Genomic DNA, 57,671 nt, shown 5'->3' on the forward strand with positions numbered 1-57,671 from the left:
CTGCAACCGGGTGCCTGTCACCGCGCAGCGCAGACAATGTGGTCTTTATTCAGCGCCTGTACAGACACAGCGTGGGCGACAGGCGCTTGTAAACTAACCACAAGGGTAGCGCGAAATAGCCGTTTTGACTCGCACGCTACCGTTGTTTATAAGGTTTTCAAGGCGCCAGTCGCTCACGTACCCACGCAGCGCCCTCACGGCGATAGTTGAGCCGGTCATGCAAGCGGCTCGGGCGCCCCTGCCAAAACTCAATACGCTGTGGCAGTAAACGATAACCGCCCCAGTGTTCCGGGCAATGCGGCTGCGTGTCACTAAAACGTGCCTGAGTGGCCGCCAGTAGTGTGGTCAACGCCTCACGGTCTGCAATCACCTGGCTTTGCGGTGATGCCCAGGCCCCGATCCGGCTACCCAAGGGGCGCACCTGATAGTAAGCGTCGGACTCTTGCGGTGTCACCTTGACCACTTGGCCTTCGATGCGCACTTGCCGCTCCAGGGTGGGCCAAAAGAACGTCATGGCGGCAAAAGGACGCGCTGCCAACTGCTCACCCTTGGCGCTGGTGTAGTTGGTGAAAAAGGTAAAACCCTGTTCATCCAGCCCTTTGAGCAAGAGGACCCGGCAATGCGGACGCCCTTCGGCGTCCACCGTGGCCAGGGTCATGGCATTGGCCTCAACCGGCGGTTGCTCGGTCTTTACCGCGTCATTGAACCACTGATGAAACAGCGCAAAAGGCTCGGCCGGGGCGTGCGCCTCGGCCAGCCCGTCACGGGTGTAATCGCGGCGCATATCGGCCAGCGCTTGGGTCATGAGGGCAATCCTTCCCTAAAACAATCAGTTCTTGTTCTGATCGTTGGCAGCGACTTTTTTGTCCGCTGCGGCTTTGGCCACTACCGGTTTTTTGGCCGGGGCAGCTTTTTTAGCCGGTGCGGCTTTCTTGGCGTGTGCTGCTTTCTTGGTGGTCGACACAGAACCTGTCTTGGCCAGCGTCGAAGGCGCTACGGCCGGTTGAGCGGCAACCAGCTCTTCAGGGGTTAGTACCGGTTGGCTGTATTTGCTGACCAGCGCCAACATGGTGGCTTGCGGGGTCATCATGATTTCTACGCGGCGGTTCAATGCACGGCCTTCGTTACTGTCGTTCGCCGCACGCGGCATGACAGAGCCCATGCCACGCAGGGTTAAACGGTTACCTTGCAGACCGCTCATGCGGAAGATCGCAGCCACCGATTTGGCGCGGTCCAGGCTCAAGCGGGTATTGGCTGCCATGGTGCCCGAAGCGTCGGCATGACCGAGTACCAGTACAGCGGTTTTAGGATCGCCTTCGACCACTTTGGCCACACGGGTGAACGGGCCGAGCATGGACGGCATCAGCAAATCCGGACGCGTAGGTTTGAACGCGCTGTCAGCAGCGGCGACGATCACGATCAAGTTCTCGCGACGCTCCAACTGCAAGTTAGAGTCTTTGATGGCAACACGCAGGCGCGGCTCGTACTCGTCCAGCCAGGCTTGGGTGATTTTCGGATCCGGCATCGGTATCACGCCAATAGGTGCGGCTTTGGTGGCTTTGTCATCACCACCAAACGGCCACCACCAGTTTTTCGACGTGCTTGGCGCGGCAGGCGCCGAGGCTACCTTGGCAACCACCGGTGCTTTATCAGCCGGGGCGTCTTTTTTGGCCGTGTCGCCACCACCAAAAGGCCACCAGCTAGAACCGCTGTCTTTGCTCGTGCTGGCTGCGGCGGCTACTGGCGCAGGCGCCGCTGCAGGGGCTGGGGCAGCAGCGGTTTTGGCTGTTGGCGTGTTCGTTGGTTTGGCTGAAGCGCCGGCAGTTTTGTCCCCGGCGGTCGAAGCCTGATCAGACGACCCGAACTGCCACCATTTGTGGCCACCTTCGGCGTCATTCTGTGGAGTTTGTGCGCAACCGGTAATAGCCAGGCAAAGAGCCAGAGCGAGAGTCTTATTAGATGACATTGAATATCCACACAATGAATTAAAAATAAAAGGCACTACGCCCATATAAAAAAACGTATTGAACACATAAAAGCTATCGCGTTCCGACCTACGGTTTATAAAAACCCGGTTATAAACACTGTGCCAATACTTTCACCAACTTTTGCGCGCGTGGGTCCATCAATACATAAGGCCCCAGTGAATTAGTCACAAACCCGAATGCAACCTCGCGTTCAGGGTCGGCAAAGCCAATTGAACCACCTGCTCCAGGGTGACCGAACGCCTTTGGCCCAAGGCCAAACGTGGCATTGGGTACGCCCGGTTGATCCAGCATGCAGCCCAGCCCGAAACGCGTCCGGGTGAGCAAGGTTTTATCCTCGCCCAGACTGTGTTCACGGGTCAGTTGCTCAAGCATTTCGGCTTCCAGCAATGTCCCCTCCAACAACCCGCTATAAAAGCCGGCCAAACTTCGCGCATTACCATGACCATTCGCTGCGGGCTGTTCCATACGACGCCACTCCGGCTTATTGGTGCTGGTCATAATAGACGGCGGATTGGTAAATGCCCGTGTCGTCATGGAAGACGGAGCATTCATCATCGCTTTCAACATCCGTTGGGCCGCTTCATCACCCATGTTGCCCTTGGTGCGGGCAACATGCGCAACACGGTAAAACTCTTCATCTGCCAGCCCGACATGAAAGTCCAGCCCCAATGGCCTGGCCGTGCGGGCCACAATCGACTGCCCGGGACTGCGACCGTCTGCACGACGAATCAGCTCACCCAGCAACCAGCCGTAGGTAATCGCGGCGTACCCGTGACCTTCGCCCGGTGTCCACCATGGCGCCTCTGCGGCCAATGCATCGACCATGGTTTGCCATTCATACAACGCGCTAGCCGGCAGTAATTCACGCAGCGCAGGCAAACCCGCACGGTGGCTCAACAACTGGCGAAGGGTGATGGACTCTTTGCCAGCCGCTGCAAACTCAGGCCAATCGCGAGCAACGGGAACATCCAGTGCCAGCTTGCCCTCTTCGACCAGTTGCAAGGCCGTCACTGCGGTAAAGGTCTTGGTGCACGAAAACAGATTGACGATGGTATCTGTGTGCCAAGCCTGCTCGCCGTCTTTGTCAGCCGTACCGGCCCACAGATCGAGCACTGTTTCGCCCGCGATCTGGATGCACAGTGCTGCTCCGCGCTCTTGCGGATCGTTAAACAAATCAGCAAACGCCTCACGCACGGCTTCGAACTTAAGGTCGTGAAACCCTTGAATGTGCACCCCTACCTCCTGGATCAAGCATGGCTCTACAAGGCGTGCATTGTTCCAGTACCGGTAGGATTTTGAAACAGAGCAAGCCGGTCAGAACGCACAATTTCTGGGCATTTTCATCGAGGTGCGCAGGGTATCAGGCGTGAGATGGATTTTTTGTGAAAAAGTCCGGGGCAGCGGCCTGGTCGAACGCTGCAAGAGACTGCGATCTTCACGGGGTTGAAGATCGCAATCTGAAGCACTTATCAGGCCGCCCGAGAACGTTAAAGTGCGGCGTAGGCCAACGTGGCAAGCTTGCGGACACGCGGATCCAGCAGAACATGACTACCAATGGTTGTGGTCACAAAACCAAAGCTCACATCCCGCTCCGGGTCTGCAAAACTGACGGGGCCACCCAACCCGACATGCCCAAAGGTATTGGGGCCCATGCACTTGGACGCGGCCTGGTCAGCTTGCTGCTCCAACATGCAGCCCAACCCATAGCGCATCGGGCGCAATAACACGCGATCCATGCTGTTGCTGTGCTCGCGGGTGAACTCGCTGAGCAGTTCAGGGCCAATCAGACGCCCACCGAGCAGCGCACTGTAAAAACCGGCCAGACCGTGAGCCGTGCCATGGCCGTTCACACCCGGTTGACGGTAAGACCACCAGCGAGGATCCGTGGTTTGTTTGGGGCCTACAGCAGGGTTGGTAAATGCCAGTGTCGCTACGTGCTCGGGTTGTTTGGACATCACATGCCGCAAAGCTATCGCAAAGCTGTCACCTTCACGCCCTTCAGCCCGGCCAAAGTGGGCGATTCTGTGAAAGTCCTGTTCAGCCACTCCCAGTTGTACTTCCAATCCATTGGGCTCGGTAATGCGCTCGCGAATAAACCGGCAGGGCTCCCGGCCATCAACCCGACGGATCAATTCACCGAGAATCCACCCGTAAGTCGTGGCGCCGTACCCAAGTTCTGTACCGGGCTGCCACCATAATGGCTCTGCGGCTGTTTTTTTGACCATCTCATCCCAGTCATACATCTCGGGCGTGCGACTCGGCAAACGCAAGGCAGGGGTCCCGGAGGTATGCGACAACACTTGGCGCAAGGTGACCTGATCCTTGCCGCCCTGGGCAAACTCGGGCCAGTAATGGCAAATTGGCTGATCAAGCGCCAGCTTGCCCTCTTCCACCAACATCAAGGTGGCTACCGCAGTGAAAGGTTTTATCGCGCAGTAGGTATTGACCAGCGTGTCCCGGTTCCAGGGCTTGGTCCTTTCTAAATCCGCCACGCCCGCCCACAGGTCGACTACCGTCTCGCCGCCGACCTGGATGCACAGCCCAGCACCGCGCTCCTGGGGGTCATCAAAGATTTCTTCGAAGGCTTGCTGCACCGCAGCAAACCGACTGTCACACGATCCTTTTGCGTCCATTGGTTTGATTCCCTTCAATTGGAACGCAAACCTTAGTCGCCGACGCCAAGAAGTGAAGCTCAAAGCCCCCTGGTGCGACAAAATGTATCGCCGCTAATCAGAAATATCAGTGACCTTTGCCCGAATGCCCGCCTGCATGGCCCGCACCAGAGCGGCCGCCGTTGGCGTCTTGTGGGGTTTGCACCGGAGCTTTGAGGGTTTTGTCGGCGTCAACCTGGGCTTTAGCCGCCTCCTGGCCCAACTGGTCAAGTGCTTGCAAGTTGGTCTTGCGCACGCTGTCGACAAAACCGGTGAACGGCAGGTCGGTGATGCCGATCATGCCGAAGTGGCCGTTTTCACCATCAAGCAAGCGACCGGTTACCGGCTGGTCCAGGTACTGGAACCAGTGAACCCCGACAATCGACGGTTCGGCGACGGCCTGCTTAATGAACTTCGCATACGCCGGGCCACGCGCTTCTTCGCTGGCCACTTCAGTCACGCCACCCCAGAACGGGCCACGGTCGCGGGAGCCGAAGTTGAACTCGGTAATCATCACCGGCTTGTTCAGTTCACGCAGCTTGGCGAAGTCATAACCGTCCTGCGGTTGCAGGGTGTAGAAGTTGAAGCTCAGCACGTCGCAATACTGCGCGCACGACGCAACGGCCTCAGGGGTACTCACCGCAAAGCGCCCGCCCAGCAACAAGTGATTCGGCGCATGCCATTTCAGCGAATCGGAAATGGTTTTGAAGTAAGCATCGGCAAAGACTTTCTGGAAGTAGGTGTAATCCGCTTCAATTTCCGGATGCTCTGCGTTCGGCAGCGGGCCTTTGAACCCCGGGTCTTCCATCAACTCCCACGCAGGGATATCAACACCCCATGCTTTGGACAGGCCTTGCTGGTTACGGTATTTGTCGCGCAGTTGCTTGAGGAACGCACGCTTGGCCGGCGCATCCGTGGTCATGCGCAAGGTGCCCAACGCCAGACCAAAACGTGACTGAGGGTCGTCACCGCCGCCAGCCCACGCCAGTTCGTTATCGGCAAAGTAGCCGATCAGCCACGGGTCATCACGGTGATCACGGGCGGCAATCGCCACTGCGCGTTCGGTGGCCATGGCAAAGCGCGGGTCAAACGGATCGGGCATGCCGCCCCACCAATCGGTGCCGGTACTGATGCTGTTGTAATCACCCACAATCGACAACGGCAAGGTGTAAGGCACGCGGTCGTTAAGGCCCAGCGCCGGGTCGCTCCAGTTACCAATCGTGTTAAAACCCCAGGCTTGCAGGCGATCCAGGGTGTGAGCCTGCCAACGCTTGGCATCAAAGGCTTCAGGGGCACAAGGAATTGCGGGATCGGCGCCCGGCTCGGTTTTACCGACCGCACACGGCTCACCGTAGAGGCGCTGCAAGTTGGCCGCGTAGAAGTTGTACCAGCGCCCCGAATCAAACGCCCGCCCCTGGGAGGAGCCGTTGTTGCTGTCATGATCCGAAGTCCCGTAATAACCGGCCAAAGGTGCACCGGGCTTGGGCAAATCGGTAAACATCCACTCACGCCCAGTCACGTAGGTCTGGCTGTCCTCAGCGGTCACGGCGTTCAGGCCCAACGAGTAAAACGGATGACCTTCAGGGGTCACCAGGTACCAGCGACCATTACGCTTTTCTGTGCGGAAAAACCCCGACGCGTCAAACGCCGGGCCTTTGAGCAACCCGCCGTACTGATCCAGCCCGCTGCGCGCCGCCAGCCAGCCTTTGAGCTGTTGCTGCTCTTTGGCTGCTGAGGCTTTGAGTTGCTCATCGCTGGACACACGCTCTGGCCATTTGGCCCGAGTGGACTGACCGTAGCCATCGACAATCGAGCCATAAACGGTCTTGATCACACCCGCGCCGTCCTGCACACCGAAGCGCTCAAGAAGGATGCTTTGCGCGGCATTGGGCTGCGGAATCGACAACGTCACCGAGATCACTTGGCTGCGGTCAATTTCGCCCTGGCTGCTGGCCAGCAAACTGCGTTGCCCCTCGATAGTCATTGGCATCGGCGGGCCTGCGCGCATGCCCTGGCTGCGGGGAGAGTTGGCCTGCAACGGCAGCAACAGGGTTTGCGCAGGGCCGGCCGGCAGGTCAACACGGCTGGTGAGGGTCTTGCCGTCCTTGCTTTGCACCGTCACATCGAGCGTGAGGGCCCAGTTCATGGCGTTTTGAATACGCAGGGTCATCATTCCCGATTGCGACCAGTCCCACACACCGGCTTGCGGGGTCAGGCGCAAGCTGGGGGCTGCGGCCGGGTTAAAGGTCACACGACGCAGTACTTCACCTTCCGCCGTTTGCTCTGCGTTGTACTGCGGCAAGTTCGCATCCACGGTCGCCACTTGCACCACATCGGCCGGGCGAACGAAATTGAACAGGGTTTGTTGACCGGCAGGCGCCGCCAACAGCGGGGTCGTGACCAGCAACGCAAAAGCTGCAGACAGTGAACGGCGAATCATATGAATCTGGTTCTCCCTAACGGCCAAATACGGCCTGTGAGGCTTTGAAGCTCACAGCATAGACGACAGCAAGGCCGGCATGGACGCCGGCTTGCACTTATGAAATTTCGCGTCGAAACGGCGGCAAGGCATTCAGAATCGCCTTGCCATAGCGCTGGGTCACCAGCCGCCGATCGAGCAATGTGATGGTGCCGCGGTCCTGTTCGGTACGCAGCAAACGCCCGCAGGCCTGTACCAGCTTGAGCGATGCATCGGGCACTGAAATCTCCATGAAGGGATTACCGCCACGGGCTTCGATCCATTCTGCCAAGGCCGCTTCAACGGGATCATCGGGCACCGAGAAGGGGATTTTGGCGATGACCACGTGCTCGCAATAAGCACCGGGCAAGTCCACACCCTCGGCAAAACTGGCCAGGCCGAACAACACGCTGGAGTCACCGCCATCCACCCGCGCCTTGTGTTTATTCAGGGTCTCTTGCTTGGACAAGTTGCCCTGGATAAACACTTGCTTGCGCCAGTCACGCTCCAGGCCGTCGAAAACGTCCTGCATTTGCTTGCGTGAAGAGAACAGCACCAACGTGCCGCGCGAACCTTCTACCAGCCCCGGCAGATCACGAATGATCGCCGCTGTGTGCGCAGTCGCATCGCGCGGGTCAGCCTTGAGGTCCGGTACACGCAGCACCCCCGCATCAGCGTGATGGAACGGGCTCGGCACAATCGCTGTGACTGCGGTTTTCGGCAGACCGGCGCGCATGCGGAAGCGATCAAACGTGCCCAGTGCGGTCAGCGTCGCCGAGGTCACCAGAGCACCGTAGGCCACGTTCCACAGGTTACGACGCAGCATCTCGGCCGCCAAAATCGGGCTGGCGTTAACCTCGATGTCGAACAGCGAACCACTTTCAGCCAGGGTCAGCCAGCGCGCCATGGGCGGGTTGTCTTCAGGGTCTTCAGTGGTAAAGGCCGTCCACAACTCCCAGTTGCCCTGAGCCCGCGACAGCAGGCTGCCGAACAACGGGTACCACTCCTCGGCCTGCTGGCTGGAGATGCCGATGTTGACCTCCCCTTCCATGCCGTCCTTGAGCAGGTCGGTCAAACGGGTGAACACGTCGGTCAGGCGTGAAAAGCCCTTCTTCAGTTCAATGCCCATTTCACGCAGGTGATCAGGGATCACGCCACCCACAAACCGGTGGCGCGGGCGTTCACGGCCTTCTGGCTCTTCGCCGACCTTGAAGTCAGCGATTTGCTCACAGGCGCTGAACATGAATTGTTGCTGGGCCTTGATCTCTTTGGTCAGCTCCGGCACTTGCTCCAGCAAACGCCCCAAGTCGCCCGGCAACGGATGCTGAGCGAGCAGTTTGGTGAGGTTTTTGCCGGTTTGCTCCAGCCAGTCAGCGGTCGAGCGCAAACGGGTGTAGTGGGCAAAGTGACCGATGGCTTTGTCTGGCAGGTGGTGACCTTCGTCGAACACATAGAGCGTGTCACGCGGGTCAGGCAAAACCGCGCCACCGCCCAACGCCAGGTCAGCCAGCACCATGTCGTGGTTGGTGACGATCACATCAACCTTGCCCATGCCTTCGCGGGCCTTGTAAAAGGCGCACTGACCGAAGTTCGGGCAATGGCGGCTGGTGCACTGGCTGTGATCCGTGGTCAGGCGCGCCCAGTCCTGGTCTTCCAGCGCCTGGGGCCAGCTGTCGCGGTCACCGTCCCATTTATTGCCGGCCAGCTTTTCGATCATGCTGGTAAACAGTTTTTGGCTGGCTTCGTCGACTTCAATCTTGAAGCCTTCCTCTTCAAACAGCTGCGCGGTCGCGGTTTGCGCGTGGCCTTCTTGCAGCAGCATGTCGAGTTTGGACAGGCACATGTAACGCCCACGACCCTTGGCCAGCGCAAAGCTGAAATTCAGCCCGCTGTTGCGCATCAGATCCGGGAGGTCTTTGTAGACAATCTGCTCCTGCAGGGCGACAGTTGCCGTGGCAATCACCAGGCGCTTGCCCGCAGCCTTGGCGGTCGGAATGGCGGCCATGCTGTAAGCCACGGTTTTACCGGTACCGGTGCCCGCTTCAACGGCAACCACCGCCGGGTCGCCGGTACGATGGTTTTCTTCGTCGGTATCGATATCGCCCAGCACTTTGGCGACTTCAGCAATCATCAGACGCTGGCCATAGCGCGGCTTGAGGCTCTTGGCTTCGAGAAAACGCGAATAAGCGCCCTGGATCTGGGATTTGAGTTCGGTACTAATCATGGTTCTTCGGGCGCAAGAAACGCTGGATAAATTTTCAGTGGTTCGAATGGCCGCTATCATACCCCGCTAATTGATCCTGCGCCGAACGGAGTACCCCAATGACCACCTTCGCTGTTACTTACAGCCTGCATTTACTGGCGGCCCTGATCTGGGTGGGCGGGATGTTTTTCGCCTGGATGATCCTGCGCCCCGCCGCAATGACGGCCCTTGAAGGCCCTGCCCGGCTAAAACTGTGGGTTGAAGTGTTTCAACGTTTTTTTGGCTGGGTGTGGGTCGCGGTGGTTATTTTGCCGATAAGCGGTGTTGGCCTGCTGCACATGCGCTTTAGCGGGTTCGAAACGGCGCCCCGTTATGTGCAGATCATGATGGGCGTGTACATCGTCATGGTCGCCCTGTTTATCCGCATTCAATCACTGCAACTGCCCGAATTGCGCAAGGCCGTTGAGGCTCAGGAATGGGCGGCAGGCGCGGCGGTGATGGGGCGGATTCGCCGCCTGGTCGGGTGCAACTTGCTAATAGGTCTCGCGCTGGTGGCGATTGCCGGGGCGCGCCCGATGTTTTGAAGGGGTCGCTACCTCCTAACTGTAGGAGTTGCCGCCCCCGTCTACGACGCCGCGCTGTCGCGCAGCAAACAGGTTACTGTAGTCGCTGACGAGGTACGAAGGCTGCGATCGGCTGCGTGCAGCCGTAAAAACCATCCACCTCGGGATTCTTGGGTACATATCCGTTGCTGCGGTAACGGCCACTTAGAATTCCGGCCTTACGCCGTGCCACTTTGAAAAGCGCAAAGTGGCCAAACGCTTTTTGCCCCAACCCCTCGGTGCCTCGCTGTGGCTCGGCATGCCCTCACCACAGGCCTTGCGATCAGCCATCCCTGGCCGTGTCACGGCTAACCCGGCGTCCTGCCGGGTTACCCTCTGCGCAAAACCTGCGCTCGGCCAGCGTGGTTTAACGGGGCCTCTTAGATCAAGATCAAAAGCCAGATCAAGATCAAAAGATCGCGAGACAAGCTCGCTCCTACAAGACCTTAGGAATCAATTACTTATTTTGTGTTTGATAGGAGTGGCCGCCCCGTCTTCGACGCCGCGCTGTCGCGCATCAAACAGGACAGCGAATATCGTAAGCATCCCCCCAATCGGTTCCCTCTCCTTCGGGAGAGGGCTAGGGAGAAGGGTGCTCTTAGATAAAGATCAAAAGATCGCGAGCAAGCTCGCTCCTACAGGGCCTTTAGAATCAATCACTTATTTCATGTTTGACAGGAGCGAGCTTGCCTCGCGATCTTTTGATGTTTAAAAATCGCGAGGAGTGGGCGCTTCTTACAACCGCTGGACCGTCACGGCGCCTGCCGGGCCAGCATCACCCGGTTGCCCGGTTTGACCTGGGCGACCCGATTTGCCGCCATCGGTACGGTAAACAATACAGCCCTTGGATTTACCACCTGCACCTGCCCGGCCGGCCGCGCCGGGTTTGCCGCCTGCACCGCCGTCGACCAGTACTTTGATCTGCTCATCGGGGAAGTCTCGGGGCAGTTCGACCCGTACCTGTGCGCCCGCAGCTCCCTGATGCCCATTACCGCCGTCGTCACCATTGGCGCCTGCTCCGGCTGATCCCCAGGTGCAACCCGGTTCAGCGCCATTGCCACCATCAAGCCCGACAAAACCCGGTGCGCCAGTGCCGCCACGGGCGTCAATGGACAGTTGATCGGCCTGCAACGCTTCGATTCTCAGGCTCAGATCACGGGCAGGTCTGGCCGGTTTTTCAAACGTCCCCGCTGCACCGCGCGTGCTGATCTGGCTGCCTTCACCCAGCTCGGCATTGGCTACACGCAGCTCAATCCCACGCTCGGCCGGCACGATGACAATGCGTGACTCATGCCCCAAATGCAGTTGATCAATGTTGACCTGACTGACACCCGCCGGAATCAGCAGAGTGCCGTAGTCCGCTACATCGAGTTTTTCGAGTGTCAGAACGGCCACATTCGCGGGCAGACGCATCATCGAGTTAGCCTCGACCTGCACCACCTCGGCATGGGCAAACGGACTGCAAAGGGCTGCCATTAAACATAACTTACGCATGACTGTTGCCCTGTCCGGAAGATTTAGGGAGAGTTTGTACGTGCAGGATGCCTACCAAAAGGATGTAGAGTCGGTCACGCCAAGGATGTGGGCGCCCTTGCAGGCTGCTATTGAACAGCAGCAGCTCAAGCAAATGAGTCAAAAACAGCAGACTACCTGCCAGGTTGATCAGCAGGTCGAACGGATTGCTCAAGGGTTTGAAAACGTTGATCGCAACGACAACCCAGAACAACAACGTCAGCACCTTCCCCAGCCCCCAAAGCACCTTCATGCAACAGCCCTTTCTATGTTTTTCTTTAAGCGAACATTAACGGCTAGCAGGATAGCTGCGCCAGAGGTCTCTGCAAAAATACCTCACTGCGCACGCCACGCAGTTGAGGCATTTAACCCGTAGCTCATGTCATTACGTGGTTAACGGCAAAAACCATTGTTCGGCAAGGTTCTTGCCGATCTGACCGCGATGCACCTCAACCACATCGTGCTGGTTTTTCGCCTTTTCCTTCAGCGACCAATAATCAGATGTTCGCTGGCTCCAGAGCTTGAGGTGCGCCACCGCATAATCCGCTTTGGGCGTAGTGGCGTCTTTATAGTGAAAATGCGCGCACCAGATAAAATTGCCAGCAGCATCCTTGATCGCGTACTCATCAATAAAGTCTCGTTTAAGCTTCGAACGCTTACGATTCAACGTGATACTCACCAGCCTCTTTTCAAGCAAGAATTGAAGAGTGCCATGGGTCGGGGGGAGTTTCAGGCTTAAACGAACACGCAAGTCATGCGCCTTGGCTTTCATGTCCAGCGCTCTGGCTCGCATGCCCCCCACTAACTCCAGATCCTCACGTTGGCGCCAGCTTTCAGTGTCAGCCCTGCTGGCCTCTTCAAGTTCGGCAGCGCATTGGCTCAAGCGCTCAGCCACATGTAACAGCGTCTCTTCGGCCTCTTGAGGGTACCTGGCGCTATTAATAAGGCCTTCTGAACGCTTGAGATGAATATCAGCCATGTCATAAAGCTTCAGCGCCTCTTTTTTAATTTCAGGCAATTTACGACCCGGTAGGATTGGCGCGTCAGAACGGGCGACAGAGACAAGGTCCCACTCATCTCCTTTTTTAATATAGGTAGACAGCAGCTCATTATCTTGATCAGTACGGACTTCTACTTCCTCACCCGTTGCGCCTGCCTGTTGCGGTTTCAAATCCCCAATCAAACGCCCTTTATTGCGCGTATTAAAAATACGTTTTTGCGGTCGAGAGGACAAAGACTGCTTTTTGTCTTTACTCTTTGCACTTAACTTTTTAAGGGGTTCCAGCTCATTGGCCAGTTGCTGCTCTGCGTCTTTATAGACGCCTACCACCATATCAACAAACGCTTGAAAAGCTTCAGCCTCCACTTCTTCAGCATGCACAACTCTGAAGTCTAAAATGCCATCAAGTACATGGCCGTACTGTTCTACCAGACTGTTCAATACATCCAGGCGCTCTTGGGGAGAAAAATCCAGCTTATTGAGTTGATCGTGAGTCTGTATCAACTCACGCAGTGGTGAGGCTATTTTTATCAGCGATACCGTAAGAGCACTATTAAAAACATTTACACTAACGCGCACTAACGACGCAACTAAAAATTGTTTGATATGCAACGGCGTTAATTCCTGTTTCGCGAGCTTTTCGTGCAAGCGCTCTGACGCTTCTCTGCCCTCCGCTCCAAACCCAGCTACCTCATCACTGTATTTTTTTGTTTTTTCGAGCCACTCGATTCTTTGATTTTCAAACTTAATAATGCCATTCATATATTCTCTATGCACAACCAATCTTGCGTACGCCACACTGGCTTTGGAAGAAGAAGGCCCTTGGTAATTTAAATCCAAAGCCTGCCACTTAGCATCAAGAACTGGTCGCATCCTACTGACCTGCGCCAAACAAGTACTGAGAAAATTAATAATTTCGCCTATGTAATTCACAATATTCTGATTTGAAAAAACAACACCTAACTCCTTGACTTCCTTGATAGCACCAAACAACGATTCCACAACACTCAGACCTGACATCAGTTCTGCCACATACTTTTGACGCTGATCCAATACTTCTTCCGCTGTTCTTCGCGAATCACTTTCAAACAGTTTCATTAAATTTTCATAAACATTAATTTTTGTTTTTACACTGTCGAATTTATCCCTTAAGGCAGTCAATTCATCTCCCAGCTCAGTCGCACGCTGGGCCTTGCGCTCACGCACAGCTTTTACCTGCTTACCCGGAGCGCCACCCCTCAAGCGCATTTTCAGATCCACTGTCCAGCGTCCCTGCGCATCAGATTGCAACGCTGGCCCGCCCACAATGCTCACTTCGCCTGCATCGATCTGCACGGGGTAATAAGCCCCCTCAATAAAGGCATAACCGCCACCGTCTGTTAAATAGAGGCCAGCCAAGGCATCCGAGCGTTCGGGCAATGGCAGGGCTTGAGGCTTAGGTACTGCGAGGGCCTCAAGTTTTTTGCGCAAATCAGGCGTAAGCCGGTTGTTGGCACTGGCAAAACTGAAATCCAGATCTTCAATGGCTTTTTTTTGCCATTCCCCAGGCATGAACACGACACCGTCCTTGACGGTGGCAGGAGGCCGCGGCGGCCACTCCTTGGAAATACGTCGCGGGACAGGGGCTTTACGCAATAAAGGGGTCGACCTTGCTTGCGGGCTTGCTAGTGGAGGAGCGATTGCTCTCATTTGAAGCAAAACCATCGCCAGATTTTGTAATAAATCGACAACGGCCAGCTCACGGGTTACCGCGTCATCACTGCTCAAAGCAGGCACATCCCGGGCGAGTGCCTGGACCAGCAGCAGGAACCAGGCTGTGAGCATCACCGGCCCACGAAGATAGGGCAGCATAAAAATATCGAAAAAAAGATTGGCCCCCTCCAGAAAAAGGCGCCATCTGCTTTCTCGGTTGGATACGGTATCGCGATCAGCCTGATGCACCAGCGCTAGCGCATTGATTTGATACAGGTAAGGCAAAAGTTGGCCATTACCCAGATGCTGGGCCAGGTCACTACCGTCACCATTCACAGCCAGCGTCGCGGGTTCAGGCTTCTCAAACGTCGTCACCGCAAAGTCATCTTCCAGATTAAAACGTACGAAATGCGGCTCTTTGAACCCCCCGTTGTCGTACATCGTGCGGGCGCTATCGGTCAGCCAGGTCAGAACACTGGTTTGCAGCTCAGAAGGCGTTGCAATGGCCTCCATCAGCGCGGTACGAGAGGTAAATTCCACTAACGACTGCTCATACAGAGGCCGATACAAGACATGCGGCCCTCCTTCGAGATTCAACGGCTCGATGATGAACATATTGCTCACGACATCTGGCTTGGCCTCTGCACTGCTCAGTAACGCCAAGGCACGTATCACGATGGTCTGGCCGTCAACAGAACGGTTATAGGCTTCTGTCTGCATGATTGCCGCCACATAACGTGCGCCCAAAGGCGTCATCCCGGACTCTCCCTTGAGGCTCAGCTCCAAGGCTTGCAGCGGTAATTGCCATTTGAGCTGTGCAGAAAAGCGCTTTTCGCGATCGGCGCTTAATGACGGGTCATCCAGCAAGTAAGCTTTCAGCTTTTCAGGGTAGTTTTTACCAATATCGACCGCCTCAATCAGCCCGCTACCTTGGGTGATGTAAGACGCCGTGAACCATGCTGGCAGAGGTAGCCCACTGCGGTGTTCTACCTTAATGAGCTCGCCCTGGGGTTTACCCGAGAGATTGTTAAGGGCCAGTTCTATCAGGGTCATTTTCACCCGCTCAGTCACACCCGAGACATTGGTGCTGCCCGGCGCGAATGCGCCCGTCACCAGCAAGAATGTCAGCTCGATATCGTCCGGTTCGCAACCCGCCAATGCTTGCGCGTATTGGACAGGCTGCTCAAAACGTTGCTGATCGAGTAAAAGCTGTTGCTTGATCGAGTTCACAACAAAGCTGTGAATATCGGGGATACCGCTCAGATAACTCAGCCCTTGAGCACTTTTTTTTGCACTGGCCAGCGCCATACTCCAGGAACGGTAGCGTGCTTGATCCGCGCTGGATGCCTTTGTTAGCCACTGCGCAAGCTTCGATTGCACCCGGCTCAAGGCGTCCGGCGGGGGTGCGCTGGCGTTGAGAAAAAACCTTGAGGCATCAGTGATCTGTAAGCAGGTCGCTTTGAGCGCTTGAAGGCCCACAGTCGTGGGCAACTTCAGCTGTGAGAGGTTGCTTAACTGCTTGCCGAGGATAAACCCCGCTTGAGTATCAAAGGCGTCGCCGTCAATTTCGTAGCGTTTGGTGGTTATGCTATCAACGGCATAAAAGGCCTCGGCAACACGGGCTCTGGACTGGGTGGCCGACTCAACTGAACTGAATGTTTCAATGCTCCCATCTGGCAAACACAGCATGACCAGTGGCCGCATTGCTAGCCCTTGCGGATAACGCACTAACAAAACATGGGGCGTAACAAGACTCTCAGCCCGCCCCGGGTAGGTCAGCGTAGATTGCAGGTAATAGACGCGAGTGGCCTGGTCACCGTAACGGCTGATCCTCTCTTCACTCTGCGCATAGTCGAGTACCTGACGCACCGTCTCCAGCTCCGGGTCGCTCAGTGCGGTTGACTGCATGACCTTCAGCGTCAACGTATCCTTGATAACACTACTGAGCCATCTCCAGCGGCTGACATCACCCTCGACAGGCTCATTCCAATATCCGGTCAGTGCACTTTTAACCTCTATCGGCAGACGCCAGGGCAACTCTTTAATGAGCGTCTCCACGACTTTCATATCGACATCATGCCCGTCAGCGAGCTTGAGCCGCTTGCCTTGATGATCAGACAAAAAATAATAATTAAGCGGGGGGATAATTTCGCTGATCTCAAACGAAGCACCATTGACCAGGTAGGCCATCACTTGATCAATGAGCAGAGGCAACCCCCACACGCCACTCTCATGAGGGGTGGCCAGCCGTGTACTGGCCAGATCCACCGTCAGGGTCGGGTAGCGCTCAGTAAGCGCAGCCAGAAGCGTGGTGCGAATAAGTTCTTCAATACCAGGACGACTGGCAAAATGCGTATAAACCGCCTGCTGGACAGGCGAGGAGAGGGTTTGAATAGGTGCAGCGGGACGTGCTGGCATCGACATGGACATTCCTTTGTTGGCTGGGCGGTCACAGGACCTTTCAGATATTTACCGCTGCAAGTGGTGATGAAAGGTGGTACCCCGTTAGCACCTGCTCGGAATCAAACGCTGACAGACCTAGGCCACAGGCTCCGGGCAGGCTAGTCTTGTGCGCTCTGATTGAGGACTTGAGATGACGACCCCTGCTTTTTCCACACGAACACCTCAGCAAGCGTTAGCGGCGTTGCTCGACACTTACTCTCCACAACGTGTCCTTGTGGTCGGCGCCAGCCAGTTCCCGGCATTGGAGGCCTATAAACAGGCCCATCCTGATGTTCATGTCGCCCAGGCAATGCCCGGCGCACTGCCTGCCGACGTGGCGGCACAACGTTTCGACTTGGCCCTGGCAGTCGACTGCCTGGAGCACCTGTCCAAGCGCGAAGGCCTGGAATTGCTCGGCGGAATTCGTAACTTGAACGCCAGCCGCATCGCCGTGTTGGCGGATCTCACAGCTTGCGATTGGAAAGAAACGGACTTTTTCGCTTTAGCCCTACAAAACAATGAGCGTTTTCAGCGTGACGAACAGATATTGACCCTCTTTACTTACGACTTACGCGAATACAAACAAGTACCCGACTGGCTCAACGCCAGGTTTTGGGCCAACCCGGAAAACTTTGGCAAGTACTGGTGGTAAGCCGATGAGCACATCTATTTGCCCGTGTGGCAGCGGCAACTTGCTAAGCGCCTGCTGCGGGACTTATCACGCCGGGCACCCGGCCCCTAGCGCCGAAACCCTGATGCGCTCGCGCTACAGCGCCTATGTGATGGGGCTGATTGACTATCTGGTCGAGACCACGCTGCCTGTGCAGCAAGCCGGGCTCGATCGCCCGTCCATCGCGCAGTGGAGCGCTCAAAGCACCTGGCTGGGCCTGGACGTTGAAAGCAACGAGGTTTTCGGTGGTCAGCCAGAGCATGCCTTTGTGACCTTTACCGCGCGCTGGCATGACGTCAATGGCGAGCACAGCCATCGGGAACGCTCCTCATTTGTACAGAATGCAGGCCATTGGTACTTCATCGACCCGACGGTGCCGCTCAAAGTGGGCCGCAATGATGGTTGCCCTTGTGCCAGCGGGCAGAAGTTCAAAAAATGCTGCGCGGGTTTCTTCGGCCAATAAGCCGGGAGTAAAGAATGGATTCTAAAGCTCGCTTAACCAAAACCCTTGCGCTGGTGATGATCCTGGCGCTGTCAGGCTGCGCTTCGTGGTTTGGCGCAGATGACAAAGACCCCCAGTTAAAACTGGAGCGTGTCGAGCTGGTCCGGGCCAAACTGCTGGAACAACGTTTCAAGCTGCACTTTAGAATCGACAACCCGAACGACTCCACCCTCACCGTGCGCGGGCTGGTCTACACCCTTTATTTAGGGCCGGTAAAACTGGCTGAGGGTGAGTACAGCCGCTGGTTCAGTGTCGAACCCAACAGCCATGCAGATCTGGTGGTGCCGGTGCGGACCAACCTGTGGCAACACATGCGCCCGCTGATCAAATTGCTTGAGTCGCCCGACGAGCCGATCCCTTATCGGCTCGACGGTACGTTACAGACCGGCCTGTTCTTCGGTTACGACGTGCACGTGGTGCGTAAAGGCGAGATAATGCCCGGCGATTTTATTCCAGAGTGATTGAGTAATGACCCAGCAACCCCACGTTCATGGCCCAGACTGCAACCACGATCATGACCATCATGACCACGATCACGGCCATGTACACGGCCCGAACTGCGGGCACGCGCCACAAGAGCCGGTGCGCAACGCCTTGAAAGACATTGGTCGTAACGATCCTTGCCCGTGTGGCAGCAGTAAAAAGTTCAAGAAGTGCCACGGCGCCTGATTCTTCAGACCGCTCTGCCCGCGCCGCACCTGCCTTGAGCACGTGCGGCGCGTTTGTTTCAGGGGCTGCGTAAACCTTTTGTAACCAAGGGACCATTGGGAGTAAAACAGGCGTTTGCAGAGATCCGCGACTGCTGTGTGAATCTTCCCTTCTGGAGCCCTTCATGATCGATCTTTATTACTGGACTACGCCAAACGGCCACAAAATCACTCTGTTTCTTGAAGAAGCGGGCCTGGCGTACACGATTCACCCGGTCAATATCAGTAAAAACGAGCAGTTCGAACCCTCCTTCCTGAAGATCGCCCCAAACAACCGCATTCCGGCCATTGTCGACCACGAGCCGGCCGATGGCGGTGAACCGCTGTCGCTGTTTGAATCTGGCGCAATCTTGTTGTACCTCGCGGAAAAAACCGGTCAGTTTTTGCCTAAAGACCTGCGTGGGCGGCAAGTCGCCTTGCAATGGCTGTTCTGGCAAATGGGTGGCCTGGGGCCAATGGCCGGGCAAAACCATCACTTCAAGCGCCTGGCCGAGAAAATCCCTTATGCGCTCAAGCGCTACACCGACGAAACAGCTCGCCTGTACGGTGTGTTGAACAAGCAACTGGAAGGCCGTCAGTTTGTTGCGGGCGACGAATACAGCATTGCTGACATGGCGATTTACCCGTGGACGGTGTCACATGAACTTCAAGGCCAAAACCTGGATGATTTCCCGGCGCTGAAAGTGTGGTTTGAGCGCATCAAGGCTCGCCCGGCGACCCAACGTGCGTACGCACTGGTAGACACGATCAACCCGCCGAAATAGCCCCCTTATCTGCAGGTGCGGGCTTGCTTGGCGATCGTTTAAAAAACCAAAAGATCTCGATGCAAACCCGCCCCCGCCAATAGCCCCGCACAGCGCCAGAGATAGCACTTGCGCAGTGTCATCGGCCTCACTAACGTAGCGCCTTTCGATGACATTCCCCCCGCAGGAGCTTTGCCATGGCCTCGCCAGCCCTTACTCATTTTTTACCCCGGTTCGGCGTTGCCGCGGCAATGGTCAGCCTGCTGGGCTTGTCCGGTTGCCAACTTAACTCACTGTCCGGCGAGAGCCTGCTGCCGGCTTCCGGTATGCAGCCGCTAAAAGGTTTGGCGCAAAACGTCTCGGTGCGACGCAACAGCCAAGGCATCCCGCTGATCGAAAGCAGCAGTTTCCATGATGCGCTGTTCACCTTGGGCTATGTCCACGCCGGTGACCGGATCAGCCAGATGGTGCGCCTGCGCTTGCTGGCCCAAGGCCGCTTGGCCGAGTTGGACGGCCCCGATGCGCTGGACAGCGACCGTTTAATGCGCAGCATCAATCTGAAAAAGACCGCTGACGAGCTGTACAAAAGCTCCTCGCCACGCCTCAAAAAGTTCTTTGAGGTCTATGCCCGCGGCGTCAACGCGTATCTGTTCCGCTACCGCGACAAGCTCCCTGCCGACCTCGCCCAGGCGGGCTACAAAGCGGAGTACTGGAAACCCGAAGACTCGGCCCTGATTTTCAGCCTGTTGAACTTCTCGACCTCGGTCAATCTGCAAGAAGAGCTCAACACACTGGTACTGGCGCAAAAAGTCGGGGCCGGCCATCTCGCGTGGCTGACGCCAACCTACCCCAATGAACAATTGCCTACCGCTGAAGCCGAAAAACTCAACGGCCTGAATCTGGCCAGCCAATTGCCAGGGTTGACCGGCGTGACTCAAGCGCTTGAGCGCGTGACCGCACTCAATTTGCCAGGCGTCACGGCATCCAGTGACTGGGCCATTGGCCCACAACGCAGCCGCAGTGGCAAAAGCCTGCTGGCCAACGATATTCATCAGCCCATCGGCGTTCCGTCGGCATGGAGCTACGTGCAGATTCGCGCGCCTAAATACCAGGCGGCGGGCGCCTCGATTGCGGGTTTGCCGACATTGCTGGCCGGTTTCAACGGTAAGGTCGCGTGGGGCATGAGCATGGCTATGGGCGACAACCAGGATGTGTTCCTGGAAAAACTCAAGCGCCAGGGCAACAGCCTGTATTACTTGGCCGATGGTAAATGGCTACCCGCGTCGGTGCGCAACGAAACCTTTTTTGTCAAAGGTCAGCGCCCGATTCGCGAAGTCATTTACGAAACACGCCACGGCCCACTGCTGAACAGTGTGATTGGCACAACCACGGCGCTGAACAGCAGCCTGGGGCTGGCCCTGCAAACCCCGGACTTCAAGGGCGACAAAACCCTGGATGCGTTCTTCGACCTGTCCCGCGCGCAAAACAGTGAAAGCGCGTCAGACGCCAGTCGCGAGATCCGTGCGATTGCGCTGAACCTGCTGTACGCCGATGCCAGCCATATCGGTTGGCAGGTCACCGGCCTGTACCCTAACCGCCGCGATGGCGTGGGCCTGTACCCGTCACCGGGCTGGGACAGCCGTTATGACTGGGACGGTTACGCTGACGCCATGCTCCACCCTTACGATCAAGACCCGGCGCAGGGCTGGTTGGGCACGGCAAACCAGCGCACGGCCGCTTACGGCTACGGCATGCAACTGTCCAATTCGTGGTTATCGCCTGAGCGCAGCGAGCGCCTGGCCCAATTGGCAGGCAACGGCAAACAGGATGCCCGCAGCATGATCGCCATGCAGTACGACCAGACCACCTTGTTTGCCGCCAAACTCAAGGCCATGTTTAGCGCTCCGGGCATGGCTCAACCGCTGAAACAAGCCATCGCCGCCTTGCCTGCTGCCGATCAGGCCAAGGCCAACGAAGCCTTGAGCCGATTGATGGCCTTTGATGGCAAGCTCAGCCCGACCTCGGCTGATGCGGCGCTGTACGAGTTGTTCTTGCAGGCAAGCACCCGGCAAATCTTCCTCGACAAACTGGGCCCGGAGTCCAGCGCCACCTGGAAGGCTTTTATTGCCAACAGCACCTTGTCGTACTCGGCGCTCAGCGATCACTTGCTGGGGCGTGAAGACAGCCCGTTCTGGGACGACACCCGCACCCCGCAAAAAGAAGACAAACCGGCCATTCTGGCCCGTAGCCTGGCAGCCCCCATTACCACGGGCGACAGCCTGATGGGCAGCGACCACCGCGCATGGCAGTGGGGCAAACTGCACCATTACCTGTGGCGCAACAGCAACGGCCAAACCGTGCGCGGGCCCATTGCCGCGGGCGGCGATCACACCACCCTGAACACGGCGGCCTACAGCATTGGCAGCGACAGCTTTGCAACCACCGTGATTCCGGCCATGCGCATGATCGTCGACTTCGGCCAAAGCGAACCGATGATGGGCCAGAACAGTACCGGGCAATCCAGCAACCCGGCGAGCCCGCATTACGCAGACGGCATTGATCCATGGCTGAAGGGGCAATACATGCGCTTCCCGATGCAGCCGCAGAACTTTGACAGCGTGTACGGTAAAACCCGCCTCACCTTGGTGCCCGGCAAATAAGCATCTCTGTGGGAGCGGGCTTGCTCGCGATTGAATCAACAAGGTGTCACTGACACACCGTGTTGCCACATCGCGAGCAAGCCCGCTCCCACAGGGGCATCATTGAACAGCGCACTGTTTTGGATCACGCCTTTTTCAGCGCTCTTTTGTAGCGCACATCCGCCGCTTTTTACTCCCTTCCCGGCTTTAAACGCCCCCTCAACCCCATGTGGTTCGGTTATTGCTTCGTCTATGACGTCGTTACGCTCCAGCAACCGGTTATTAGGGATTGAACAATGAAAAAAGCATTTCTGGCCCTTTCTGCACTGACTTTATGCATAGCTGCGGGTTCTGTTCTGGCCAAAGAGTACAAAGAGCTGCGCTTCGGCGTTGACCCGTCTTATGCACCCTTTGAGTCCAAGGCCGCTGACGGCAGCCTGGTGGGTTTTGATATCGACTTGGGCAACGCCATTTGCGCCGAGCTGAAAGTGAAGTGCAAATGGGTCGAATCCGACTTCGACGGCATGGTGCCCGGGCTTAAAGCCAACAAATTCGACGGTGTTATCTCGTCGATGACCGTGACCCCCGCCCGCGAAAAAGTCATCGACTTCTCTAACGAGCTGTTCTCCGGCCCGACATCGCTGGTGTACAAAAAAGGCTCCGGGCTAAGCGCCGATACCGCCTCGCTCAAAGGCAAAACCGTGGGCTACGAACAAGGCACCATCCAGGAAGCCTACGCCAAAGCGGTGCTGGATAAAGCCGGAGTCAAAACTCAGGCCTATGCCAACCAGGACCAAGTCTATGCCGACCTGATTTCCGGCCGTCTCGACGCCTCGGTGCAAGACCTGCTGCAGGCTGAACTGGGCTTTCTGAAATCGCCACAAGGTGCCGGTTACGAAATCAGCGCAGCCATTGACGATCCTCTGCTACCGTCCAAAACCGCGGTGGGTATCAAGAAAGGTAACCAAGCGCTACAAACCCTGCTGAACAAAGGTATCAAAGCGTTACACGACGATGGCACCTACACCAAAATCCAGCAAAAGCACTTCGGCGACTTGAATCTGTACAGCGGCAAATAACGCGCTGGCACCCATGCGCGCATGGGTGCCTTTTTCAACGCCTTGGGTTCGACTGTCATGTTTGAAAACCTCGTGCAGAACCTTGGATTGTCTGCCCTCAGCTTGCAGGGGTTCGGCCCTCTGCTGCTGGAAGGCACCTGGATGACCATCAAGTTATCGGTCCTGTCGCTGGCCGTGAGCGTATTGCTCGGCCTGCTTGGCGCCAGCGCCAAACTCTCCAGCCTGAGACTGTTGCGTCTGCCGGCCCAGCTCTATACCACGCTGATTCGCGGTGTACCGGACCTGGTACTGATGCTGCTGATTTTTTATAGCCTGCAAACCTGGCTGACCAGCCTGACAGATGCCATGGATTGGGATTACATCGAGATCAATCCGTTCAGCGCAGGCGTAATCACGCTGGGGTTTATCTATGGCGCGTATTTCACCGAAACCTTTAGGGGCGCGATCCTCTCGGTGCCCCGTGGCCAGGTCGAAGCGGCCACCGCCTACGGCCTGAAACGCTGGCAACGCTTTCGTTTTGTGGTCTTTCCGCAAATGATGCGCTTCGCCCTGCCAGGCATTGGCAATAACTGGATGGTGATGCTCAAGGCCACAGCCCTGGTGTCAATCATTGGCTTGGCCGATCTGGTCAAGGCAGCCCAGGATGCGGGTAAAAGCACCTATGAGCTGTTTTACTTTTTAGTGATTGCCGCACTCATCTATCTGGCAATCACCAGCGCCTCGAATGTGGTTTTACGGCGGCTGGAACGCCGTTATGCCCTGGGCTGCCGGGAGGCCGTACGATGATCGAGTTGTTGCAAGAGTACTGGCGGCCGTTTCTGTACAGCGACGGTAACCACATTACCGGGCTGGCAATGACGCTGTGGCTGTTGAGCGCCGCGCTGATCATCGGCTTTGTGCTGTCCATACCACTGTCTATCGCCAGGGTTTCATCCAGACGCTGGATCCGTTGGCCCGTGCAGTTCTACACCTATGTGTTTCGCGGAACCCCGCTGTATATACAGTTGCTGATTTGCTACACCGGGATCTACAGCATTGCTGCCGTTCGCGCCCAACCGTTGCTCAATGAGTTCTTCCGTGATGCCATGAACTGCACGGTGCTGGCCTTCGCCCTCAACACCTGCGCCTACACCACGGAAATCTTTGCCGGCGCCATTCGCAGCATGGCCCACGGCGAAATTGAAGCCGCCAAAGCCTACGGTCTCAGTGGCTGGAAGCTTTATGCCTACGTCATCATGCCCTCGGCCTTACGTCGCTCGTTGCCGTTTTACAGCAATGAGGTGATCCTGATGCTGCATTCGACCACAGTGGCCTTTACCGCAACGATCCCTGACGTGTTGAAAGTCGCAAGGGACGCTAACTCAGCGACCTTTTTGACCTTCCAGTCGTTCGGCATCGCCGCCATCATCTATTTGTGCGTGACCTTTATTTTGGTCGGTTTGTTTCGACTGGCGGAACGCCGCTGGTTGGCTTTTCTCGGCCCTGCTCACTAGGACTCAACCATGGCGCAACATCAAACCCATCCTTTGCTGGCCCCTGTTCCAGGCACCGAAAGGCAGATTCACAGCTTCCACTACGGCCCGGCCAAGCCACAGGGCAAGATCTACATTCAAGCCTCACTGCATGCCGATGAACTGCCGGGCATGCTGGTGGCCTGGCACCTGAAAAAACACTTGGCCGAACTCGAAAGCGCTGGTCGCCTGCGCAGTGAAATCGTGGTGGTACCCGTGGCCAACCCGATCGGGCTGGAACAAGTGGTCATGGACATCCCGCTGGGGCGTTATGAGCTGGAAAGCGGGCAGAACTTCAACCGCAACTTTCTGGACTTGAGCACGCAGATCGGTGATGAAATCGAAGGGCTGCTGACCCCAGACCCTGAGCAAAACCGGCAGATCATCCGCCAGCACCTGCGCAAGGCGCTGGCCGCACAGGTGCCGGCAACCCAGCTGCAATCTCAGCGTCTGACCTTGCAAACCCTGGCGTGCGATGCGGATGTGGTACTGGACCTGCACTGCGACTTTGAAGCCGTGCCTCACCTGTACACCACGCCTGAGGCCTGGTCGCAGGTTGAGCCGTTGGCGCGCTACCTTGGAGCCCAAGCCAGCCTGCTGGCAACGGACTCGGGCGGCTTGTCGTTTGATGAGTGCTTCACCCTGCTGTGGTGGACGTTGCAGCAGCGCTTTGAGGGCAGCTTTGAGATTCCACAGGGCAGTTTCTCGGTGACCGTGGAGTTGCGCGGCCAAGGTGACGTCAGCCACGCCCTCGCCGAGCAGGATTGCCAGGCGCTGATTGATTACCTGATCACGCTCGGCGCGATTGAAGGCCAGGCCAGCCGTTTGCCTGAGCTACTGTACCCCGCTACCCCGCTGGCCGGCGTCGAGCCCGTCGCCTCAACAGCCGGGGGCGTGCTGGTGTTTCACGTCAAACCCGGCGATTACCTGAGCGCCGGTCAATTGGTGGCGGACGTTATCGACCCTGTCAGCGACCGCCTCACCCCGGTTTACACCACCCGCGAAGGCCTCGTTTACGCCCGTTCGGTAAGGCGTATGGCCACCGCAGGCATGGTGATAGCCCATGTCGCGGGGCGTGAAGCCTATCGCAGCGGCTACCTACTCTCTGCTTGAGGTGTGCATGTACAAACTCAGCGTCGACGGCTTGCACAAACGTTATGGCGACAATGAAGTGCTCAAGGGTGTGTCGCTCAAGGCGAAAACCGGGGACGTAATTTGCCTGATTGGCGCCAGCGGCTCGGGCAAGAGCACCTTTTTGCGCTGCATCAACTTTCTCGAAACACCCAACGATGGCGCCATCAGCCTTGATGGAAAGTTGATTCGCATGATCAGCGACAAAAACGGCATGCGGGTTGCTGACGATGCTGAGTTGCAACGCCTGCGTACCCGGCTGGCCATGGTGTTTCAGCACTTCAACCTGTGGAGCCACATGACGGTGCTGGAAAACATTACCCTGGCACCGCATCGGGTGCTGGGGGTCAGTAAAAAAGACGCCGAGGAGCGCGCAAGACGTTATCTGGACAAAGTCGGCTTGCCTTCCAGAGTGGCTGATCAATACCCGGCCTTCCTTTCCGGCGGCCAGCAGCAGCGTGTTGCCATTGCCAGGGCGTTGGCGATGGAACCCGAAGTGATGCTGTTCGATGAGCCAACCTCGGCACTGGACCCGGAGCTGGTGGGTGAAGTCTTGAGGGTGATTCAGGGGCTGGCCGAAGAGGGCCGGACCATGATCATGGTCACCCACGAAATGAACTTCGCCCGCAAAGTGGCGAGTCAAGTGGTGTTCCTTCACCAGGGGTTGATTGAGGAACAAGGTCCGCCAAGTGATGTACTGGACAACCCTCAAAGCGAGCGTTTGCGCCAGTTTTTGAGCGGCAACTTGAAGTAGCGCCTGTTCGTGTAGCTGCTGGCAATGCAGCAGCTACAGACGGTTGATCACGCCACTGGGGCAGGCGGAGCTTCATCCGGCAGTGTGGGCACGCCAGGTTCGGTGGGTTGCGGGGTGTCTGGGTCAGGCTGGCCGGGAATGCCACCTGCATGCAACTGGGGATACGCGAGTAGCGACCAGGCCAATAATCCAACCTGATTGGGCTCAAGGTTTGCCAGTTTGGCGCGGATACTCGGATCGATCTTCATGGGGCACTCCTGAGCGATGTCCGGTTCGCTGAGGTGCGAAACCGGAATACAGACAATAGAGTGCTTTTTCGCTCAGAAATTCCTGCTGTTCGTCAGGTACGTGGCAAAGTCACACCACGCTGGCCCTGGTACTTGCCGCCACGATCCTTGTACGACACTTCACATTCTTCATCGGATTCGAAGAACAGCATCTGCGCCACACCTTCGTTTGCATAGATTTTGGCAGGCAGTGTGGTGGTGTTCGAGAACTCCAGCGTCACGTGGCCTTCCCACTCTGGCTCAAGCGGCGTCACGTTAACGATGATGCCGCAACGCGCGTAGGTGCTTTTACCCAGGCAGATGGTCAGCACGTTGCGTGGAATACGGAAATATTCAACGGTGCGCGCCAGGGCGAAGGAGTTGGGCGGGATGATGCACACATCGCTGGTGACATCGACAAAGCTGCCTTCATCGAAGTTTTTCGGATCAACGGTGGCCGAATTGATGTTGGTGAACACCTTGAATTCATTGGCACAGCGCACGTCATAACCGTAGCTCGACACGCCGTAAGAAATCAGACGATCAGCCCCTTCGCCGCGTACCTGACGCTCAACGAAAGGTTCGATCATGCCGTGCTCTTGCGCCATGCGGCGAATCCACTTGTCTGATTTGATGCTCATGGCGGGGGTGTCCTGAATAGCGAGGTGGAAAAATTCTGTTCGGCATCTTACCGGGGCCGGGGTTTCGGTTCAAAGGCTGGGGGGAAATTCTTGAAAATAGCTGTAGGCGCACTGAATACAGGCTGTACGGGCAACCATCAGTCACGTTTTTCGAGAAACCTTCGCAAAGACCCTTTGCACGTTCCGGAAAAAGGGGTAAGGTGGCGCCACTGTGCTGCTTGTGTCACTGAGAATCTCTACACGATATGTTGAATTTCGATCCAACCATCTCCAAGAATTTTTCCTGCTCTTTGCACTCAGTCTCGGCCAGGGCTCTTCCTGCGTCGCAGTTATCTTTGTTCAAGGAGTTACACCATGTCTAATCGCCAAACTGGTACCGTTAAGTGGTTCAACGATGAAAAAGGCTTCGGCTTCATCACTCCACAATCCGGTGACGACCTGTTTGTTCACTTCAAAGCAATCCAATCCGACGGCTTCAAGAGCCTGAAAGAAGGCCAACAGGTTTCTTTCATCGCTACTCGCGGTCAGAAAGGCATGCAAGCTGAGGAAGTTCAAGTTATCTAACTTGTACTGATCCAGTAAAAAACCCCGCCCTTAAAAGCGGGGTTTTTTTATGCCTGTCGTTTAAAGACCTTGTAGGAGCGAGCTTGCCTCGCGATCTTTTGGTCTTTTAAAAAGATCGCGAGGCAAGCTCGCTCCTACAGGGGGTTACGGGGTATCAGTCGTCGCTGGTGGTAATGGTCGGCATGGCCTGGGTGGCGGCTTCGCTCAGAACAATCCGCGCCCCGACGTGACGGGCCAGCTCTTGGTAGATCAAGGCAATCGGGCTATTCGGGTCGGCAATCGCGGTCGGCTTGCCGTTATCGGCCTGCTCGCGGATTTCCATCGCCAGCGGCAACGAGGCCAGAACTTCCACTTCGTATTGGGTCGCCAGTTTCTCGCCACCGCCTTCACCGAACAAATGTTCTGCGTGACCGCAGTTCGAGCAAATGTGCACAGCCATGTTCTCTACAACGCCCAGTACCGGAATGTTCACCTTGCGGAACATTTCGACACCCTTGCGCGCGTCGAGCAAGGCCAGGTCTTGCGGCGTCGTCACAATCACAGAACCCGCCACCGGGACTTTCTGCGCCAGGGTCAGCTGGATATCGCCCGTGCCGGGCGGCATGTCGATCACCAGATAATCCAGGTCATTCCAGGCGGTTTGGGTCACCAACTGCAACAGGGCGCCCGACACCATGGGGCCGCGCCAGACCATCGGCGTGTTGTCGTCAGTCAGAAATGCCATCGACATGACCTCAACGCCATGCGCCTCAATCGGCACAAACCATTTCTGATCACGGATTTTCGGGCGGGTACCTTCAGCGATACCGAACATCACGCCCTGGCTAGGGCCATAAATATCAGCGTCTAAGATCCCCACTCGCGCACCTTCACGCGCCAGCGCCAGCGCCAGGTTGGCGGCCGTGGTGGATTTACCCACGCCGCCTTTGCCCGAGGCAACGGCCACAATGTTTTTCACATTGGCCAGCCCCGGGATTTGCGCCTGCGCCTTGTGCGGGGCAATCACGCAATTGATCTCAACCTTGGCCGAGGACACTCCCTCCAGATTGCTGATGGCCATTTGCAGCATTTGCGCCCAGCCATTCTTGAACAGGCCGGCGGCATAACCCAGTTCGAGCTGAACATTGACATGCTCGCCTTGGACTTCAATGTGACGTACACACCCGGCGCTGACCGGATCCTGGTTCAAATATGGGTCGGTGTATTGGCGAAGGACGGCCTCCACCGCTGCGCGATTGACTGCGCTCATGGGCAACTCCCGAAAAAGGCTGAGTGAAACAGGTGGCTATCGTACCTGTAATAAATCACCTGGCGCAGGCTTTTGAACCGGTCAAAAACATCAGAAAGCATCAGATAGCCGCCCACGGGGTGAAATATATTGCCCGGCGCTTTATAGTGGCCGACCACCGTCTCATCAAGTAGCCGAGCCCCATGTCCGAGCCACGCAAGATCCTCGTCACCAGCGCCCTGCCCTATGCCAATGGTTCAATTCACCTTGGCCATATGCTTGAGTACATCCAGACCGATATGTGGGTGCGCTATCAAAAGCAACGCGGCAACCAATGCACGTATGTCTGCGCAGACGACGCCCACGGCTCGGCCATCATGTTGCGTGCCGAAAAAGAAGGCATCACACCTGAGCAACTGATCGCCAACGTGCAGGCCGAACACTGCGCCGACTTTTCCGAATTCCTCGTGGAGTTCGATAACTATCACTCGACTCACGCCGAAGAAAACCGTGAGCTGTCGAGTGCGATTTACATCAAGCTGCGCGAAGCCGGCCACATCGCCACGCGCTCGATTACTCAGTACTTCGACCCGGAAAAGAAAATGTTCCTGGCCGACCGCTTCATCAAGGGCACCTGCCCTAAATGCGGCACTGATGATCAGTACGGCGATAACTGCGAAAAATGCGGCGCAACTTACGCTCCGACGGACCTGAAAAATCCGAAGTCGGCGATTTCCGGTGCCACACCGGTTCTTAAGGATTCCCAGCACTTCTTCTTCAAGCTGCCCGACTTCGAAGCCATGCTCAAAAGCTGGACACGAAGCGGCGCACTGCAAGATGCGGTCGCAAACAAAATCGCCGAATGGCTGGATAGCGGCCTGCAAGAGTGGGACATCTCCCGCGATGCGCCGTATTTCGGTTTCGAAATCCCGGGCGAGCCAGGCAAGTACTTCTACGTCTGGCTGGACGCGCCGATCGGCTACATGGCCAGCTTCAAGAACCTGTGCGAACGCCGCCCTGAACTGGACTTCGACGCGTACTGGAACAAAGACTCCAGCGCCGAGCTTTACCACTTCATCGGCAAGGACATCGTGAACTTCCACGCCCTGTTCTGGCCAGCCATGCTCGAAGGCGCAGGCTATCGCAAGCCTACCGCGATCAACGTTCACGGCTACTTGACCGTTAACGGTCAAAAAATGTCCAAGTCCCGTGGCACGTTCATCAAGGCGCGTACCTACCTTGATCACCTGTCGCCGGAATACCTGCGCTACTACTACGCGGCCAAATTGGGCCGTGGCGTCGATGACCTGGACTTGAACCTCGAAGACTTCGTGCAAAAGGTCAACTCTGACCTGATCGGCAAAGTGGTCAACATTGCCAGCCGTTGCGCAGGCTTCATCCACAAAGGCAATGCCGGCGTGATGGTTGAAAGCAACGCAGCGCCTGAGCTGACCGAAGCCTTCTTGGCTGCAGCACCAAGCATTGCCGATGCTTACGAAGCCCGTGACTTCGCGCGCGCCATGCGTGAAATCATGGCGCTGGCCGACCGCGCCAACGCCTGGATCGCCGAAAAGGCGCCTTGGGCCATGGCCAAGCAGGAAGGCAAGCAAGACGAAGTCCAGGCCGTGTGCGCCTTGGGCGTCAACTTGTTCCGCCAGTTGATCATCTTCCTCAAGCCAGTATTGCCGCAGTTGGCAGCCGATGCCGAAGCGTTCCTGAATGTGTCTCCTTTGACCTGGGACGACCACAGCACCTTGCTCGCCAACCATCAGCTCAATGCCTTCAAACCGCTGATGACGCGTATCGATCCGGCGCACGTGGAAGCTATGGTAAACGCGTCCAAAGAAGACCTGATCGCCAGCCAGACCGATACCGGTACTGCTGCGCCAAAAGGCAATGGCGAGCTGACCAAAGAGCCTTTGGCAGCCGAAATCGAGTTTGACGCGTTTGCCGCTGTCGACCTGCGCGTCGCCTTGATCCTCAAGGCCGAGGCTGTCGAAGGGGCTGACAAGCTGCTGCGTCTGACCCTGGATATCGGCGACGAACAGCGCAACGTGTTCTCGGGCATCAAAAGCGCCTACCCGAACCCAGCTGAGCTGGAAGGTCGCTTGACCATGATGATCGCCAACCTTAAACCCCGCAAAATGCGCTTTGGGGTTTCTGAAGGCATGGTCATGGCGGCGGGCCCTGGCGGTGAAGAAATTTACCTGCTAAGCCCGGACAGCGGCGCCAAGCCTGGTCAACGCATCAAGTAACACGCCCTCCTCATCTGCCAGCGGCCTGCACGTCGCTGGCAGATGTTCGTTGTAGCCTCCCCTCCCGCCATGTCGGATAATCAGCGCCGTTCGTTTAACCGCCTCGCACTCATTACTCACTGCGCAGGATGACTGTCGCCCGGGTGCGGCTCGCTGTCGCTGGACTGATCACACCATGAGCCTGATTCAACGTATTGACGCCTTATTACCGCAAACCCAATGCGGAAAATGCGGGCATCCTGGCTGCAAACCCTACGCAGAAGGCATCAGCCAGGGCGAAGCCATTAACAAATGCCCCCCCGGCGGGACTGAAACCATCGCTGCGCTGGCCAACCTGCTGAGCATTCCCGTTATAGCCCTGGACACGGAGCGAGGCGTGGCACCACCCCAGGTGGCCTTTATTCGTGAAGCTGAATGCATTGGTTGTACCAAGTGTATTCAGGCCTGCCCGGTAGACGCCATATTGGGCGCCGCCAAGCTCATGCACACAGTGATTGTCGATGAATGCACCGGCTGTGACCTATGCGTCGCGCCCTGCCCTGTCGACTGCATCGAAATGCGACCGCTACCCGCCAATGTGATCCCCATTGTCGGCGGGCTTGCACAGGCGCAAGAGCAGCTCAATGCACGTACTGAAAAGCGCAACCACGCCCGTAGCCGTTACGAGCGACGTGACGAACGTCTACGACGCGATGAACAGCAACGTCAGGCAGAACGCCTGGCGCGGGCTCAACGAGCACCTGTGGCGCCTGCTGACGCCCTGGCGCTTGAGCCATCACAGACAGAGCCCTCCTTGCTCAGCGATGCAGCGCTTAAAAAAGCCAAGGTCACCCTGGCCATGGCTCGCGCCCAACTGCATAAATCGCTCAAAGCCTTTGGTCACCCGCCGACGGCCCCGCAGCAGGCACAACTGGTTGCCCTGCAAGCACAATTTGAGTCTGCCGAAAAAGCCCTGGCGCAACTGGAGGCCGCCCCGGTGATGACGGTGCCTGCACCCAGCAGCGGGATTGCAGATCTCAAGCGGGCAAAAATTCAGTTGGCCATGCACCGGGCAGCACTTAAAAAGGCGCAGACGCAGGCACACACCAGCGCTGAACTCGCACTTTTGAATGACGCCGTGCTACGAGCAGAACAGACACTCGACGCTTTAGCCCCAACCAAAAGCTGATAGCTTGCCGTCACGAGATACGTTTCTCTTCGATTAACGGACTGCTCTCCAGGAAAAGTTTTTACCCATGAATGCCGCAAAGCGCCTTGAAATCTTCCGTCGGTTTCACGAAGACAATCCAGAGCCAAAAACTGAACTGGCCTACACATCGCCTTTCGAACTGCTGATAGCAGTCATTCTGTCGGCGCAGGCCACTGACGTCAGCGTGAACAAGGCCATGGCAAAATTGTTCCCGGTCGCCAATACCCCAGAAGCCATCTACGCTTTGGGGGTGGAAGGCTTGTCGCAATACATCAAGACCATTGGCCTGTACAACAGCAAGGCCAAAAACGTGATTGAAACGTGCCGCTTGCTCATCGAGCGACATGCCAGTGAGATACCCCAAACGCGGGAGGCGCTTGAAGCACTTCCAGGCGTAGGACGAAAAACAGCCAATGTGGTGCTCAACACCGCTTTCAGGCAACTGACCATGGCCGTAGATACCCATATCTTCAGGGTCAGTAACCGAACCGGAATAGCGCCAGGCAAAAATGTGGTCGAGGTTGAACAGCAATTGATCAAATTCGTGCCTAAGCCGTACCTGCTCGATGCCCATCACTGGCTCATCTTGCATGGTCGCTACGTTTGCCAGGCACGCAAGCCACGCTGCGGGAGTTGCCGCATTGAAGACTTGTGCGATTTCAAGGAAAAAACCTCCGACGATTGAGCGATAGAGGTTTTATGGGCGGATCGATTGAGAAAAACTTTTTTACCCGTAAAGCGTTTATCGCTATAAGGGGCGCCATTGAATGTCTTAGCCTGGAGTGAACTGAATGAGCACTGGCAAAGAACAACTGGAAGTAGAGGATTTTCCAACGACCGACCCGGACGACGCTGAATTGACAGAGCGCCCAGTCGAAGTCGCTAAAACCAACTTGGCTAAACGCCGCACGATAGACGCCTTGCTGGCTGAAAAAAGACTCCAGAAAGAGCTCGAAGACTACCCCTACGACTTGTAATCGTCAGCGCTTAACACCAAAAACCTCCTGCCCGGAGGCTTTTGGTGTTAAGGGGGTTGTGGAGCAAGCCGCTCCTCACCCCTGCCACTCACACCAAGCCATTTCGCTGTGCCAGCTCAATAAGATCAACCAGTGAGCGAGCATTGAGCTTGAGCAGTAGACGCGTTTTGTAGGTACTGACTGTTTTGTTGCTCAGAAACATGCCATCCGCTATTTCCTTATTACTCTTACCTCGCGCCAACTGCTGCAATACCATCATTTCTCGACCAGAGAGGCGGTTCACCATATCGGCTTCACTGGCATTCCCCAAGCTTGAGCGCACTGAATGCAACGCTTGGTTAGGAAAATAACTGTAACCGGAAAGCACAGCCTTGATGGCACTTAAAAGCTCGGTTAAATCCTGCTGCTTGCATACATAACCTGCCGCTCCGGCCTGCATGCAACGCATTGAAAAATGACCGGGAGCTTGCGAAGTCAGCACTAGCACCTTTATAGGAATCGCGGGTGTTGAAAGTCGCGCAATAACTTCAAGCCCGTCGAGTTTGGGAATACCAATATCCAGAATTACAATATCCGGCGCGTACTCACGCGCCATTTGCAAAGCATCCACTCCATTATCCGTCTCTGCGATAACTTCGTAGCCATGTCGTTCCATGAGCATACGCACAGCAAGACGAATGACAGGATGATCATCCACGATCAGCACTTTATTCATGGGTAATTCCAATTTTTTCGCTGTTCGAATTTTAGAGTCAGCACAATAGCCTAGTCACAACACCCTGGGCATAGTGCCCCCCCCCAAGCACCAACAACCAAAGACATTTCCTACGCACAATAAAGATTTGCCCTACGAATAAATCACTCATAAAAATCGCACTCCCACCCTTCCCCTCATTTAAGCGACACAGGAGGAAATCATACAGGCCGATCTTTATATTAAGCGTTCAGTTCTAATGACTATCGGCAACATCCTTGATCACGCTTAAAAAAATACGTTGGCTTACATCCTGAATACCAAAAATTGGCCTGACCCTAGCACTACCAAACCTTGGCGCTCACCCTCCTTTATTACCAACTCATTCAAACAGCAACCGAGCCGATTTCCCTTCAAACGCAGCAGCTTCGCAGGTAAAAACCAAAAACAGCTGACACGACTTAAAACCGCCCGAATTCAAATACACCATGTTTAATCCTCTATTTAATTATTCATCCGCTGTATTTAACCGTACTCCAATAGAAAGACCGGCTCAACCCAACCAAACAAAAACATCCCCCTTAAGCACCCGCGCAATTTCTACCTTGAACTCATATAGATAAACAGTACCTCCCCCCTTCCTCTTTGAAAAAACCAATCCAGTTAAAATCTACTCTTTTTTTAGAAAAAAATATTACCATTTCAAACTTAAAGAAGAGGACTACAAGGCATTCGGAAAGCCCTTAAAATACGATCGAAAAACATACCCCTCAAGCCCTTTCAAACCGGTACCTCGATCCTGACTTAAAAGTAATCCAACGAAAAACTAAAATGTTACTTATTTCCTCCATACTGCATCTCACATAAAAACTACCGACATCCCAGTTCTACTGGCGCAAATCACCTATTAACCCGGAGTTATCCTACAAAAAAGAAAACCAATTCCTCGACCAGAGGACGTCCTATAGAAATAATAAATACAAAAGACTTTTGATTTGCAGTTTCATAAAGCCACGACTAAATTTAAGAAACCCGCTGTCGCAAACCCCTGATTCAAATTCGCACCTACAGGCTATTACTGCGACAACTGTTAAAACCCGTTACAAAAGCGACATTAATACTTAACCACTTCTAATATCATCTACTCCAACCAGAATTTTTCCGCAGGCCACATCATGATAAAAAGCAAAATACGGGTAAACAACCCGCTCACTGTCATTGCTATTTTCTCAATGTTAACCGAAGCTTCCGCAGCGGTTTCATTGCCGTATATCGACAGGGAAAATCAAAAAATTTATGTTTGGTTCTTAATTGTTTTCCCTTCAATTCTGATCACATTGTTTTTTTTGACTCTTAATTTCAATAATAAAACCCTCTACACCCCCATGGACTATCCCAAGGTGAACGCGCGCGCAACACCAGAGCCGGCCGAGTCTGAGGACCGTATCACGCGCGCAAGACCCGCTGAAGCCACCGGCTCACCTGCATGCCAGGCAGCGCCACTTCTCTCCAAACCGGGGATAAAATTCATTTCCTACAGCCCTAAAAACTTTATCTTTCTGCCACAAGGGCACAGGGACTACGACTCAACTTTAGAAAAGGCTACACGTAAAAAACCTAATTCAGTTCATGAGGAACAACAATTACCGCAGGGTGAAGGAGACCCAAGCAGTCTGTATCTGATCGATTTCAGCCACCCTTTTTTAAAATTGAACAACGACCATACCTTGGGAGACATCCTGCAGACTTACTACGAAATGGCACATCCAAAAAAAGAGTGCCTGCATAAGAACGATATTTTACTCCTGTTAACCAGTAGCTCATTGACGAGTCAATGGAGTCACCAACAGCGACTCGAGCTAGATACAAACATCTCTTCGCATTTAGGTGATGCCATGGTCATTACTTACAACACGCAAACCCGACAGCTCAATACATTAAGCTGACAAGACGAATAACCCACCTTTAATGATGATTCGCAAGCATAAAAAAACCCGACCAATGGCCGGGTTTTTTTGATACCAGGTGCAATTAGAACAACTTGCGACCCCGGTTAGCAGCAATACGCATACGCAAGGCATTCAACTTGATGAAGCCAGCAGCGTCGGCCTGATTGTAAGCGCCGCCATCTTCTTCGAACGTTGCGATATTGGCATCAAACAGCGAATCGTCAGACTTGCGGCCGGTAACAATCACATTGCCTTTGTACAATTTCAGACGTACCACGCCGTTAACGTTCACCTGAGAAGCGTCGATCATTTGTTGCAACATCAAACGCTCAGGGCTCCACCAGTAGCCGGTGTAGATCAGGCTGGCGTACTTGGGCATCAACTCGTCTTTCAGGTGAGCGACTTCGCGGTCCAGAGTGATCGATTCAATGGCGCGGTGCGCACGCAACATGATGGTGCCGCCCGGGGTTTCGTAGCAACCGCGGGACTTCATGCCGACATAACGGTTCTCAACGATGTCGAGACGACCGATACCGTTTTCGCCACCGATGCGGTTCAGCGTGGCCAGAACGGTCGCAGGTGTCATTTCAACACCGTCCAGCGCAACGATATCGCCATTGCGGTAGGTCAGTTCCAGATAAGTCGGGGTATCCGGCGCGTTTTCTGGCGACTTGGTCCAACGCCACATGTCTTCTTCGTGCTCGGTCCAGGTGTCTTCCAGTACACCGCCCTCGTAAGAGATGTGCAGCAAGTTGGCATCCATCGAATACGGGGATTTTTTCTTGCCGTGACGCTCGATCGGGATCGCGTGCTTTTCTGCGTAATCCATCAGTTTTTCACGCGACAGCAGATCCCACTCACGCCAAGGAGCAATCACTTTTACGCCCGGCTTCAGTGCGTATGCACCCAGCTCGAAACGAACCTGATCGTTACCTTTGCCGGTTGCGCCATGAGAAATAGCATCAGCACCGGTTTCGTTGGCGATTTCGATCAGACGCTTGGCGATCAGCGGACGCGCAATGGAGGTACCCAGCAGGTACTCGCCTTCGTAAACAGTGTTGGCGCGGAACATTGGGAATACGAAATCGCGGACAAACTCTTCGCGCAGGTCGTCGATGTAGATTTCCTTGACGCCCATGGCTTGCGCCTTGGCACGTGCAGGCTCAACCTCTTCGCCCTGACCCAGGTCAGCGGTAAAGGTTACGACTTCACAGTTATAAGTATCCTGCAGCCACTTCAGGATCACCGAAGTGTCCAGGCCGCCCGAATAAGCCAGAACGACCTTGTTTACGTCCGCCATGCCATCACTCCACGGGTTGTTCGAAAAGCCGAGCAGTCTAACGCTCGCGGGGCTTAATTTACAGAGGGGCGACAGCTTAAGACGACAAAGCGACAGTAACTTTCAGCAAAACGACGCCAAAAAACCTCACGACAGCGTCGCAGGATTGGTATTTACCACCGCAGGGGACGGCTTCGCAGGCTCTGGCATGCGCTCCAAGCGCACACTGACACGGCGATTCTTCGCCCGATTAGCCGCACTGGTGTTGGGCACCAACGGGTATTGCTCGCCATGAAAGCGCATCGTGATCTGCGATTCCTGCAGACCGTTTTCCTGCAGGTAGTTCATGACTGCCAAAGCGCGACGCCGGGACAGCTCGCGATTGGTCAACCGATTCCCGGAATTATCCGAATAACCATCCAGCATGACGTGGTTAACCGTAGGGTCGGCCTTCATGTACTCCAGCATGATCTGCAGATCCGCGCGGCCCTTGGCATCCAGTTCATTGCCGCTCCCCGGAAAACCGATCTGGCTTTGCCGGACTTGATCGAAATTCTTGGCCAGCAGTTTGGTGGTACAGGCCTCATATTCGCCATAAGCCTGACGAAATTTGACGGGCAAAAGGCGAACTTCCGACAAACCGCCCGTCGCCGAGTAATGCCTGATCAACGGGCTACGCCCTTCCAGCAACCCCCGAAACAAGCGGCCGGCCTGCGCCTGCGAGCTATTAAACAGCACGTTGCCGCGCCCGATACGCACGGTGCCCAGATCGATATCACCGCGCCCCGGCTGCCACGGCGCCGCTGCCGCCAATAGAGTTGCCGAACCTTCGCCCAATACCGAGTTGTAGGCATTGAGACGAAAGACCGCCTGCTCTCCGGCGCGGCGCACAAAGACCCCGGCGCCAAAATCAGTGATCGGCTGGATCAGGCGGCACTCAAATTTGTCACCTTCAACTTTCCACTCCACATTCTCCAGACGGGTCTGGAAAGTCAGGGCCATGGCAGGAACGCTGGCAAACAAGCTGAGCAGGATGAAATAACGCTGGCGCACTGAGGGCTCCGCAGATGGTTACTGGCAAAACACCGTTCACCGTTTTTACGACATACCTCGAATGTATCGGTTAACGCAGCTAAAACTTGATAGCGAGTGCCTGAGAGAGTCTTTTCCGGTAGCATTCGCATCAGTTTGACCCGCCTGGAATCCCCCCAATGTCTGACCGCCTGACCCTGCTGCGTCCCGACGACTGGCACATTCATCTTCGCGATGGTGCTGTGTTGCCTCACACTGTGGCGGATGTTGCGCGCACCTTTGGCCGCGCCATCATCATGCCTAACCTCGTACCTCCGGTGCGTAACGCAGCTGAAGCCGATGCCTATCGACAGCGCATTCTCGCTGCTCGCCCGGCTGGCAGCCGTTTCGAACCGCTGATGGTGCTCTACCTCACCGACCGAACACAGCCAGAAGACATTCGTACAGCCAAAGCCAGCGGCTATGTACACGCTGCCAAGCTATACCCGGCTGGCGCAACAACCAACTCCGACTCGGGCGTGACCAGCATCGATGCGATCTTCCCGGTCCTGGAAACCATGGCCGAAGTCGGCATGCCTTTGCTGATCCACGGTGAAGTGACCCGCGCCGATATCGACGTGTTCGATCGCGAAAAGGTCTTCATCGAAGAGCATTTGCGTCGTGTTGTGGAGCGATTCCCGACGTTGAAAGTGGTGTTTGAACACATCACCACGTCGCATGCAGTCCAGTTCGTCAACGAGGCTTCGGCCAACGTAGGCGCAACCATTACCGCGCATCACCTGCTGTACAACCGCAACCACATGTTGGTTGGCGGTATTCGCCCGCACTTCTATTGCCTGCCGATCCTCAAGCGCAACACCCACCAGGAAGCCCTGCTGGATGCGGCCACCAGCGGCAGTGCGAAGTTCTTTCTGGGCACTGACTCGGCACCGCATGCCCAGCATGCCAAAGAAGCCGCCTGCGGTTGTGCCGGTTGCTATACCGCCTATGCTGCTATCGAGCTGTATGCCGAAGCGTTTGAACAGCGCAATGCGCTGGACAAGCTCGAAGCCTTTGCCAGCTTGAATGGCCCACGCTTCTACGGCCTGGCACCGAGCACCGAACACATCACCCTGGTTCGCGAAGAGTGGACCGCCCCGAGCAGCCTGCCTTTCGGCGAGCTGAACGTAATCCCGCTGCGCGCCGGTGAAAAACTGCGCTGGCGCCTGCTTGAGGAAAACGCGTGAGCGACGACCATTTTGATGACGAGCACGAGGGCGGTCATGGCGGCGGTTCGCGCCATCCGATGGCCGAGCGTTTTCGCGGCTATCTGCCAGTCGTAATCGATGTTGAAACCGGCGGCTTCAATAGCGCTACCGACGCGCTGCTGGAAATCGCGGCAGTCACCATCGGCATGGACGAAAAAGGCTTTGTGTTCCCGGAACACACCTATTTCCACCGTGTGGAGCCTTTTGAAGGCGCCAACATCGAAGCCGCAGCCCTGGAGTTCACCGGCATCAAGCTGGACCATCCGCTGCGTATGGCGGTCAGTGAAGAAACAGCGCTGACCGACATCTTCCGGGGTGTGCGCAAAGCGCTGAAGGCCAATGGTTGCAAACGCGCCATTCTGGTGGGGCACAACAGCAGCTTCGACCTGGGCTTTCTGAATGCGGCCGTGGCGCGTCTGGACATGAAACGTAACCCGTTTCACCCGTTCTCCAGCTTCGACACCGCAACCCTGGCTGGCCTGGCGTATGGCCAGACTGTTCTGGCCAAGGCCTGCCAGGCAGCTGACATCGACTTTGACGGGCGTGAGGCGCACTCGGCGCGTTACGACACCGAAAAAACCGCTGAGCTGTTCTGTGGCATCGTCAACAGCTGGAAGCAAATGGGCGGCTGGAAAGACTTCAACGACTGATCACGTCGTTCAGGCTAACCACCGCACATAAAAAACCGGACCCAGGGTCCGGTTTTTTTATGCCGCCAAAAAGCTTACAGCTTGCCAGCATTCTCAGTCAGGTAAGCCGCAACGCCTTCAGTCGAAGCGGTCATGCCTTTGTCGCCTTTCTTCCAGTTAGCCGGGCATACTTCGCCGTGCTCTTCGTGGAATTGCAGTGCATCAACCAGACGCAGCAGCTCGTCCATGTTGCGACCCAGTGGCAGGTCGTTAACGATCTGGGAGCGAACAACGCCCTTGTCATCGATCAGGAATGCGCCGCGCAGTGCTACGCCGCCTTCAGTTTCAACGTCGTAGGCTTTGCAGATCGCGTGGTTGATGTCGGCAGCCATGGTGTATTTCACCTGGCCGATACCGCCATTGTTCACCGGGGTGTTGCGCCATGCGTTGTGAGTGAAATGGGAGTCGATAGAGACTGCAACCACTTCAACGTTACGCGCCTGGAACTCAGGAATACGGTGATCCAGAGCGATCAGTTCCGATGGGCAAACGAAGGTGAAGTCCAGTGGGTAGAAGAACACCAGGCCGTATTTGCCTTTGATAGCGGAGGACAGCGTGAAGCTATCAACGATTTCGCCATTGCCGAGTACGGCTGCGACGGTGAAGTCAGGGGCTTGTTTGCCTACGAGTACGCTCATTGGATATCTCCTGGGTGCGACGTGAAAAACGGGATCCGGCTGCAAAGCCCTTGAGAAACAACAGGCTTGCTACCCGATCACCGCGTAAAAAGAGCGGCATCATACACCGTTCGTCTGCACAACCTGAACAACCCCCCCACCGCGCCCTAATCTACTTTGACAATCATTCTCGTTAACATTAAGATCCGTTTCATTGAATCCCAACCAGCGATGGTTCTTATTTATGTACGTTTGCCTCTGCACTGGCGTTACTGACGGAAAAATCCGCGATGCAATCTACGAAGGTTGCTGCAGCTACCGAGAAGTGCGCGAAGCCACCGGCGTCGCCAGCCAATGCGGCAAATGTGCTTGCCTGGCCAAGCAAGTGGTTCGCGAAACCCTGACCTCGCTTCAAGCCAGCCAGGCAGCCTTGGGTTTTCCAGCAGAATTTTCTGCAGCGTAATTATCAAGTTTCTAATGAACCGGACTTAACGTCCGGTTTTTTTATGCCAAAAATTCAAGTACTTAGGGCCAAAACGCGGAACACAAACATTCTTATTCCGATTAATTTTCATTTATTATTCAAACACTTAGGTTTGACAGTCGTTAATACGCAGATCAAACTCTGCCTTATATACGGTTAACTAAGGCAGGCCCTCGCGATGAAAGGCGATATTTCAGTCATCCAGCACCTCAATAAAATCCTCGGTAACGAGCTGGTTGCGATCAACCAATACTTCTTGCATGCACGTATGTATCAAGATTGGGGCCTGGAAAAGTTAGGCAAACACGAATACAACGAATCCATCGACGAGATGAAGCACGCTGACAAGCTGATCAAGCGCATCCTGTTCCTGGAAGGCCTGCCGAACGTTCAAGACCTGGGCAAGCTGCACATTGGTGAACACACCAAGGAAATGCTTGAGTGCGACCTGCGCATTGAGCGTACCGGCCACGCTGATCTCAAAGCAGCCATCGCCCACTGCGAAGTTGTTGGCGACTTTGGTAGCCGTGAACTTCTGGAAGATATTCTGGAATCCGAAGAAGAACATATCGACTGGCTGGAAACTCAGTTGGGCCTGATCGATAAAATCGGTATTGAGAATTACCTGCAATCGCAGATGGGTGAGTAACTAACGCCCACAAAAAAGCCCCGCCCTGTTTATACAGAGGCGGGGCTTTTTTATGGGCTGCTACTTGATCACTCAAGTAGCAGCAACGTCAGCCATTAAGCTTCAGTTTTGGCCGCGGCTGCTTTCTCAACAGCTTCTTTGATAAGGGCCTGCAAAGAGCCGTCAGCAAACATTTCAGCCATGATGTCGCTACCACCAACCAGCTCACCGCCTACCCACAGTTGCGGGAAGGTCGGCCAGTTCGCGTATTTCGGCAGGTTGGCACGGATTTCAGGGTTCTGCAGGATGTCCACGTACGCGAACTTCTCACCGCAACCCATGACGGCCTGGGCCGCTTTAGCCGAAAAGCCACACTGCGGGGCATTCGGAGCGCCTTTCATGTAAAGCAGAACGGTATTGTTGGCAATCTGATCTTTGATAGTTTCGATGATATCCATGGAGCACCTCGGCTGAACTTTCCGACTCAGTTGTCGGCACGGTGGCGCATTGTAACGGAAAGCCGAGCATGACGCTCGGTCTCCCAGACAGACAATCGTCGCAACTTCATCTCACATTCCTGCTTTGCACACGTGGGCAGTAATGCCCCACGTTCACTCAGAATTGCAAAACAACCTGAGGGCAGTGTACAACTGGGCAGCTGAGGTGAGGCGAATCACTTAACCGTGGTTTCAGCCGCGTGCTCATGCAGCGCAAGACTCGCATAAACCTCAAAACGTGACCCATATTGGCAAGACGCGACATTTCCTTATAAGATCGCGCCTTCCCCTATTTCGTCGCCCCGTGCGGCTTTCGCCGCAGGTCTCGCCGTTTTTCCGAAAAACCCGGCTTTGAGTTCTGCGGTCGTTGCAAAGAAGGTAGTTAATGATGAGCGCAAGGCACTTTCTCTCCCTGATGGATTGCACGCCCGAAGAGCTAGTCAGCGTCATCCGTCGCGGTATCGAGCTAAAAGACCTGCGTGATCGCGGCGTTCTCTTCGAACCTTTGAAAAACCGCGTCCTGGGCATGATTTTCGAAAAGTCATCGACCCGCACCCGTCTGTCATTTGAAGCCGGCATGATCCAGCTGGGCGGCCAGGCTATTTTCCTGTCCCCTCGCGACACTCAATTGGGCCGCGGTGAGCCGATTGGCGACTGCGCAATTGTAATGTCGCGCATGCTCGACGCCGTGATGATCCGTACTTTTGGCCACAACACCCTGACCGAATTCGCCGCCAATTCGCGCGTCCCGGTAATCAACGGCCTGTCCGATGACCTGCACCCGTGCCAGTTGCTGGCCGACATGCAAACCTTCCTCGAACACCGTGGCTCGATCAAAGGCAAAACCGTGGCCTGGATCGGTGACGGCAACAACATGTGCAACAGCTATATAGAAGCGGCCATTCAGTTCGACTTCCACCTGCGCGTGGCCTGCCCTGAAGGCTACGAGCCGAACCCTGAGTTCGTGGCGCTGGCCGGCGATCGCGTGAGCATCGTGCGTGACCCGCGTGAAGCGGTGTTGGGCGCTCACCTGGTCAGCACGGACGTCTGGACCTCCATGGGCCAGGAAGAAGAAACCGCCAAACGCCTGAAGCTGTTTGCGCCATACCAGGTTGACCGCGCCCTGCTTGACCTGGCCGCCGAAGACGTCCTGTTCATGCACTGCTTGCCCGCTCACCGTGGTGAAGAAATCAGCCTCGACCTGCTGGACGACCCGCGCTCTGTAGCCTGGGACCAAGCGGAAAACCGTCTGCACGCGCAAAAAGCGTTGCTCGAGTTTCTGGTCAAACCTGCGTACCAACCCGCATGAGTCAGCCGCTATTGCTCAACCTGCGAGATCTGGCCTGTGGCTATCAAGGCCAGAGCGTCGTGCAGAACCTCAACCTGCACCTCAATGCCGGTGATATTGGCTGCCTGCTCGGCTCCTCGGGTTGCGGCAAAACCACAACGCTGCGGGCAATTGCCGGTTTTGAGCCGGTGCACCAAGGTGAAATCCAGCTCGCGGGCGAAGTTATCTCCAGTGCCGGTTTTACCTTGGCCCCGGAGAAACGTCGCATCGGCATGGTGTTTCAGGACTACGCCCTGTTCCCACATTTGAGCGTGGCCGACAACATTGCGTTTGGCATTCGCAAGCACCCGAACAAAGACCGCGTGATCGAGGAACTGCTGGAACTGGTCAATCTAAAAGACCTGGGCAAGCGCTTCCCGCACGAGCTTTCGGGTGGCCAACAGCAACGCGTTGCGCTCGCCCGGGCTTTGGCTCCTGAGCCCCAACTGCTGTTGCTGGACGAGCCCTTCTCGAACCTTGACGGTGAATTGCGCCGCAAGCTGAGCCATGAAGTGCGCGACATTCTTAAAGCGCGTGGCACCAGTGCCATTCTGGTGACCCACGATCAGGAAGAAGCCTTCGCCGTCAGTGATCATGTAGGGGTGTTTAAAGAGGGTCGTCTGGAGCAGTGGGATACCCCCTACAACCTCTACCACGAGCCGCTGACGCCATATGTAGCGAGCTTTATCGGCCAGGGCTATTTCATTCGTGGGCAATTGCTCAGCCCTGAGTCGGTACAGACCGAGTTGGGCGTATTGCGCGGCAACCGGGCTTATAGCTGGCCAACTGGCGGCGCTGTTGATGTCCTGCTGCGCCCGGATGACATCGTCTACGCCCCTGATAGCGCGCTTAAAGCCAAAATCATCGGCAAGACCTTCCTTGGCGCATCGACCCTGTACCGCTTGCAACTACCCACGGGCAGCCAGCTAGAGTCGATTTTCCCAAGCCATGCCGATCACGCACCCGGCTCGCAAGTCGGCATCCGGGTGGCGGCAGAACACTTGGTGATGTTTCAGGGCAGCGGCAGCACAGCGGCTCAGATCCCTCACTCGGAATCCGGCGTAAGGCGTTTCAGCACCGCTCAGTGATACGAATGGTTTGTCCCGCGATCTTTTGATAGTTAAAAGATCGCGAGACAAGCTAGCTCATACCTTTTTATTCCCGCCCGATCTCTGCAAACTTGGCCTGCGTGTGCTCAGCCAGCACGGCCGGAGCCAGCTCCACTTCCAGCCCGCGCCGTCCGGCGCTGACATAAATCGTCTCGAACGCCTTGGCGCTTTCATCAATAAACGTTCGCAGACGCTTCTTTTGCCCCAGCGGGCTGATCCCGCCCAACAGGTAACCCGTGGCACGTTGAGCGGCCGCAGGGTCAGCCATTTCGACTTTTTTGACCCCGGCCGCCTGCGCCAGTGCTTTAAGGTCAAGACTTCCGACGACCGGTACAACCGCAACCAATAACTCACTCTTTTCACTGCTGGCCAACAGCGTCTTGAACACTTGAGCCGGTTCAAGGTTGAGCTTTTCTGCTGCCTCCAGCCCGTAGGACGCGGCCTTGGGGTCATGCTCGTAGCTGTGTACTCGATGTTCGGCGCGAACTTTTTTCAGCAGGTCCAATGCAGGCGTCATGACAGCCCCTGTGGTCAATTGACTAAAGAATCCAGGGCCGGATTTTAGGCCATTAGCCGATAAAAAACGCGCTGGAACGGGCTTCACGGCGCTATTTAGCGCTGAAACGTTACACCCTTGCCTGCCAATGTGTATTTTTTTCTTACATAAAACCAGCACCAAAAACTCATGTGAAAGTCAGAATGTGGCGCATCGTTCACTTTCGACCTTTGACAGCAGTGTTTGTTGTCTATATTTTTCGATTCTGAACATACCGCCTATTACCTATGTTCTGTTACCGACCCATGAATTTCCAAAAAAACGGCATCTGTTTTTTCTGTACCGCTGCACTGCCACCCCTGACTAACGACGTCAAAAAACAACAAAAAAGAGGTTTCAAATGACGACTGCAACGCAGCACCCCAAGCTTTCAGGTCAGTGCCTCGCCGAATTTCTCGGCACTGCACTGCTCATATTTTTCGGTACAGGATGCGTTGCGGCTCTCAAGGTCGCGGGCGCCAGCTTTGGCTTATGGGAAATCAGCATCATCTGGGGCATTGGCGTCAGCATGGCGATTTACCTGACAGCCGGGGTTTCCGGTGCACATCTGAATCCGGCGGTCAGCATTGCGCTGTGCCTGTTTACCGATTTTGATAAACGTAAACTGCCGTTCTACATCCTTGCTCAAGTGGCCGGTGCCTTTTGTGCGGCGGCGTTGGTTTATACGCTCTACAGCAATTTGTTCTTCGATTATGAACAAGCGCACAACATGGTTCGCGGCAGCCAGGCCAGCCTCGAATTAGCCTCGGTCTTCTCGACTTACCCGCACCCGGCGCTCTCCACGTTGCAAGCCTTCCTCGTTGAAGTGGTGATCACCGCCATCCTCATGGGCGTGATCATGGCCCTCACCGACGACAAGAATGGCCTGCCACGCGGTCCGCTGGCGCCACTGCTGATTGGTCTGTTGATTGCCGTGATCGGCAGCTCGATGGGCCCGCTGACCGGCTTTGCGATGAACCCGGCGCGTGACTTCGGACCTAAACTGATGACTTTCTTTGCTGGTTGGGGCGAAATTTCCTTCACGGGTGGCCGCGATATTCCTTATTTCCTGATTCCAATTTTTGCACCCATCGTCGGTGCCTGCCTCGGCGCGGCCATTTATCGCGGGCTGATTGCCCGTCACTTGCCCCAGCCAGAGTCCGCACCTGCGCACGCTCCAGCGGTCGCCGAGGTTAAAACCCAAGCGTCCTGATATCGACTTATGAAACGGGGCGCATGAGACTACTGCCCGTAACCTGCTCGCGCCCGGAAACCATTACTTCATTCTGCAAGGCAACCCCATGACCGACATTCAGAATAAGAACTACATCATTGCGCTGGACCAAGGCACTACCAGTTCGCGAGCGATCATTTTTGATCGTGACGCCAATGTGGTCTGCACCGCGCAACGCGAGTTTCAACAGCATTACCCGCAAGCCGGCTGGGTTGAACATGACCCGATGGAAATCTTCGCCACCCAGAGCGCGGTCATGGTCGAAGCGCTGGCCCAGGCCGGTCTGCACCACGACCAGGTAGCGGCAATCGGCATCACCAACCAGCGTGAAACCACGGTGGTGTGGGACAAGATCAGCGGTCGCCCGATCTACAACGCCATCGTCTGGCAATGCCGTCGCAGCACTGAAATCTGCGAACAGCTCAAGCGCGGTGGTCATGAACAGTACATCCGCGAAACCACCGGCCTGGTGACTGACCCCTACTTCTCCGGCACCAAGCTCAAGTGGATCCTCGACAACGTCGAAGGCAGCCGTGAGCGCGCGCGCAAGGGCGAATTGCTGTTCGGCACCGTCGACAGCTGGCTGATCTGGAAATTTACCGGCGGCAAAACCCACGTCACCGACTACACCAACGCCTCGCGCACCATGCTCTTCAACATCCACACCCTGGAGTGGGATGCCAAGATGCTGGATGTGCTGGATATCCCGCGCGAAATGCTCCCAGAGGTTAAATCCTCTTCCGAAATCTATGGCCGCACCAAAAGCGGCATCGCCATCGGCGGGATTGCCGGTGACCAGCAAGCCGCGTTGTTTGGCCAGATGTGCGTCGAGCCGGGCCAGGCCAAAAACACCTACGGCACCGGCTGCTTCCTGCTGATGAACACCGGCACCAACGCGGTTCAGTCCACCCACGGTATGCTGACCACCATCGCTTGCGGCCCACGCGGCGAAGTGGCTTACGCGCTGGAAGGTGCGGTCTTCAACGGCGGCTCGACAGTGCAGTGGCTGCGCGACGAGCTGAAAATCATCAACGATGCACACGACACCGAATACTTTGCCAACAAGGTAAAAGACAGCAATGGCGTGTATCTGGTACCTGCGTTCACCGGTTTGGGCGCGCCTTACTGGGACCCGTATGCCCGTGGCGCATTGTTCGGCCTGACCCGTGGCGTACGGGTAGACCACATTATTCGTGCAGCCCTTGAGTCGATTGCCTACCAGACCCGCGACGTACTCGACGCCATGCAGCAGGACTCGGGCGAACGCCTGAAAGCCTTGCGCGTTGACGGTGGCGCGGTGGCCAACAACTTCTTGATGCAATTTCAGGCTGACATCCTCGGCACCATGGTCGAACGCCCGCAAATGCGCGAAACCACAGCCTTGGGCGCCGCCTACCTGGCTGGTCTGGCTTGCGGTTTCTGGGGCAGCCTGGATGAATTGCGCAGCAAAGCGGTGATCGAGCGCGAATTCGAACCTCAGCTTGAAGAAGCGAGCAAAGAGAAGCTCTACGCTGGCTGGAAAAAGGCCGTAGAGCGTACACGCGACTGGGAACCCCACGAAGAAAGCAACTAAGCCAGCACGTAAGCCAGCACGGCTCAATTGCCGGTAAAACACCCAACGGGCGCCCTTCGCGCCCGTTGTCATATCTGTATTCATGGCACCTGTGTGTAGCAGGTCGGGGCCTTCCTGCGGCATCATGAGCGACTTTTGCTTCGCCGCCCAAAGGAAACTCCATGAATCTGCCTCCACGCCAACAGCAGATCCTCGAACTCGTTCGCGAGCGCGGCTATGTCAGCATCGAGGAAATGGCTCAGTTGTTCGTTGTTACACCGCAGACTATCCGCCGCGACATCAACCAGTTGGCCGAGGCCGATTTGCTGCGTCGTTATCACGGTGGCGCGGCCTACGACTCCAGCGTTGAAAACACGGCCTACGCCATGCGCGCCGACCAGATGCGCGATGAAAAACGCCGTATCGGTGAAGCTATCGCCGCCCAGATTCCTGACCACGCCTCGATTTTCATCAACATCGGCACCACCACCGAGTCGATTGCCCGGGCGCTGCTCAACCATAACCACCTGAAAATCATCACCAACAACCTGCACGTTGCCTCAATCCTCAGCGCCAAAGACGACTTTGAAGTGCTGATAGCCGGTGGCAATGTGCGCCGCGACGGCGGCATCGTAGGCCAGGCCAGCGTCGACTTTATTAATCAGTTCAAATTCGATTTCGCCCTGATCGGCATCAGCGGTATTGATTCGGATGGCAGCTTGCTGGATTTCGACTACCAGGAAGTGCGCGTCTCTCAGGCCATTATCTCCAACGCCCGACAAGTGATTCTGGCGGCGGACTCCAGCAAATTCGGCCGTAATGCCATGGTACGACTGGGCCCGATCAGCTTGATTGACTGCCTGGTGACCGACCAGCACCCCGTGCCTGAACTGACCCAATTGCTGGCACAGAACAAAATCCGCCTCGAAGTGGTTTAAGCCACACCAAGCCCCCACTGTAGGAGCTGCCGAAGGCTGCGATCTTTTAATACCACTTCAAAAGATCGCAGCTTTCGTGCCTCAGCAGCTCCTACAGCGCCCTGCGACACTCTAAATGTTCGAAAATCTTCCTTTCAACGCTCTTCGATGAGTTTTTTCAATCGAAGTAAGCTGGCTGTGCGCGTCTTTATCCGCTAACATTTTCGAAAATGAACATTAATGTTCGAATTCAAATATGCGTGAACAACGCGAGGCCCCGACATGCCCTTGACCACCTTGCCTGCCACCCCCCTCTCAGAGGTATACGACGTTGCCGTGATTGGCGGCGGGATCAACGGTGTCGGCATTGCGGCTGACGCTGCAGGGCGCGGCCTGTCGGTATTCCTGTGCGAAAAAGACGACTTGGCCAGCCATACCTCGTCTGCCAGCAGCAAGCTGATTCACGGCGGCCTGCGCTACCTTGAACATTACGAGTTCCGCTTGGTGCGCGAAGCCCTGGCCGAGCGTGAAGTGTTGCTGGCCAAAGCCCCGCACATCGTCAAACCCATGCGCTTTGTATTACCGCATCGCCCGCACCTGCGTCCGGCGTGGATGATTCGTGCGGGTCTTTTTCTATACGACAACTTGGGCAAACGCGAAAAACTCGCCGGCTCTGTGAGCCTCAAGTTTGGCGCTGACAGCCCGCTCAAGCCTGAGATCACTAAAGGCTTCGAATACTCCGATTGCTGGGTCGACGACGCCCGCCTTGTCGTACTCAATGCCATGTCTGCGCGCGAAAACGGCGCTCACATCCACACCCAGACTCGCTGCGTCGGCGCGCAACGTAGTAAAGGCCTGTGGGAATTGAACTTTGAGCGCGCTGACGGCAGCCTGTTTTCGATTCGCGCCAAAGCCTTGGTAAACGCTGCCGGCCCTTGGGTTGCCAAGTTTATTAAAGAGGATCTGAAACTGGACTCGCCGTACGGTATCCGCCTGATTCAAGGCAGCCACCTGATCGTGCCTAAACTGTATGACGCGCCTAACGCGTTTATTTTGCAGAACGAAGACCAGCGGATCGTATTCACCATTCCGTACCTGGACCAGTTCACCATCATTGGCACCACAGACCGCGAATACACGGGCGACCCGGCCAAGGTCAGCATCACCGAGGCAGAAACCGATTACCTGTTGAACGTGGTCAACTCGCACTTCAAGCAGCAACTGAGCCGTGACGACATTCTGCGCACCTACTCGGGCGTACGCCCACTGTGCAATGACGAGTCGGACAACCCGTCAGCGGTAACCCGCGATTACACCTTGTCTCTGTCAGGCGCTTCGGGCGAAGCCCCGCTGCTGTCCGTGTTCGGTGGCAAGTTGACCACCTACCGCAAACTGGCCGAGTCAGCCATGGCGCAACTGACACCGTTCTTCACCCAGATCAAACCGAGCTGGACGGCCACAGCGACCTTGCCGGGCGGCGAAGACATGACCACGCCTCAAGCCCTGAGCGCGGCTCTGATCAGCAAACATAACTGGCTGGACGCGGCCATTGCCAAACGCTGGGCAATTACCTATGGCAGCCGCTCCTGGCAGTTGCTGGACGGCGTGCAAAGCTTGAGCGAGATGGGTGAGCACATCGGCAGCGGCCTCTATAGCCGCGAGGTGGACTACCTGTGCCGCCAGGAATGGGCACTGGATGCGCAGGACATCCTGTGGCGCCGGACCAAATTGGGCCTGTTCACCACTGCCGCCGAGCAAGAGAGCCTGGCGCACTACATGGCCAGCCTGAACCTCAAGCAGCGCAAGGTTGAAGCGGCTTAACCCCTTCACGTATGAGTGCGCCATTGCAGGTGTAAACCCCGCGATCTTTTAAACATAGAAAGATCGCGGTGTTGCATCTCCCCCACCGATAAGCGGTATTTCCTCATTCGGTTTTCCGAACGCTTATCGCCCTGCTATTCGGCTTTCCGGGCGCAACGCCCTCCAACCCCCACCTAGAAAAACTTTAAAACCTATGTAAATCAATAGGTTGAAGTTTAATTCCGTCTCTGGCATGACTCATGCTCTACACTCAGGGCCGAATGCGAAAACAGCGTTTAATCTGTTTAGCGTTTCGAAGTATCTAAAGGGCTCGTGAACGGGCTCAAATAAAAAAAACAATGTCGAGGAAAAATCGATGCGCATCGTTCCGCAACTTTTGAGTGCAGCCATTGCTGTAGCTCTGATTAGCACTCCAGTATTCGCCGCTGAACTGACCGGCACACTGAAGAAAATCAAAGAATCCGGCACCATCACCCTTGGGCATCGTGACTCCTCCATCCCGTTTTCTTACATCGCTGACGCATCAGGCAAGCCGGTTGGCTATTCCCACGATGTGCAACTGGCAATCGTTGAAGCGCTGAAAAAAGACCTGGACATGCCTGACCTTAAGGTCAAGTACAACCTGGTCACCTCCCAGACCCGTATCCCGCTGGTACAAAACGGTACCGTTGACGTTGAATGTGGCTCCACCACCAACAACGCCGAACGCGCTCAACAAGTGGATTTCTCGGTCGGCATCTTCGAAATCGGTACCCGTCTGCTGTCCAAAAAGGACTCGCAGTACAAAGATTTCGCTGACCTGAAAGGCAAAAACGTCGTCACCACCGCCGGTACTACCTCCGAGCGTATCCTCAAGGCCATGAACGCTGACAAGCAGATGGGCATGAACGTGATCTCGGCGAAAGACCACGGCGAAGCCTTCAACATGCTCGAGTCGGGCCGTGCGGTTGCCTTCATGATGGACGACGCCCTGCTGGCCGGTGAAATGGCCAAAGCCAAGAAGCCGGATGACTGGGCCGTAACAGGTACACCACAGTCGTACGAAATCTACGGCTGCATGGTGCGCAAAGGCGACCCGGACTTCAAAAAGGCTGTAGATGACGCCATTGTTGCTTACTACAAGTCGGGCAAAGTTAACGATTCCTACAAGACGTGGTTCCAGTCCCCTATCCCGCCAAAAGGTCTGAACCTCCAGTTCCCGATGAGCGACCAACTTAAAGCCCTGATCGCCACTCCAAATGACAAGCCTGCGCCTGACGTCAAAATCTGATTTTTGACCAGCCCCCGAGCGTGAATGACTCCGCTCGGGCGCTTTTATCACCTGCGGTACTAGCCATAAGTAAGCACTCGAACCGCTGGTTGTCGAGCGGGACGCGTGTGCCCGACTGCACTGTCGGAGAGAACGGATTCCCTGAAGCAAGTGCTTGTCTATAGACCCATCTGAGGGGAGACCCTGAATGAATTACAACTGGGACTGGAGCGTATTCTTCAAGTCCACCGGCGTAGGCAGCGAGACGTATCTCGACTGGTTTATTACCGGACTGGGCTGGACCATCGCGATCGCTGTTGTCGCCTGGATTGTTGCGCTGATACTGGGTTCGCTGCTGGGCGTGATGCGCACCTTACCGAACCGTTTTATCGCGGGTATCGCCACGGTTTACGTGGAAATTTTCCGAAATGTACCCCTGCTGGTACAGCTGTTCATGTGGTACTTCCTGGTACCCGATCTGCTGCCGCAAAACCTGCAGGACTGGTACAAGCAAGACCTCAGCCCGACGACCTCGGCCTACCTGAGCGTAGTGGTGTGTCTGGGTCTGTTTACCGCCGCACGGGTGTGCGAACAAGTGCGTACCGGTATTGAAGCCTTGCCGCGCGGCCAGGAGTCGGCTGCCCGTGCCATGGGTTTCAGCCTGTCGCAAATCTACTGGAACGTGCTGCTGCCCCAGGCTTACCGCATCATCATTCCGCCGCTCACCTCTGAGTTCCTCAACGTGTTCAAGAACTCCTCGGTGGCGTCCCTGATCGGTTTGATGGAGCTGCTGGCGCAAACCAAACAGACGGCCGAGTTCTCCGCCAACCTGTTTGAAGCCTTCACCCTGGCCACGCTGATCTACTTCACCCTGAACATGAGCCTGATGTTGCTGATGCGCCTGATCGAGAAGAAAGTCGCCGTACCCGGTCTGATGTCTTTGGGGGGTAAATAATGGACTTCTTCGATTTCAGCGGTATTGTTCCAGCCCTGCCGGGCCTGTGGAACGGCATGATCATGACCTTGAAGCTGATGGTGCTCGGGGTTATCGGTGGTGTTGCACTCGGCACCGTGCTGGCATTGATGCGTTTGTCGTCCAGCAAGTGGATGGCCAATCTGGCCGGCGCTTATGTGAACTACTTCCGCTCGATCCCGCTGCTGCTGGTGATTACCTGGTTCTACCTGGCCGTGCCGTTCGTGCTGCGCTGGATCACCGGCAAAGACACGCCAATCGGTGCTTTCGAGTCGTGCATGGTGGCTTTCGTCATGTTCGAAGCCGCTTACTTTTGCGAAATCGTACGGGCCGGTGTGCAGTCGATCCCAAAAGGCCAGATGGGCGCAGCCAAAGCGTTGGGCATGAGCTACGGCCAGGCCATGCGCCTGATCATCCTGCCTCAGGCGTTTCGCAAGATGACCCCGTTGCTGTTGCAGCAAAGCATCATTTTGTTCCAGGACACCTCACTGGTTTACACCGTGGGCCTGGTTGATTTCCTCAATGCTTCGCGTTCCAGTGGCGATATCATCGGCCGCTCCAACGAATTCCTGATTTTCGCCGGTCTGGTGTATTTCATCATCAGCTTTTCCGCCTCGCTGCTGGTCAAGCGTCTGCAAAAAAGGTTTGCCGTATGATCTCGATCAAGAACATCAACAAGTGGTACGGGGACTTCCAGGTACTGACCGATTGCAGTACCGAAGTCAAAAAAGGCGAAGTGGTTGTGGTCTGCGGCCCGTCGGGCTCGGGCAAATCGACCTTGATCAAGTGCGTCAACGCCCTTGAACCGTTCCAGAAAGGCGACATCGTGGTTGACGGCACATCGATTGCCGACCCGAAGACCAACCTGCCAAAACTGCGTTCGCGCGTGGGCATGGTGTTCCAGCATTTCGAACTGTTCCCGCACATGACCATCACCGAAAACCTGACCATTGCGCAGGTCAAGGTACTGGGCCGCAGCAAGGCAGAAGCCACCAAAAAAGGCCTAGAACTGCTGGAGCGCGTGGGTTTGTCGGCCCATGCCCACAAGCACCCTGGCCAGTTGTCTGGCGGTCAGCAGCAGCGTGTAGCGATTGCCCGCGCCTTGGCCATGGACCCGATCGTCATGCTGTTCGACGAACCGACCTCGGCACTCGACCCTGAAATGGTGAACGAAGTGCTCGACGTGATGGTGCAACTGGCCCACGAAGGCATGACCATGATGTGCGTGACCCACGAAATGGGTTTTGCACGCAAGGTGGCCAACCGGGTGATCTTTATGGACCAGGGCAAAATCGTCGAAGACTGTGAGAAAGAAGAGTTCTTCGGTGATGTAAGCGCCCGTTCCGAGCGTGCCCAGCACTTCCTCGCCAAAATCCTGCAGCACTAAATAACGCGACTGTAGTCGCTGCCGAAGGCTGCGATAAGGGCCGAAGGACCTTCGCTTTCAATAGAGCCGGGGCTGCGATGCAGCCCATCGCAGCCTACGGCAGCGACTACATGTCCGTAATACATTAGTGCGCAGTGGTTGACCCAAGGCATCTGTGATGAAATGCGACCCCAACCTTTATCGCGGTGCCCCGCCCTCACTTGCCGTGAAACCACGTCTGCTTCGTCACTTGCTGCTGCCGCCGCTGATTATCCTGATGATGATCGGGTTAGGTTATGCGGGTTACCGCATCAGTGAACATTTTGGCATCACCACCCTGAGCGAAAGCGGCGAGCGTCAGCTTGAACTGCACGCGCGCACGGTCGAAAGCGAACTCAGCAAATACACTTACCTGCCCAGCCTGCTAGAGCTGGAGTCCAGTGTGTCGTCATTACTGGCTGACCCGAGCGTGCAAAACCGGGTCGCCGTCAATCAATACCTAGAAGGCTTGAACCGCCGCAGCCGCAGCCGGGCCATTTACGTGCTCGACACCACCGGCCGGGTCGTCGCCACCAGTAACTGGCGGGATGTCGACAGTTACCTGGGCGAGGACTTGTCTTTCCGCGCCTATTTTCAGGACGCGGTACGTGGCCAGCCCGGGCGTTTCTATGGCATTGGCAGCACCACGGGCGAGCCGGGTTATTACCTGGCCCATGGCCTGGAAGAACAAGGCAAGATCATTGGCGTCGCGGTGATCAAAGTGCGCCTCGAAGCCCTGGAAGAACGCTGGCAACGCGCGCGCCTTGAAGCCTACGTGAGCGATGAAAACGGCATCATTATCCTGTCCAGCGATCCAAGCCGGCGGCTCAAGTCGGTACGCCCGCTGACTGCAGACATCAAAGAGAAGCTGGCCCGCAGCCTTCAGTATTACTGGTGGCCGTTGATCGAACTCGAACCCCTTGAGCGCGAGCGACTGGGCGACGGCGTTGAAAAAGTCACCTTTACCGCCAACAGCGAAGTGGTGACCGACGACAAAGAAGTCAGCTATCTGGCACAAACCCGCAGGCTTAACGACACGCCGTGGGACATCACCCTGCTGACGCCCTTGCAGGACCTGCGCCGTGAAGCTGCCAACCAGGGCATGCTGCTGGCAGGTGCGTTTGCGCTGCTGGCGTTTCTGCTGATTGCCTGGAATGAACGGCGCAAAGTCATCGCCACCCGGCTGGCAGCCCGTGAGGCCTTGCAAGAGGCCAATAGCCAGCTAGAACGCAAAATCACTGAGCGCACTGCCCACTTGCGCGCCAGCAACGAACGCCTCAAAGGCCAGATTCGTGAGCGGCGCCAGGCCGAAGAAACCCTGCGCCGTGCCCAGGACGAACTGGTGCAGGCCGGAAAACTGGCGGCCATCGGGCAAATGTCCACCAGCATTGCCCACGAACTGAACCAGCCTCTGGCGGCCCTGCGCACCCTGTCCGGCAATACCGTGCGCTTTTTGGAGCGCGGCGACCTGACCGTTGCAGCCAACAACCTCAGCACCATTAATAACCTGGTCGATCGCATGGGCCGCATCACCGCCAACCTGCGCTCGTTTGCCCGACGCGGCGACGATCATGGCCAGGCCAACCTGAACAAAGCGGTCGAAGCCGTGCTGCAACTGCTCGCCAGCCGTCTTGAAGGCTCCGGCATTGAACTGCAACGACACTTCAGCGATGCCGACCTCAAGATCGATCAAACCCGGCTTGAGCAGATCCTGCTCAACTTGATCGGCAACGCCCTCGACGCCCTGCAAGAGCAGCCAACAGCCCCGCAGCTGTGGCTTGAGGGCGAACACATCGACGGCAAATACCGCCTGCGTGTACGCGACAACGGCCCGGGTATTGACCTGGAAAACCGTAAGCATCTGTTTGAACCGTTTTTCACCACCAAACCCGGCGAACAAGGCTTGGGCCTTGGCTTGACGCTGTCTGCCAGCCTCGCCGCAGCAGCGGGCGGTAACCTCAGTGTCGAGTTTCCGCAGGCCGGTGGTGTTGCGTTTGTCCTCCTTTTACCGCTGGTGCAACCCGCTAAGGCCGAGCCGATATGAACCACGAGCTGACCGTCCTGATTGTTGAAGACGACCCTCACGTACTCTTGGGATGCCAACAGGCGCTCGCGCTGGAAGACATTCACAGCGAAGGCGTCAGCAGCGCCGAACAGGCGCTGGAACGGGTGGGTGATAACTTCCCCGGCATCGTCATCAGTGACATTCGCTTACCGGGCATCGATGGCCTGGAACTGCTCAAACGCCTCAAGGCCCGCGATCGCAGCCTGCCGGTGGTGTTGATAACCGGGCATGGCGATATTTCCATTGCCGTGGGCGCAATGCGCGACGGCGCCTATGACTTTATGGAGAAGCCGTTTTCCCCGGAACGGCTGGTCGATGTCGCACGCAGAGCGCTGGAGCAACGCAGCCTGGCCCGTGAAGTGTGGTCGCTGCGCCGGCAACTGGCCGAGCGCGACTCGCTTGAGGGGCGCATCATCGGCCGCTCCCCGGCCATGCAGCAATTGCGCGAATTGATCGCCAACGTCGCCGATACGTCAGCCAACGTGCTGATTGAGGGCGAAACCGGCACCGGCAAAGAACTGGTCGCCCGTTGCCTGCATGACTTCAGCCGCCGCCAGCCCCAGCAATTTGTCGCGCTCAACTGCGGCGGGCTCCCGGAAAACCTGTTTGAAAGCGAAATCTTCGGTCACGAAGCCAATGCCTTTACCGGCGCCGGTAAACGCCGGATTGGCAAAATCGAACACGCTAATGGCGGCACACTGTTTCTCGACGAAGTTGAAAGCATGCCGCTCAACCTGCAAATCAAATTGCTGCGGGTGTTGCAGGAGCGAACCCTGGAACGTCTGGGCTCGAACCAGAGCATCGACGTCGATTGCCGGGTCATTGCCGCGACCAAGTCCGACCTTGATCAACTGGGCAAAGCCGGCCAATTTCGCAGCGACCTGTATTACCGCTTGAACGTGGTCACCCTCGAACTGCCGCCCTTGCGTGAGCGTCGCGAAGATATCCTGCAACTGTTCGAATA

52 protein-coding genes (1 of these 52 only partly in view) are annotated in these 57,671 nt (G+C 56.1%); 34 read left to right on the forward strand and 18 right to left on the reverse strand.

Annotated elements, in window-relative coordinates; translation table 11 throughout:
* Positions 1–157: 157 nt before the first annotated feature.
* From pdxH to dinG, 6 genes are all read right to left on the reverse strand, one after another.
* On the reverse strand, positions 158–805 hold the full coding sequence (pdxH, locus tag GHO25_RS03205; RefSeq protein WP_153389880.1) for a pyridoxamine 5'-phosphate oxidase: 648 nt from the start codon (positions 803–805) through the stop codon (positions 158–160).
* A gap of 24 nt (positions 806–829) precedes the next feature.
* Entirely contained in the window at positions 830–1,966 is a 1,137-nt protein-coding gene (locus GHO25_RS03210) for an OmpA family protein (RefSeq protein WP_153389881.1), read from the reverse strand.
* Between the two features lie 109 nt (positions 1,967–2,075).
* The gene (locus GHO25_RS03215) at positions 2,076–3,221 is read right to left on the reverse strand and encodes a serine hydrolase domain-containing protein (RefSeq protein ID WP_178109965.1); all 1,146 of its coding nucleotides are present in this window, start codon (positions 3,219–3,221) and stop codon (positions 2,076–2,078) included.
* Positions 3,222–3,475: 254 nt separating this feature from the next.
* Complete coding sequence (locus GHO25_RS03220) at positions 3,476–4,621, reverse strand: serine hydrolase domain-containing protein (protein WP_048369448.1); 1,146 nt, start codon at positions 4,619–4,621, stop codon at positions 3,476–3,478.
* A 106-nt stretch (positions 4,622–4,727) separates the two neighbouring features.
* Positions 4,728–7,079, reverse strand: coding sequence for a beta-galactosidase (locus GHO25_RS03225; RefSeq protein WP_153389883.1), 2,352 nt, complete (start codon positions 7,077–7,079; stop codon positions 4,728–4,730).
* Between the two features lie 97 nt (positions 7,080–7,176).
* Positions 7,177–9,321: an ATP-dependent DNA helicase DinG gene (gene dinG / locus GHO25_RS03230; RefSeq protein WP_048369446.1), complete on the reverse strand. Its 2,145-nt coding sequence runs from the start codon at positions 9,319–9,321 to the stop codon at positions 7,177–7,179.
* A gap of 98 nt (positions 9,322–9,419) precedes the next feature.
* Here dinG and GHO25_RS03235 point away from each other — a divergent pair, with 98 nt between their 5' ends.
* The gene (locus tag GHO25_RS03235) at positions 9,420–9,884 is read left to right on the forward strand and encodes a CopD family protein (protein WP_048369445.1); all 465 of its coding nucleotides are present in this window, start codon (positions 9,420–9,422) and stop codon (positions 9,882–9,884) included.
* Between the two features lie 753 nt (positions 9,885–10,637).
* On the opposite strand, the gene GHO25_RS03240 is transcribed toward GHO25_RS03235, so the two are convergent.
* From GHO25_RS03240 to GHO25_RS03250, 3 genes are all read right to left on the reverse strand, one after another.
* Positions 10,638–11,396, reverse strand: a complete 759-nt coding sequence (locus tag GHO25_RS03240) for a collagen-like protein (RefSeq protein ID WP_153389884.1) — start codon at positions 11,394–11,396, stop codon at positions 10,638–10,640.
* Entirely contained in the window at positions 11,389–11,667 is a 279-nt protein-coding gene (locus GHO25_RS03245) for a DUF1145 domain-containing protein (protein WP_048386507.1), read from the reverse strand. The genes GHO25_RS03240 and GHO25_RS03245 overlap by 8 nt, the downstream gene beginning before the upstream one ends.
* A gap of 132 nt (positions 11,668–11,799) precedes the next feature.
* Entirely contained in the window at positions 11,800–16,530 is a 4,731-nt protein-coding gene (locus tag GHO25_RS03250) for a dermonecrotic toxin domain-containing protein (RefSeq protein ID WP_153389885.1), read from the reverse strand.
* Between the two features lie 169 nt (positions 16,531–16,699).
* On the opposite strand from GHO25_RS03250, the gene GHO25_RS03255 reads away from it, so the two are divergent.
* The 11 genes from GHO25_RS03255 to GHO25_RS03305 all read left to right on the forward strand — a co-directional run bounded on the left by GHO25_RS03255 (position 16,700) and on the right by GHO25_RS03305 (position 26,284).
* Positions 16,700–17,200, forward strand: a complete 501-nt coding sequence (locus GHO25_RS03255; protein ID WP_048369442.1) for a DUF6231 family protein — start codon at positions 16,700–16,702, stop codon at positions 17,198–17,200.
* A gap of 4 nt (positions 17,201–17,204) precedes the next feature.
* Positions 17,205–17,681: a YchJ family protein gene (locus GHO25_RS03260; protein WP_153389886.1), complete on the forward strand. Its 477-nt coding sequence runs from the start codon at positions 17,205–17,207 to the stop codon at positions 17,679–17,681.
* Between the two features lie 14 nt (positions 17,682–17,695).
* Positions 17,696–18,181: an LEA type 2 family protein gene (locus GHO25_RS03265; protein ID WP_048369440.1), complete on the forward strand. Its 486-nt coding sequence runs from the start codon at positions 17,696–17,698 to the stop codon at positions 18,179–18,181.
* A 7-nt stretch (positions 18,182–18,188) separates the two neighbouring features.
* A complete protein-coding gene (locus tag GHO25_RS03270) occupies positions 18,189–18,389 on the forward strand; it encodes an SEC-C metal-binding domain-containing protein (protein ID WP_082148713.1) in 201 nt (66 codons plus the stop codon).
* 163 nt (positions 18,390–18,552) lie between these two features.
* Positions 18,553–19,191 carry a glutathione binding-like protein gene (locus GHO25_RS03275; protein WP_048369438.1) on the forward strand — a complete coding sequence of 213 codons (639 nt, stop codon included), beginning with the start codon at positions 18,553–18,555 and terminating at the stop codon, positions 19,189–19,191.
* Positions 19,192–19,367: 176 nt separating this feature from the next.
* Positions 19,368–21,830, forward strand: a complete 2,463-nt coding sequence (locus tag GHO25_RS03280) for a penicillin acylase family protein (RefSeq protein WP_153389887.1) — start codon at positions 19,368–19,370, stop codon at positions 21,828–21,830.
* A gap of 275 nt (positions 21,831–22,105) precedes the next feature.
* Positions 22,106–22,888 carry a transporter substrate-binding domain-containing protein gene (locus tag GHO25_RS03285; RefSeq protein ID WP_153389888.1) on the forward strand — a complete coding sequence of 261 codons (783 nt, stop codon included), beginning with the start codon at positions 22,106–22,108 and terminating at the stop codon, positions 22,886–22,888.
* A gap of 57 nt (positions 22,889–22,945) precedes the next feature.
* Complete coding sequence (locus GHO25_RS03290) at positions 22,946–23,674, forward strand: ABC transporter permease (protein WP_123751964.1); 729 nt, start codon at positions 22,946–22,948, stop codon at positions 23,672–23,674.
* The gene (locus tag GHO25_RS03295; RefSeq protein WP_123751909.1) at positions 23,671–24,381 is read left to right on the forward strand and encodes an ABC transporter permease; all 711 of its coding nucleotides are present in this window, start codon (positions 23,671–23,673) and stop codon (positions 24,379–24,381) included. The genes GHO25_RS03290 and GHO25_RS03295 overlap by 4 nt, the downstream gene beginning before the upstream one ends.
* A 9-nt stretch (positions 24,382–24,390) precedes the next feature.
* The gene (locus tag GHO25_RS03300) at positions 24,391–25,512 is read left to right on the forward strand and encodes a succinylglutamate desuccinylase/aspartoacylase family protein (RefSeq protein WP_123751908.1); all 1,122 of its coding nucleotides are present in this window, start codon (positions 24,391–24,393) and stop codon (positions 25,510–25,512) included.
* A 7-nt stretch (positions 25,513–25,519) separates the two neighbouring features.
* On the forward strand, positions 25,520–26,284 hold the full coding sequence (locus GHO25_RS03305) for an ABC transporter ATP-binding protein (protein WP_123751907.1): 765 nt from the start codon (positions 25,520–25,522) through the stop codon (positions 26,282–26,284).
* 47 nt (positions 26,285–26,331) lie between these two features.
* Here GHO25_RS03305 and GHO25_RS03310 read toward each other — a convergent pair whose 3' ends face one another.
* Together GHO25_RS03310 and dcd are read right to left on the reverse strand one after the other, a co-directional pair.
* Positions 26,332–26,532, reverse strand: a complete 201-nt coding sequence (locus GHO25_RS03310; RefSeq protein WP_048369432.1) for a hypothetical protein — start codon at positions 26,530–26,532, stop codon at positions 26,332–26,334.
* 92 nt (positions 26,533–26,624) lie between these two features.
* Positions 26,625–27,191 (reverse strand): dCTP deaminase, encoded by a 567-nt coding sequence (gene dcd / locus GHO25_RS03315; RefSeq protein WP_019411020.1) that lies wholly within the window; start codon positions 27,189–27,191, stop codon positions 26,625–26,627.
* Positions 27,192–27,545: 354 nt separating this feature from the next.
* Here dcd and GHO25_RS03320 point away from each other — a divergent pair, with 354 nt between their 5' ends.
* Positions 27,546–27,755: a cold-shock protein gene (locus tag GHO25_RS03320; RefSeq protein ID WP_002554837.1), complete on the forward strand. Its 210-nt coding sequence runs from the start codon at positions 27,546–27,548 to the stop codon at positions 27,753–27,755.
* Between the two features lie 154 nt (positions 27,756–27,909).
* Here the strand turns inward: GHO25_RS03320 and apbC are convergent, their stop codons facing one another.
* On the reverse strand, positions 27,910–29,004 hold the full coding sequence (apbC, locus tag GHO25_RS03325) for an iron-sulfur cluster carrier protein ApbC (RefSeq protein ID WP_153389889.1): 1,095 nt from the start codon (positions 29,002–29,004) through the stop codon (positions 27,910–27,912).
* Positions 29,005–29,186: 182 nt separating this feature from the next.
* On the opposite strand from apbC, the gene metG reads away from it, so the two are divergent.
* From metG to GHO25_RS03345, 4 genes are all read left to right on the forward strand, one after another.
* Positions 29,187–31,238, forward strand: coding sequence for a methionine--tRNA ligase (metG, locus tag GHO25_RS03330; protein WP_153389890.1), 2,052 nt, complete (start codon positions 29,187–29,189; stop codon positions 31,236–31,238).
* Between the two features lie 79 nt (positions 31,239–31,317).
* Positions 31,318–32,406, forward strand: coding sequence for an electron transport complex subunit RsxB (gene rsxB / locus GHO25_RS03335; RefSeq protein ID WP_178109969.1), 1,089 nt, complete (start codon positions 31,318–31,320; stop codon positions 32,404–32,406).
* A gap of 67 nt (positions 32,407–32,473) precedes the next feature.
* Positions 32,474–33,112 carry an endonuclease III gene (gene nth / locus GHO25_RS03340; RefSeq protein ID WP_153327201.1) on the forward strand — a complete coding sequence of 213 codons (639 nt, stop codon included), beginning with the start codon at positions 32,474–32,476 and terminating at the stop codon, positions 33,110–33,112.
* A gap of 106 nt (positions 33,113–33,218) precedes the next feature.
* Positions 33,219–33,404: a PA3496 family putative envelope integrity protein gene (locus tag GHO25_RS03345; protein WP_048369427.1), complete on the forward strand. Its 186-nt coding sequence runs from the start codon at positions 33,219–33,221 to the stop codon at positions 33,402–33,404.
* 88 nt (positions 33,405–33,492) lie between these two features.
* On the opposite strand, the gene GHO25_RS03350 is transcribed toward GHO25_RS03345, so the two are convergent.
* Complete coding sequence (locus tag GHO25_RS03350) at positions 33,493–34,119, reverse strand: response regulator transcription factor (protein WP_123751901.1); 627 nt, start codon at positions 34,117–34,119, stop codon at positions 33,493–33,495.
* Between the two features lie 1,154 nt (positions 34,120–35,273).
* Between GHO25_RS03350 and GHO25_RS03355 the strand changes: the two genes are divergently transcribed.
* On the forward strand, positions 35,274–36,044 hold the full coding sequence (locus tag GHO25_RS03355; protein WP_153389892.1) for a hypothetical protein: 771 nt from the start codon (positions 35,274–35,276) through the stop codon (positions 36,042–36,044).
* A gap of 85 nt (positions 36,045–36,129) precedes the next feature.
* Here GHO25_RS03355 and GHO25_RS03360 read toward each other — a convergent pair whose 3' ends face one another.
* Both GHO25_RS03360 and GHO25_RS03365 read right to left on the reverse strand, forming a co-directional pair.
* Positions 36,130–37,347: an argininosuccinate synthase gene (locus tag GHO25_RS03360; protein WP_048369425.1), complete on the reverse strand. Its 1,218-nt coding sequence runs from the start codon at positions 37,345–37,347 to the stop codon at positions 36,130–36,132.
* Positions 37,348–37,473: 126 nt separating this feature from the next.
* Entirely contained in the window at positions 37,474–38,379 is a 906-nt protein-coding gene (locus GHO25_RS03365) for an OmpA family protein (protein ID WP_178109966.1), read from the reverse strand.
* 158 nt (positions 38,380–38,537) lie between these two features.
* Here GHO25_RS03365 and pyrC point away from each other — a divergent pair, with 158 nt between their 5' ends.
* Together pyrC and rnt are read left to right on the forward strand one after the other, a co-directional pair.
* Positions 38,538–39,584: a dihydroorotase gene (gene pyrC, locus GHO25_RS03370; RefSeq protein WP_153327205.1), complete on the forward strand. Its 1,047-nt coding sequence runs from the start codon at positions 38,538–38,540 to the stop codon at positions 39,582–39,584.
* Positions 39,581–40,255, forward strand: a complete 675-nt coding sequence (gene rnt / locus GHO25_RS03375) for a ribonuclease T (protein ID WP_048386017.1) — start codon at positions 39,581–39,583, stop codon at positions 40,253–40,255. The genes pyrC and rnt overlap by 4 nt, the downstream gene beginning before the upstream one ends.
* Positions 40,256–40,329: 74 nt before the next feature.
* On the opposite strand, the gene GHO25_RS03380 is transcribed toward rnt, so the two are convergent.
* On the reverse strand, positions 40,330–40,932 hold the full coding sequence (locus tag GHO25_RS03380; protein WP_048369421.1) for a peroxiredoxin: 603 nt from the start codon (positions 40,930–40,932) through the stop codon (positions 40,330–40,332).
* A gap of 223 nt (positions 40,933–41,155) precedes the next feature.
* On the opposite strand from GHO25_RS03380, the gene GHO25_RS03385 reads away from it, so the two are divergent.
* Together GHO25_RS03385 and bfr are read left to right on the forward strand one after the other, a co-directional pair.
* Complete coding sequence (locus GHO25_RS03385; protein ID WP_048369420.1) at positions 41,156–41,374, forward strand: bacterioferritin-associated ferredoxin; 219 nt, start codon at positions 41,156–41,158, stop codon at positions 41,372–41,374.
* 199 nt (positions 41,375–41,573) lie between these two features.
* The gene (gene bfr / locus GHO25_RS03390; RefSeq protein WP_048369419.1) at positions 41,574–42,044 is read left to right on the forward strand and encodes a bacterioferritin; all 471 of its coding nucleotides are present in this window, start codon (positions 41,574–41,576) and stop codon (positions 42,042–42,044) included.
* A gap of 95 nt (positions 42,045–42,139) precedes the next feature.
* Here bfr and grxD read toward each other — a convergent pair whose 3' ends face one another.
* Positions 42,140–42,481, reverse strand: a complete 342-nt coding sequence (grxD, locus tag GHO25_RS03395) for a Grx4 family monothiol glutaredoxin (protein WP_153389893.1) — start codon at positions 42,479–42,481, stop codon at positions 42,140–42,142.
* A gap of 427 nt (positions 42,482–42,908) precedes the next feature.
* Between grxD and argF the strand changes: the two genes are divergently transcribed.
* Both argF and GHO25_RS03405 read left to right on the forward strand, forming a co-directional pair.
* Positions 42,909–43,829, forward strand: coding sequence for an ornithine carbamoyltransferase (gene argF, locus GHO25_RS03400; protein WP_048369850.1), 921 nt, complete (start codon positions 42,909–42,911; stop codon positions 43,827–43,829).
* Positions 43,826–44,935 (forward strand): ABC transporter ATP-binding protein, encoded by a 1,110-nt coding sequence (locus tag GHO25_RS03405; RefSeq protein ID WP_153389894.1) that lies wholly within the window; start codon positions 43,826–43,828, stop codon positions 44,933–44,935. Before argF ends, GHO25_RS03405 begins: the two co-directional genes overlap by 4 nt.
* A gap of 67 nt (positions 44,936–45,002) precedes the next feature.
* On the opposite strand, the gene ybaK is transcribed toward GHO25_RS03405, so the two are convergent.
* The gene (gene ybaK / locus GHO25_RS03410; protein WP_153327207.1) at positions 45,003–45,473 is read right to left on the reverse strand and encodes a Cys-tRNA(Pro) deacylase; all 471 of its coding nucleotides are present in this window, start codon (positions 45,471–45,473) and stop codon (positions 45,003–45,005) included.
* A gap of 379 nt (positions 45,474–45,852) precedes the next feature.
* Between ybaK and GHO25_RS03415 the strand changes: the two genes are divergently transcribed.
* From GHO25_RS03415 to GHO25_RS03460, 10 genes are all read left to right on the forward strand, one after another.
* Complete coding sequence (locus GHO25_RS03415; protein WP_048369415.1) at positions 45,853–46,704, forward strand: MIP/aquaporin family protein; 852 nt, start codon at positions 45,853–45,855, stop codon at positions 46,702–46,704.
* Positions 46,705–46,792: 88 nt separating this feature from the next.
* Positions 46,793–48,298, forward strand: a complete 1,506-nt coding sequence (gene glpK, locus GHO25_RS03420; protein ID WP_048386009.1) for a glycerol kinase GlpK — start codon at positions 46,793–46,795, stop codon at positions 48,296–48,298.
* Positions 48,299–48,459: 161 nt separating this feature from the next.
* The gene (locus GHO25_RS03425; protein ID WP_048369413.1) at positions 48,460–49,215 is read left to right on the forward strand and encodes a DeoR/GlpR family transcriptional regulator; all 756 of its coding nucleotides are present in this window, start codon (positions 48,460–48,462) and stop codon (positions 49,213–49,215) included.
* Between the two features lie 261 nt (positions 49,216–49,476).
* Positions 49,477–51,015 carry a glycerol-3-phosphate dehydrogenase gene (gene glpD / locus GHO25_RS03430; protein ID WP_153389895.1) on the forward strand — a complete coding sequence of 513 codons (1,539 nt, stop codon included), beginning with the start codon at positions 49,477–49,479 and terminating at the stop codon, positions 51,013–51,015.
* A gap of 355 nt (positions 51,016–51,370) precedes the next feature.
* Entirely contained in the window at positions 51,371–52,285 is a 915-nt protein-coding gene (locus tag GHO25_RS03435; RefSeq protein ID WP_048369411.1) for a glutamate/aspartate ABC transporter substrate-binding protein, read from the forward strand.
* Positions 52,286–52,472: 187 nt separating this feature from the next.
* Entirely contained in the window at positions 52,473–53,219 is a 747-nt protein-coding gene (locus GHO25_RS03440; protein ID WP_048386006.1) for an amino acid ABC transporter permease, read from the forward strand.
* Positions 53,219–53,893 carry an amino acid ABC transporter permease gene (locus GHO25_RS03445; protein ID WP_048386004.1) on the forward strand — a complete coding sequence of 225 codons (675 nt, stop codon included), beginning with the start codon at positions 53,219–53,221 and terminating at the stop codon, positions 53,891–53,893. The genes GHO25_RS03440 and GHO25_RS03445 overlap by 1 nt, the downstream gene beginning before the upstream one ends.
* Positions 53,890–54,624, forward strand: a complete 735-nt coding sequence (locus GHO25_RS03450; protein ID WP_123751463.1) for an amino acid ABC transporter ATP-binding protein — start codon at positions 53,890–53,892, stop codon at positions 54,622–54,624. Before GHO25_RS03445 ends, GHO25_RS03450 begins: the two co-directional genes overlap by 4 nt.
* A 157-nt stretch (positions 54,625–54,781) precedes the next feature.
* Complete coding sequence (locus GHO25_RS03455) at positions 54,782–56,686, forward strand: ATP-binding protein (protein WP_048369407.1); 1,905 nt, start codon at positions 54,782–54,784, stop codon at positions 56,684–56,686.
* On the forward strand, positions 56,683–57,671 hold the 5' portion of the coding sequence (locus tag GHO25_RS03460) for a sigma-54 dependent transcriptional regulator (RefSeq protein ID WP_048369406.1). It continues 337 nt past the right edge of the window; only the first 989 of its 1,326 coding nucleotides appear in the window; the start codon lies at positions 56,683–56,685; its stop codon lies off the right edge, out of view. Before GHO25_RS03455 ends, GHO25_RS03460 begins: the two co-directional genes overlap by 4 nt.

The organism is Pseudomonas sp. FSL R10-1350 (genome assembly GCF_009600525.1).
Lineage (GTDB): Bacteria > Pseudomonadota > Gammaproteobacteria > Pseudomonadales > Pseudomonadaceae > Aquipseudomonas > Aquipseudomonas helleri.

Excerpts from the sequence above, each read along its gene's own strand:
- pdxH (WP_153389880.1), bottom strand. The coding sequence starts at position 805 with ATGACCCAAGCGCTGGCCGATATGCGCCGCGATTACACCCGTGACGGG.
- GHO25_RS03210 (WP_153389881.1), bottom strand. The coding sequence starts at position 1,966 with ATGTCATCTAATAAGACTCTCGCTCTGGCTCTTTGCCTGGCTATTACC.
- GHO25_RS03220 (WP_048369448.1), bottom strand. The coding sequence starts at position 4,621 with ATGGACGCAAAAGGATCGTGTGACAGTCGGTTTGCTGCGGTGCAGCAA.
- GHO25_RS03225 (WP_153389883.1), bottom strand. The coding sequence starts at position 7,079 with ATGATTCGCCGTTCACTGTCTGCAGCTTTTGCGTTGCTGGTCACGACC.
- dinG (WP_048369446.1), bottom strand. The coding sequence starts at position 9,321 with ATGATTAGTACCGAACTCAAATCCCAGATCCAGGGCGCTTATTCGCGT.
- GHO25_RS03235 (WP_048369445.1), top strand. The coding sequence starts at position 9,420 with ATGACCACCTTCGCTGTTACTTACAGCCTGCATTTACTGGCGGCCCTG.
- GHO25_RS03240 (WP_153389884.1), bottom strand. The coding sequence starts at position 11,396 with ATGCGTAAGTTATGTTTAATGGCAGCCCTTTGCAGTCCGTTTGCCCAT.
- GHO25_RS03245 (WP_048386507.1), bottom strand. The coding sequence starts at position 11,667 with ATGAAGGTGCTTTGGGGGCTGGGGAAGGTGCTGACGTTGTTGTTCTGG.
- GHO25_RS03250 (WP_153389885.1), bottom strand. The coding sequence starts at position 16,530 with ATGTCGATGCCAGCACGTCCCGCTGCACCTATTCAAACCCTCTCCTCG.
- GHO25_RS03255 (WP_048369442.1), top strand. The coding sequence starts at position 16,700 with ATGACGACCCCTGCTTTTTCCACACGAACACCTCAGCAAGCGTTAGCG.
- GHO25_RS03260 (WP_153389886.1), top strand. The coding sequence starts at position 17,205 with ATGAGCACATCTATTTGCCCGTGTGGCAGCGGCAACTTGCTAAGCGCC.
- GHO25_RS03265 (WP_048369440.1), top strand. The coding sequence starts at position 17,696 with ATGGATTCTAAAGCTCGCTTAACCAAAACCCTTGCGCTGGTGATGATC.
- GHO25_RS03270 (WP_082148713.1), top strand. The coding sequence starts at position 18,189 with ATGACCCAGCAACCCCACGTTCATGGCCCAGACTGCAACCACGATCAT.
- GHO25_RS03275 (WP_048369438.1), top strand. The coding sequence starts at position 18,553 with ATGATCGATCTTTATTACTGGACTACGCCAAACGGCCACAAAATCACT.
- GHO25_RS03280 (WP_153389887.1), top strand. The coding sequence starts at position 19,368 with ATGGCCTCGCCAGCCCTTACTCATTTTTTACCCCGGTTCGGCGTTGCC.
- GHO25_RS03285 (WP_153389888.1), top strand. The coding sequence starts at position 22,106 with ATGAAAAAAGCATTTCTGGCCCTTTCTGCACTGACTTTATGCATAGCT.
- GHO25_RS03290 (WP_123751964.1), top strand. The coding sequence starts at position 22,946 with ATGTTTGAAAACCTCGTGCAGAACCTTGGATTGTCTGCCCTCAGCTTG.
- GHO25_RS03295 (WP_123751909.1), top strand. The coding sequence starts at position 23,671 with ATGATCGAGTTGTTGCAAGAGTACTGGCGGCCGTTTCTGTACAGCGAC.
- GHO25_RS03300 (WP_123751908.1), top strand. The coding sequence starts at position 24,391 with ATGGCGCAACATCAAACCCATCCTTTGCTGGCCCCTGTTCCAGGCACC.
- GHO25_RS03305 (WP_123751907.1), top strand. The coding sequence starts at position 25,520 with ATGTACAAACTCAGCGTCGACGGCTTGCACAAACGTTATGGCGACAAT.
- GHO25_RS03310 (WP_048369432.1), bottom strand. The coding sequence starts at position 26,532 with ATGAAGATCGATCCGAGTATCCGCGCCAAACTGGCAAACCTTGAGCCC.
- dcd (WP_019411020.1), bottom strand. The coding sequence starts at position 27,191 with ATGAGCATCAAATCAGACAAGTGGATTCGCCGCATGGCGCAAGAGCAC.
- GHO25_RS03320 (WP_002554837.1), top strand. The coding sequence starts at position 27,546 with ATGTCTAATCGCCAAACTGGTACCGTTAAGTGGTTCAACGATGAAAAA.
- apbC (WP_153389889.1), bottom strand. The coding sequence starts at position 29,004 with ATGAGCGCAGTCAATCGCGCAGCGGTGGAGGCCGTCCTTCGCCAATAC.
- metG (WP_153389890.1), top strand. The coding sequence starts at position 29,187 with ATGTCCGAGCCACGCAAGATCCTCGTCACCAGCGCCCTGCCCTATGCC.
- nth (WP_153327201.1), top strand. The coding sequence starts at position 32,474 with ATGAATGCCGCAAAGCGCCTTGAAATCTTCCGTCGGTTTCACGAAGAC.
- GHO25_RS03345 (WP_048369427.1), top strand. The coding sequence starts at position 33,219 with ATGAGCACTGGCAAAGAACAACTGGAAGTAGAGGATTTTCCAACGACC.
- GHO25_RS03350 (WP_123751901.1), bottom strand. The coding sequence starts at position 34,119 with ATGAATAAAGTGCTGATCGTGGATGATCATCCTGTCATTCGTCTTGCT.
- GHO25_RS03355 (WP_153389892.1), top strand. The coding sequence starts at position 35,274 with ATGATAAAAAGCAAAATACGGGTAAACAACCCGCTCACTGTCATTGCT.
- GHO25_RS03360 (WP_048369425.1), bottom strand. The coding sequence starts at position 37,347 with ATGGCGGACGTAAACAAGGTCGTTCTGGCTTATTCGGGCGGCCTGGAC.
- pyrC (WP_153327205.1), top strand. The coding sequence starts at position 38,538 with ATGTCTGACCGCCTGACCCTGCTGCGTCCCGACGACTGGCACATTCAT.
- GHO25_RS03380 (WP_048369421.1), bottom strand. The coding sequence starts at position 40,932 with ATGAGCGTACTCGTAGGCAAACAAGCCCCTGACTTCACCGTCGCAGCC.
- GHO25_RS03385 (WP_048369420.1), top strand. The coding sequence starts at position 41,156 with ATGTACGTTTGCCTCTGCACTGGCGTTACTGACGGAAAAATCCGCGAT.
- bfr (WP_048369419.1), top strand. The coding sequence starts at position 41,574 with ATGAAAGGCGATATTTCAGTCATCCAGCACCTCAATAAAATCCTCGGT.
- grxD (WP_153389893.1), bottom strand. The coding sequence starts at position 42,481 with ATGGATATCATCGAAACTATCAAAGATCAGATTGCCAACAATACCGTT.
- argF (WP_048369850.1), top strand. The coding sequence starts at position 42,909 with ATGAGCGCAAGGCACTTTCTCTCCCTGATGGATTGCACGCCCGAAGAG.
- GHO25_RS03405 (WP_153389894.1), top strand. The coding sequence starts at position 43,826 with ATGAGTCAGCCGCTATTGCTCAACCTGCGAGATCTGGCCTGTGGCTAT.
- ybaK (WP_153327207.1), bottom strand. The coding sequence starts at position 45,473 with ATGACGCCTGCATTGGACCTGCTGAAAAAAGTTCGCGCCGAACATCGA.
- GHO25_RS03415 (WP_048369415.1), top strand. The coding sequence starts at position 45,853 with ATGACGACTGCAACGCAGCACCCCAAGCTTTCAGGTCAGTGCCTCGCC.
- glpK (WP_048386009.1), top strand. The coding sequence starts at position 46,793 with ATGACCGACATTCAGAATAAGAACTACATCATTGCGCTGGACCAAGGC.
- GHO25_RS03425 (WP_048369413.1), top strand. The coding sequence starts at position 48,460 with ATGAATCTGCCTCCACGCCAACAGCAGATCCTCGAACTCGTTCGCGAG.
- glpD (WP_153389895.1), top strand. The coding sequence starts at position 49,477 with ATGCCCTTGACCACCTTGCCTGCCACCCCCCTCTCAGAGGTATACGAC.
- GHO25_RS03435 (WP_048369411.1), top strand. The coding sequence starts at position 51,371 with ATGCGCATCGTTCCGCAACTTTTGAGTGCAGCCATTGCTGTAGCTCTG.
- GHO25_RS03440 (WP_048386006.1), top strand. The coding sequence starts at position 52,473 with ATGAATTACAACTGGGACTGGAGCGTATTCTTCAAGTCCACCGGCGTA.
- GHO25_RS03445 (WP_048386004.1), top strand. The coding sequence starts at position 53,219 with ATGGACTTCTTCGATTTCAGCGGTATTGTTCCAGCCCTGCCGGGCCTG.
- GHO25_RS03450 (WP_123751463.1), top strand. The coding sequence starts at position 53,890 with ATGATCTCGATCAAGAACATCAACAAGTGGTACGGGGACTTCCAGGTA.
- GHO25_RS03455 (WP_048369407.1), top strand. The coding sequence starts at position 54,782 with ATGAAATGCGACCCCAACCTTTATCGCGGTGCCCCGCCCTCACTTGCC.